47 protein-coding genes and 15 pseudogenes (1 of these 62 cut by a window edge) are annotated in these 57,421 nt (G+C 68.7%); 31 read left to right on the top strand and 31 right to left on the bottom strand.

Translation table 11 applies throughout. The features are described 5' to 3' along the window. Window positions 1-145: 145 nt before the first annotated feature. From E5082_RS31450 to E5082_RS31465, 4 genes and pseudogenes are all read right to left on the bottom strand, one after another. Window positions 146-385: pseudogene (locus tag E5082_RS31450) on the bottom strand (IS5 family transposase); the annotation flags it as partial. A 399-nt stretch (window positions 386-784) separates the two neighbouring features. Further along, window positions 785-1,663 carry a hypothetical protein gene (locus E5082_RS31455; protein WP_135794626.1) on the bottom strand — a complete coding sequence of 293 codons (879 nt, stop codon included), beginning with the start codon at window positions 1,661-1,663 and terminating at the stop codon, window positions 785-787. Then, on the bottom strand, window positions 1,660-2,337 hold the full coding sequence (locus E5082_RS31460; protein WP_380949468.1) for a helix-turn-helix domain-containing protein: 678 nt from the start codon (window positions 2,335-2,337) through the stop codon (window positions 1,660-1,662). The genes E5082_RS31455 and E5082_RS31460 overlap by 4 nt, the downstream gene beginning before the upstream one ends. Next, window positions 2,282-2,572: pseudogene (locus E5082_RS31465) on the bottom strand (Tn3 family transposase); the annotation flags it as partial. The gene E5082_RS31460 and the pseudogene E5082_RS31465, both read right to left, overlap by 56 nt. A gap of 11 nt (window positions 2,573-2,583) precedes the next feature. Here E5082_RS31465 and E5082_RS31470 point away from each other — a divergent pair. Next, window positions 2,584-2,850: an HU family DNA-binding protein gene (locus E5082_RS31470; RefSeq protein ID WP_135794627.1), complete on the top strand. Its 267-nt coding sequence runs from the start codon at window positions 2,584-2,586 to the stop codon at window positions 2,848-2,850. 84 nt (window positions 2,851-2,934) lie between these two features. On the opposite strand, the gene E5082_RS31475 is transcribed toward E5082_RS31470, so the two are convergent. Further along, window positions 2,935-3,135, bottom strand: coding sequence for a helix-turn-helix domain-containing protein (locus E5082_RS31475; protein ID WP_135794628.1), 201 nt, complete (start codon window positions 3,133-3,135; stop codon window positions 2,935-2,937). A 421-nt stretch (window positions 3,136-3,556) separates the two neighbouring features. Between E5082_RS31475 and E5082_RS31480 the strand changes: the two genes are divergently transcribed. Further along, complete coding sequence (locus tag E5082_RS31480; protein ID WP_135794629.1) at window positions 3,557-4,066, top strand: hypothetical protein; 510 nt, start codon at window positions 3,557-3,559, stop codon at window positions 4,064-4,066. A 37-nt stretch (window positions 4,067-4,103) separates the two neighbouring features. After that, window positions 4,104-4,475 carry a formate/nitrite transporter family protein gene (locus E5082_RS31485; RefSeq protein WP_244321667.1) on the top strand — a complete coding sequence of 124 codons (372 nt, stop codon included), beginning with the start codon at window positions 4,104-4,106 and terminating at the stop codon, window positions 4,473-4,475. Between the two features lie 86 nt (window positions 4,476-4,561). On the opposite strand, the gene E5082_RS31490 is transcribed toward E5082_RS31485, so the two are convergent. The 3 genes and pseudogenes from E5082_RS31490 to E5082_RS33860 form a co-directional block, all read right to left on the bottom strand. Continuing rightward, entirely contained in the window at window positions 4,562-4,930 is a 369-nt protein-coding gene (locus tag E5082_RS31490; protein WP_135794630.1) for a hypothetical protein, read from the bottom strand. Window positions 4,931-4,939: 9 nt separating this feature from the next. Then, entirely contained in the window at window positions 4,940-5,536 is a 597-nt protein-coding gene (locus E5082_RS31495) for a hypothetical protein (protein ID WP_244321668.1), read from the bottom strand. Window positions 5,537-5,744: 208 nt separating this feature from the next. Continuing rightward, window positions 5,745-5,993, bottom strand: a pseudogene (locus E5082_RS33860) (polymorphic toxin-type HINT domain-containing protein); the annotation flags it as partial. On the opposite strand from E5082_RS33860, the gene E5082_RS33295 reads away from it, so the two are divergent. Together E5082_RS33295 and E5082_RS31505 are read left to right on the top strand one after the other, a co-directional pair. Continuing rightward, window positions 5,886-6,389 carry a hypothetical protein gene (locus E5082_RS33295; RefSeq protein ID WP_244321669.1) on the top strand — a complete coding sequence of 168 codons (504 nt, stop codon included), beginning with the start codon at window positions 5,886-5,888 and terminating at the stop codon, window positions 6,387-6,389. The pseudogene E5082_RS33860 and the gene E5082_RS33295 overlap by 108 nt on opposite strands. A gap of 60 nt (window positions 6,390-6,449) precedes the next feature. After that, window positions 6,450-7,406: a S66 peptidase family protein gene (locus E5082_RS31505; RefSeq protein ID WP_135794633.1), complete on the top strand. Its 957-nt coding sequence runs from the start codon at window positions 6,450-6,452 to the stop codon at window positions 7,404-7,406. Window positions 7,407-7,517: 111 nt separating this feature from the next. Here the strand turns inward: E5082_RS31505 and E5082_RS32730 are convergent. Next, window positions 7,518-7,610, bottom strand: a pseudogene (locus tag E5082_RS32730) (IS5/IS1182 family transposase); the annotation flags it as partial. A 346-nt stretch (window positions 7,611-7,956) separates the two neighbouring features. On the opposite strand from E5082_RS32730, the pseudogene E5082_RS31520 reads away from it, so the two are divergent. From E5082_RS31520 to E5082_RS31530, 3 genes and pseudogenes are all read left to right on the top strand, one after another. Then, window positions 7,957-8,382: pseudogene (locus tag E5082_RS31520) on the top strand (transposase); the annotation flags it as partial. Between the two features lies 1 nt (window position 8,383). Continuing rightward, on the top strand, window positions 8,384-9,391 hold the full coding sequence (locus E5082_RS31525) for a NucA/NucB deoxyribonuclease domain-containing protein (RefSeq protein WP_135794635.1): 1,008 nt from the start codon (window positions 8,384-8,386) through the stop codon (window positions 9,389-9,391). A 41-nt stretch (window positions 9,392-9,432) separates the two neighbouring features. Beyond that, a complete protein-coding gene (locus tag E5082_RS31530; RefSeq protein WP_135794636.1) occupies window positions 9,433-10,197 on the top strand; it encodes a transposase in 765 nt (254 codons plus the stop codon). 69 nt (window positions 10,198-10,266) lie between these two features. Here E5082_RS31530 and E5082_RS31535 read toward each other — a convergent pair whose 3' ends face one another. Together E5082_RS31535 and E5082_RS31540 are read right to left on the bottom strand one after the other, a co-directional pair. After that, a complete protein-coding gene (locus E5082_RS31535; protein WP_135794637.1) occupies window positions 10,267-10,701 on the bottom strand; it encodes a VOC family protein in 435 nt (144 codons plus the stop codon). 345 nt (window positions 10,702-11,046) lie between these two features. Beyond that, window positions 11,047-11,187 (bottom strand): annotated as a pseudogene (locus E5082_RS31540) (IS6 family transposase); the annotation flags it as partial. Between the two features lie 315 nt (window positions 11,188-11,502). Between E5082_RS31540 and E5082_RS31545 the strand changes: the two are divergent. From E5082_RS31545 to E5082_RS31575, 7 genes and pseudogenes are all read left to right on the top strand, one after another. Further along, entirely contained in the window at window positions 11,503-12,330 is an 828-nt protein-coding gene (locus E5082_RS31545; protein WP_135794638.1) for a glycoside hydrolase domain-containing protein, read from the top strand. Between the two features lie 46 nt (window positions 12,331-12,376). After that, window positions 12,377-12,709, top strand: coding sequence for a hypothetical protein (locus tag E5082_RS31550; RefSeq protein WP_244321670.1), 333 nt, complete (start codon window positions 12,377-12,379; stop codon window positions 12,707-12,709). 33 nt (window positions 12,710-12,742) lie between these two features. Next, entirely contained in the window at window positions 12,743-13,375 is a 633-nt protein-coding gene (locus E5082_RS31555) for a hypothetical protein (protein ID WP_135794639.1), read from the top strand. 310 nt (window positions 13,376-13,685) lie between these two features. Further along, complete coding sequence (locus tag E5082_RS31560) at window positions 13,686-13,913, top strand: hypothetical protein (RefSeq protein WP_244321671.1); 228 nt, start codon at window positions 13,686-13,688, stop codon at window positions 13,911-13,913. An 8-nt stretch (window positions 13,914-13,921) separates the two neighbouring features. Next, window positions 13,922-14,296, top strand: a pseudogene (locus E5082_RS33865) (IS701 family transposase); the annotation flags it as partial. 377 nt (window positions 14,297-14,673) lie between these two features. Beyond that, window positions 14,674-25,686 carry a LamG-like jellyroll fold domain-containing protein gene (locus E5082_RS31570; protein WP_135794641.1) on the top strand — a complete coding sequence of 3,671 codons (11,013 nt, stop codon included), beginning with the start codon at window positions 14,674-14,676 and terminating at the stop codon, window positions 25,684-25,686. Window positions 25,687-25,704: 18 nt separating this feature from the next. Beyond that, window positions 25,705-26,364 carry a hypothetical protein gene (locus E5082_RS31575; RefSeq protein WP_135794642.1) on the top strand — a complete coding sequence of 220 codons (660 nt, stop codon included), beginning with the start codon at window positions 25,705-25,707 and terminating at the stop codon, window positions 26,362-26,364. Between the two features lie 102 nt (window positions 26,365-26,466). Here E5082_RS31575 and E5082_RS31580 read toward each other — a convergent pair whose 3' ends face one another. Further along, the gene (locus tag E5082_RS31580; RefSeq protein ID WP_135794643.1) at window positions 26,467-27,564 is read right to left on the bottom strand and encodes a hypothetical protein; all 1,098 of its coding nucleotides are present in this window, start codon (window positions 27,562-27,564) and stop codon (window positions 26,467-26,469) included. Between the two features lie 171 nt (window positions 27,565-27,735). Here E5082_RS31580 and E5082_RS31585 point away from each other — a divergent pair, with 171 nt between their 5' ends. Further along, a complete protein-coding gene (locus tag E5082_RS31585) occupies window positions 27,736-28,674 on the top strand; it encodes a hypothetical protein (RefSeq protein ID WP_167514197.1) in 939 nt (312 codons plus the stop codon). A 442-nt stretch (window positions 28,675-29,116) separates the two neighbouring features. Here E5082_RS31585 and E5082_RS31590 read toward each other — a convergent pair whose 3' ends face one another. The 3 genes from E5082_RS31590 to E5082_RS31600 all read right to left on the bottom strand — a co-directional run bounded on the left by E5082_RS31590 (window position 29,117) and on the right by E5082_RS31600 (window position 30,908). Continuing rightward, entirely contained in the window at window positions 29,117-29,887 is a 771-nt protein-coding gene (locus E5082_RS31590; RefSeq protein WP_135794645.1) for a transposase family protein, read from the bottom strand. Window positions 29,888-29,905: 18 nt separating this feature from the next. Then, a complete protein-coding gene (locus tag E5082_RS31595) occupies window positions 29,906-30,280 on the bottom strand; it encodes a hypothetical protein (RefSeq protein ID WP_135794646.1) in 375 nt (124 codons plus the stop codon). A 208-nt stretch (window positions 30,281-30,488) separates the two neighbouring features. Next, on the bottom strand, window positions 30,489-30,908 hold the full coding sequence (locus E5082_RS31600) for a PPOX class F420-dependent oxidoreductase (RefSeq protein WP_135794410.1): 420 nt from the start codon (window positions 30,906-30,908) through the stop codon (window positions 30,489-30,491). A 287-nt stretch (window positions 30,909-31,195) separates the two neighbouring features. Between E5082_RS31600 and E5082_RS31605 the strand changes: the two are divergent. Beyond that, window positions 31,196-31,318 (top strand): annotated as a pseudogene (locus E5082_RS31605) (universal stress protein); the annotation flags it as partial. Window positions 31,319-31,334: 16 nt separating this feature from the next. Here E5082_RS31605 and ppk2 read toward each other — a convergent pair. Further along, on the bottom strand, window positions 31,335-32,138 hold the full coding sequence (gene ppk2 / locus E5082_RS31610; protein ID WP_135794647.1) for a polyphosphate kinase 2: 804 nt from the start codon (window positions 32,136-32,138) through the stop codon (window positions 31,335-31,337). Window positions 32,139-32,213: 75 nt separating this feature from the next. Between ppk2 and E5082_RS31615 the strand changes: the two are divergent. Next, window positions 32,214-32,919, top strand: a pseudogene (locus E5082_RS31615) (type I glyceraldehyde-3-phosphate dehydrogenase); the annotation flags it as partial. Window positions 32,920-33,538: 619 nt separating this feature from the next. Here E5082_RS31615 and E5082_RS33615 read toward each other — a convergent pair. Next, window positions 33,539-34,051, bottom strand: coding sequence for a peptidase inhibitor family I36 protein (locus E5082_RS33615; RefSeq protein WP_308437589.1), 513 nt, complete (start codon window positions 34,049-34,051; stop codon window positions 33,539-33,541). A gap of 215 nt (window positions 34,052-34,266) precedes the next feature. Here E5082_RS33615 and E5082_RS31630 point away from each other — a divergent pair, with 215 nt between their 5' ends. Further along, window positions 34,267-35,196: an NADP-dependent oxidoreductase gene (locus E5082_RS31630; RefSeq protein WP_135794648.1), complete on the top strand. Its 930-nt coding sequence runs from the start codon at window positions 34,267-34,269 to the stop codon at window positions 35,194-35,196. A 193-nt stretch (window positions 35,197-35,389) separates the two neighbouring features. On the opposite strand, the pseudogene E5082_RS33620 reads toward E5082_RS31630, so the two are convergent. The 4 genes and pseudogenes from E5082_RS33620 to E5082_RS31650 form a co-directional block, all read right to left on the bottom strand. Continuing rightward, window positions 35,390-35,656: pseudogene (locus E5082_RS33620) on the bottom strand (hypothetical protein); the annotation flags it as partial. A gap of 165 nt (window positions 35,657-35,821) precedes the next feature. Next, window positions 35,822-38,140 carry a xanthine dehydrogenase family protein molybdopterin-binding subunit gene (locus E5082_RS31640; protein WP_229919048.1) on the bottom strand — a complete coding sequence of 773 codons (2,319 nt, stop codon included), beginning with the start codon at window positions 38,138-38,140 and terminating at the stop codon, window positions 35,822-35,824. Window positions 38,141-38,174: 34 nt separating this feature from the next. Next, window positions 38,175-39,170, bottom strand: a complete 996-nt coding sequence (locus E5082_RS31645; RefSeq protein ID WP_135794649.1) for an FAD binding domain-containing protein — start codon at window positions 39,168-39,170, stop codon at window positions 38,175-38,177. After that, the gene (locus E5082_RS31650; RefSeq protein WP_135794650.1) at window positions 39,167-39,706 is read right to left on the bottom strand and encodes a (2Fe-2S)-binding protein; all 540 of its coding nucleotides are present in this window, start codon (window positions 39,704-39,706) and stop codon (window positions 39,167-39,169) included. The genes E5082_RS31645 and E5082_RS31650 overlap by 4 nt, the downstream gene beginning before the upstream one ends. A gap of 29 nt (window positions 39,707-39,735) precedes the next feature. Between E5082_RS31650 and E5082_RS31655 the strand changes: the two genes are divergently transcribed. From E5082_RS31655 to E5082_RS31660, 3 genes are all read left to right on the top strand, one after another. Further along, a complete protein-coding gene (locus E5082_RS31655; protein WP_135794651.1) occupies window positions 39,736-40,149 on the top strand; it encodes a hypothetical protein in 414 nt (137 codons plus the stop codon). Between the two features lie 96 nt (window positions 40,150-40,245). Continuing rightward, a complete protein-coding gene (locus tag E5082_RS33625) occupies window positions 40,246-40,803 on the top strand; it encodes a DUF6875 domain-containing protein (protein ID WP_341869186.1) in 558 nt (185 codons plus the stop codon). Window positions 40,804-41,204: 401 nt separating this feature from the next. Then, a complete protein-coding gene (locus E5082_RS31660; RefSeq protein WP_135794652.1) occupies window positions 41,205-42,185 on the top strand; it encodes an AraC-like ligand-binding domain-containing protein in 981 nt (326 codons plus the stop codon). A 95-nt stretch (window positions 42,186-42,280) separates the two neighbouring features. On the opposite strand, the gene E5082_RS31665 is transcribed toward E5082_RS31660, so the two are convergent. After that, a complete protein-coding gene (locus E5082_RS31665; RefSeq protein WP_135794653.1) occupies window positions 42,281-42,739 on the bottom strand; it encodes a hypothetical protein in 459 nt (152 codons plus the stop codon). A gap of 166 nt (window positions 42,740-42,905) precedes the next feature. Here E5082_RS31665 and E5082_RS31670 point away from each other — a divergent pair, with 166 nt between their 5' ends. Both E5082_RS31670 and E5082_RS31675 read left to right on the top strand, forming a co-directional pair. After that, a complete protein-coding gene (locus E5082_RS31670; protein WP_135794654.1) occupies window positions 42,906-43,259 on the top strand; it encodes a hypothetical protein in 354 nt (117 codons plus the stop codon). A gap of 295 nt (window positions 43,260-43,554) precedes the next feature. Beyond that, window positions 43,555-43,635, top strand: a pseudogene (locus E5082_RS31675) (IS5/IS1182 family transposase); the annotation flags it as partial. 771 nt (window positions 43,636-44,406) lie between these two features. On the opposite strand, the gene E5082_RS31680 reads toward E5082_RS31675, so the two are convergent. Beyond that, window positions 44,407-44,814 (bottom strand): hypothetical protein, encoded by a 408-nt coding sequence (locus tag E5082_RS31680; protein ID WP_135794655.1) that lies wholly within the window; start codon window positions 44,812-44,814, stop codon window positions 44,407-44,409. 101 nt (window positions 44,815-44,915) lie between these two features. Then, window positions 44,916-45,293, bottom strand: a pseudogene (locus E5082_RS33875) (transposase); the annotation flags it as partial. Between E5082_RS33875 and E5082_RS31690 the strand changes: the two are divergent. Further along, a pseudogene (locus tag E5082_RS31690) lies at window positions 45,291-46,296 on the top strand (telomere-associated protein Tap); the annotation flags it as partial. The pseudogenes E5082_RS33875 and E5082_RS31690 sit on opposite strands and share 3 nt — an antisense overlap. Window positions 46,297-46,302: 6 nt before the next feature. Next, window positions 46,303-46,501: pseudogene (locus tag E5082_RS31695) on the top strand (telomere-protecting terminal protein Tpg); the annotation flags it as partial. A gap of 435 nt (window positions 46,502-46,936) precedes the next feature. On the opposite strand, the gene E5082_RS31700 reads toward E5082_RS31695, so the two are convergent. Next, window positions 46,937-47,878: a restriction endonuclease gene (locus E5082_RS31700; RefSeq protein WP_135794656.1), complete on the bottom strand. Its 942-nt coding sequence runs from the start codon at window positions 47,876-47,878 to the stop codon at window positions 46,937-46,939. Between the two features lie 120 nt (window positions 47,879-47,998). Here E5082_RS31700 and E5082_RS31705 point away from each other — a divergent pair, with 120 nt between their 5' ends. Together E5082_RS31705 and E5082_RS31710 are read left to right on the top strand one after the other, a co-directional pair. Beyond that, window positions 47,999-48,331 (top strand): WhiB family transcriptional regulator, encoded by a 333-nt coding sequence (locus tag E5082_RS31705; RefSeq protein ID WP_135794657.1) that lies wholly within the window; start codon window positions 47,999-48,001, stop codon window positions 48,329-48,331. Window positions 48,332-48,498: 167 nt separating this feature from the next. Next, complete coding sequence (locus tag E5082_RS31710; protein WP_135794658.1) at window positions 48,499-48,741, top strand: hypothetical protein; 243 nt, start codon at window positions 48,499-48,501, stop codon at window positions 48,739-48,741. Window positions 48,742-48,877: 136 nt separating this feature from the next. Here E5082_RS31710 and E5082_RS31715 read toward each other — a convergent pair whose 3' ends face one another. From E5082_RS31715 to E5082_RS31725, 3 genes are read right to left on the bottom strand one after another with little or no spacing between them, the layout of a single operon-like run. Beyond that, a complete protein-coding gene (locus E5082_RS31715) occupies window positions 48,878-49,405 on the bottom strand; it encodes a hypothetical protein (RefSeq protein ID WP_135794659.1) in 528 nt (175 codons plus the stop codon). Between the two features lie 18 nt (window positions 49,406-49,423). Further along, window positions 49,424-50,722 carry a NucA/NucB deoxyribonuclease domain-containing protein gene (locus E5082_RS31720; RefSeq protein ID WP_135794660.1) on the bottom strand — a complete coding sequence of 433 codons (1,299 nt, stop codon included), beginning with the start codon at window positions 50,720-50,722 and terminating at the stop codon, window positions 49,424-49,426. 55 nt (window positions 50,723-50,777) lie between these two features. Next, window positions 50,778-51,935: a hypothetical protein gene (locus E5082_RS31725; protein WP_135794661.1), complete on the bottom strand. Its 1,158-nt coding sequence runs from the start codon at window positions 51,933-51,935 to the stop codon at window positions 50,778-50,780. A 364-nt stretch (window positions 51,936-52,299) separates the two neighbouring features. Here E5082_RS31725 and E5082_RS31730 point away from each other — a divergent pair, with 364 nt between their 5' ends. Continuing rightward, complete coding sequence (locus E5082_RS31730) at window positions 52,300-52,734, top strand: DUF6228 family protein (protein WP_135794662.1); 435 nt, start codon at window positions 52,300-52,302, stop codon at window positions 52,732-52,734. A gap of 38 nt (window positions 52,735-52,772) precedes the next feature. On the opposite strand, the pseudogene E5082_RS31735 reads toward E5082_RS31730, so the two are convergent. Then, window positions 52,773-52,934, bottom strand: a pseudogene (locus E5082_RS31735) (ATP-binding protein); the annotation flags it as partial. Window positions 52,935-53,387: 453 nt separating this feature from the next. On the opposite strand from E5082_RS31735, the gene E5082_RS31740 reads away from it, so the two are divergent. Further along, window positions 53,388-53,981 carry a hypothetical protein gene (locus E5082_RS31740; RefSeq protein ID WP_229919050.1) on the top strand — a complete coding sequence of 198 codons (594 nt, stop codon included), beginning with the start codon at window positions 53,388-53,390 and terminating at the stop codon, window positions 53,979-53,981. Window positions 53,982-54,209: 228 nt separating this feature from the next. On the opposite strand, the gene E5082_RS33630 is transcribed toward E5082_RS31740, so the two are convergent. Then, the gene (locus E5082_RS33630; protein ID WP_341869187.1) at window positions 54,210-55,130 is read right to left on the bottom strand and encodes an 8-oxoguanine DNA glycosylase OGG fold protein; all 921 of its coding nucleotides are present in this window, start codon (window positions 55,128-55,130) and stop codon (window positions 54,210-54,212) included. Between E5082_RS33630 and E5082_RS31750 the strand changes: the two genes are divergently transcribed. Further along, window positions 55,105-55,641 (top strand): hypothetical protein, encoded by a 537-nt coding sequence (locus E5082_RS31750; RefSeq protein WP_135794664.1) that lies wholly within the window; start codon window positions 55,105-55,107, stop codon window positions 55,639-55,641. The two genes, E5082_RS33630 and E5082_RS31750, sit on opposite strands and share 26 nt — an antisense overlap. A gap of 310 nt (window positions 55,642-55,951) precedes the next feature. Here E5082_RS31750 and E5082_RS31755 read toward each other — a convergent pair whose 3' ends face one another. Next, window positions 55,952-57,421: the 3' portion of a DEAD/DEAH box helicase gene (locus E5082_RS31755; protein ID WP_135794665.1), read on the bottom strand. It continues 1,206 nt past the right edge of the window; only the last 1,470 of its 2,676 coding nucleotides appear in the window; its start codon lies off the right edge, out of view — the gene reads right to left on this strand; its stop codon occupies window positions 55,952-55,954.

Here is a 57,421-nt window from a genome sequence, read left to right on the forward strand (position 1 = left end):
TCGATCTTCCGGGTCTCCTTCCTGCGGCGTTCCAAGACGGCAGAAAGACGGGCACATTCGGGCAGTTGACCTTGCTGCCGATGGCTGGATCTGAGCGTGATCGCCGTTGTGCAACACCCTTTAGGGCGTGTATCGAATGTGCTGGTCACAGCCACTCGTTGATGGCGGCTACGAGGACGGTCGCCTCGTAGCGGACGGCGAGTTTGTCGTACCTACTCGCCACGGCGCGGTGCCTTTTGAGGCGACTGATGCCGCACTCCACCGCGTGCCTGGCCTTGTAATCCTCCGGGTCGAACTTCGGTGGACGGCCGCCTTGGGAGCCGAGGTTCTTTCGGTTGCGGGCCTGGTCGGCCTTGTCCGGGATGGTGCAGCGGATGCCGCGTCTGGCCACACCGCACTCGGAGGCCAGCCCCCGATCAGCCGCGTGAACAACGTTGCGGGTCAATACACCTAGTAGGCCCTGGACTCTTACCTCGGACACCAGGGACAAGTAACTGGCGGGTAGCGGCTCCCCGGCCATCGTTTGCCGACGTTGATTCACCTGACACGAGTTGCCGACGCTGCCGACCTGCGGAAACTCGAGCAGTCGAACGCGGGCGCCCGATCGGAGCGCCTTGCCGGACGCCACGTCGCGGCGAAGACCGCGGGCGTCCGACCTCCTGCACGTCGCCGTAGTGCTGCTCATGCATGGTGAGTGTGATGGTGGCCAGGGAGTGTCGTTGGGCTGGAGGGTCTGCCGGGAGTCATCGGCTTCGCGGAATTGGTCAACAGAGGGCGGAGTTGTCTACCGATCCGTCTGTGTGGTCGGAACCGATCTGTGTGCTCGGGCGGGCTGACGGAGTGCACTGACCAGTGCGCGTGGGTCGTCGGCGTGGAAGCGGATGGTGTGGGCCTTTTCCGTTGCGCCGAGCGGGCGGGTGAAGGGGAGTGGCCGGTTCAGCTCCAGGGTCACCGAGGTCTGGCTGCCCACAATCAGGTCGAGGACCCCGTCCTCGGAGAGGGTGATCAGGCGGCCCTCGGGATAGCGCCGGTCGACGCGGACCGAGGCGACCGCGTCCGGCGGTACGGCGAGGTCGAAGAGGGCTCCGTAGCGGATCCGCAGAGAGCCGTCGGGGCGCACGACGTGCGGCCGGGTGACGCAGGCGGCGTGCAGGGCCAGTACGAGGACGACGCCGTACAGGTCGAGTACCAGGATCACCCGGTGGACCACCGGCCAAGGGATGAGGAAGGCCAGGCCCACCGTCTCGATCACCATCACGAAGAGCAGCCCGTACATCATCGCGGTCTGGGGCCCGGTGTACGCGGCAGCGAGGTCCCCGGGGCGCACCCCGTGCGTGCCGCGCCGGACCCACCGCCCCAGGGAGGCGAGGGCGCGCAGCTCGTGGAGGATCAGGCGGCGGACCGTCACCGGCACGGCCTCCTGTACGGCGGACCGCCGCGCCGCCCGGCGGTCCGCGCCGCGGGCGCGCGCGGCGACGTACAACGAGCGCAGCACCCAGGCCTCCAGCAGCAGCACCGCGAGCACCAGCGCCTCGGCGCCCGCCAGTGCCCACCCGGGCGGCCGGACCCCGGCCACCAGGCAGGCCGCCAGGGCCAGTTCCCCCGGTAGTACGGCGGCGACCGCGACCCGCGCCGCCCGTACGCCCCTTGATCGGCTACTCATCCCCGGCCCCTTTCCATGAACGCGTCCATGAGCCGGTCCACGACTTCCGCCTGCGCTGGGGTGTACTCGGCGAGCAGCGCCTCCTTGAACCCGGTCACGACGACCCCGTCCTCGGGGATTGCGGCGAACAGCTCCTCGGGGACGGCTGCCATCAGGTCAGCTGCCAAGGGTGCGATCCGCGGATCGTCGGCGGGGGCTTCGGCGAGCGCGTCGAGGCGCTCATACAGTTCGACGACTGCGGGATCGGCGACCAGAGTTCCGAGCAGCGCGAAAATCTCCTGACTACCGGAGCTGGTGGCGTCCATCAGCGTGAGGTACTCGCGGTCCTTGGCCGCGCTCGGCGAGTCTGTTCGGGGGGCCTGTGCCAGCAGTGCGGCGAGGCCGGGTGAGACGGGCCCGGTGGCGCCGGGCGGCTCGGCGAGCAGGGCGCCGAGCCGGCTGCGACGCTCCCTGATGTCGGCTTCCTGGCGGGCCAGGTCGGCGTCGAGTTCTTCCAATATCTCGGTCAGTTCGCGCCCGGCATCGTTGGCGAGGACGTCGCGCACTTCATCGAGGCGGAGGCCGAGTTCGGTGAGCCTTCGCACCCTGGCGAGCAGGACGGCGTCGCGGACGCTGTAGGAGGACCAGTCCCAGTGAGCCGAGCTGGTCCTCCATCCCGTCCCGGTATGCCTGATGGATAGTGCCGCGCTTGCCGTGGCACACGTCGCGGGCCAGCTTGTGCCGGGACTCCTGCACGGTGAGCTGGCGGTTCATCTGGCGGCGGTAGGTGTCGTCGACCGGGTCGACGACACGGAGCAGGTGCTCGGTCTTGGCGATCCGGCCGTACTCGGCGAATGCCTGACCCAGCGGGGTCGGGTGGCCTTCGCGTCCGAACATCCGCAGCAGGTCGTAGGCGCGAACCTGGTTAGTGAAGTGGTGAGTTGGTGGCCGCGTCGGCCGACCGTGCCGAGGTGACCCGCAAGGACGCCGACGCCGTGCTGGCCGCGTTCGCCGAGGTCGTCGGCGACATCGTCTCCAAGGGCGACGAGAAGGTCACCATCCCCAGCTTCCTGACCTTCGAGCGCACCCACCGTGCCGCTCGTACCGCGCGCAACCCGCAGACCGGTGAGCCCATCAACATCCCGGCCGGCTACAGCGTGAAGGTCTCCGCAGGCAGCAAGCTGAAGGAAGCCGCTAAGGGCGAATAGAGAGTCGTCGCCAGGGAGCGGGGCCCCACCGACCGGTGGGGCCCCGCTGCCATTGAGTGGCCCTCGTCAACCTCTCTCCCGCCGCTACACGCCTGCCCTGCGGAGGGCCCCGCCACGGCTTCGCATGGTCACCTTGGCTTCGCCGAGCAGAGCGTGGACGAATCCGTATGACCTTCCGTGCTCCTCTGCGATGGCCCAGATCGAGGCACCGTCTTCGTACTTCTGCTTGAAGTCGGCGGCGACCTTGCCCCGCGCGTTGCCAGTGATCTGCTTGTTCTTCGGCATGATGGGAAACCCTCTTCGTTCACGGTGTGGCGTTGTGCCAGGTGAGCATCGCCCTGCGCTGCAGAGAAAGCTCACGGATCGCGAATCGGCGCCAGGAACGGGACACGCTGGCTGGCGTGGGTTCCGTCTGGAGCGGCTGGGGAACCACGAGGGCTGAGGCCGGCCATCCCCGTCTCGCTTGGGAAGGCTCGGGGTGAGGTAGAGGCCCTTCAGGGGTGTCCGCTCGCCCTGTCGTAACCACCGACAGTGCGTGAGAACGGCACACGCCGTTCTCACCTCTGTACTCTCGTCCGTCCGTCCGTCAGCGCGGGCGCTTCAGCGCCATGTTCCGCCCCCCCACCGGCGTCCGCCAAGCTGGCCTGCGGTGGGCCCGACGGCGATACTGCCCGTGTCCCAGCCCGTCAGCATGCGGAGGCATCAGGTGGTCCAGGACGAGATCCGGCATCCAGCACTAACCGGGGGGCTCTGGCCGGTGATCAGCATCCGAATACGCCGTGAGGACCAGCGCCTGCGGGCGGCTTCCTGGCGGCCGGCCCCGCAGGCCATACCGGAAGATGTCCTTCTGCCCTGCGCCTGGCGGGAATTGGAGGGCCTGACCGAGGTTGCCGTAGGCCTGAGCCGGTCCCGCATCTACGTGCGTGAACTCGCCGAACACGAGCTGGCCGGCCGGCTCGTGTTGTGCCTGCGGGGCGCCCCCGGGGCAATCCAGGTTCAGGGTCCGATGGCGCCCGTCGGCGAGGTGCTGGCTGCCCGGACCCGTTCCGCCGTGCTGCACGTTGCCGCAGTGCACCACGCAGCCGACCGCGAAGAGGACAGACAGGTCTGGCGCGCCCGGGCCCGTCAACTCCTCAAGGCCAGCCGCGCCGCCCGCCGCGGCCGCAGCGTTCGGGCCACTTCAGCAGGGTTGCCCACCCTCGGCGGCCGCTCCTGAACCCTGGCCTCGGGATTGGTGAGCTCGCATGTTTCAGGTGTCGCGTATTTCTGACGGGATGGGCATGCGCACCCGCTCCGACGCCGCGAGGATCATGCTGATCTTCGCGGGCATTCTGGCCTTCGTCGCCTCCGGCTTCGAGCACGTCGTCGCCAACATGACGACCTTCTCGCTCGGCCTCTTCGAGCACGTCCCCGGTGTGACCGTGGGCGCGTTCGCCCACAACCTCCTCTTCGTCGGCCTCGGCAACCTGGCCGGCGGCGGACTGCTGGTGGGCGTGGCGTACGCCGTCGCCGGCCGGAGCGGAACCCCGTCGGTCACCACCCCGGACAGCATCCCGGCCCCCCGCGCCGGTGAGGCTCCCGAGTCCGCGGCAGCGCTCACGGCCCCGGCGGCCAGCAAGGCCTGACCTCTGAAACGCGACGACCGCCCGGCCCCTGAAAGGGGCCGGGCGGTCGTCTGTGTACTGCCGGATTCACGGCGTACGGCGAGGCCTCACGGTGTGCCCGGAATCGGGCCGAAGGCGGAGGGGGCGCGGAACCCTTCCCCGTCCTCGTGCTGTCGCAGCGGGCCGCCCACGACGAACCCGGTCATGCGGTCCTCTCCGATCACGTGCACGTCGGACGACTCGTCCACGGCGATGCCGTAGACGAGCTCCACCGTCCGGACCTCCTCGGGCGTGCCCTCGCGGATGACAAGGCCGCGGTAGAGCGTCTCCAGCAGGAGTCCCCGGACGTTCTCCACGTACAGGTCGACCCGGGGGAGGTGGTCCTCCGCGGTCGCCCGCAGGAGGAGCCGGTCGCCGTGCGCGGCCGTGTAGTGCCACAGCTGGAAGACGCGCTCGGAGCGGTAGATCTCGGTCATGGGCGCTCCCTACGCGGTGTCGGGCATCCGCAGGAAACCGGAGGGCTCGTCGTCGGCCGCACCGGTCTCCCGGTACTGCAGCGGGCCTCCGACGATGAACCCGGTCATGCGGTCCTCCCCGATCACGTGGAGAAACGATCGCCGGGCAAAGGCTCTCGGACCGAGGAGCGAGGCCACCTGTTCCTTCTCTCTGTCTGTGCCACGGCGGATCGTGATCCCCTCGTAGGACGGACGCAGGAACACCGCGGTCACCCCGCCCACGTGCAGATCGACGCGGGTGTCCGAGGCCGTCCGCCGGGAGCTGCGCAACAGCAGCCTTTGATGGTGGGCGACCGTGTACTGCCACACCGTGAAGGTGCGCGGAGAGGAGAACGCCTCGGTGACCTTCATGTCCTCCACTTCGGTTACCTCTTCTCTCCTGGCCGCAGGGGCGGGAGGAGCTTGATCTCCTCCCCACCGTCCCAGAAGGTCACATTGTTCCAGTCCAGTTTCTCCGTTCGGTAGTAGCCCCCAGTTGTCTCCCTGCCCTGATTTCACGAACGCGTCGAACTTCTCCTGGTACGTCGCTGTGGGCGGGTTCCAGCCCTTCATGGACACGGCGATCATCTGGTTCTTGCTCTGGCGTCGTTGACCCCCTGCATCCACTTGGTATAGGGCTGCCCCTTGGGCAGTCTCCCGATCTCTTCCTTGGACGAGAAGCGGAGTACGGCCCGCCAGCACCTAGAAGGAGTGAAGGCCCTCGACGGTCAGACTGGTAGGTGACGGCCGGCCGGTCGTAGGAGCGGACGGCGGTGACGGTCGCCTCGGCGCCCCTGTCGGTGCACAGTGTGTCGCCAGTGCGCAGATCGCCGGCCGCGGCCCAGGTGCGGAGGCTGGGGCTCCAGAAGGGATGGTCGGCGGTGGCCGTGACCTTGCCACGGTGCCCGGTCGGTCCCCGGATCGTGATGGCGGTGAGGTGCTTGTCACCCTTGGAGACGATCTGACGGGTGACCCGGTGTGCACCGGTCTCACCGGCCGTCGGGTCGGTGGCCCGGACCAGATCCCCGGTGTGGACCCGCTCGATCGGCTTTTGCTTACCGTCGCCCATGAGCACGCGCGTGCCGGGGAGGAAGCACTCGCCGCAGCCCCTCATCGCTGCGCGCAGGCCCCGATACATCATGCCCGCCAGGCGCATCTTTGTGGCGATGGTGGCCTGTTCGCCAAATTCCCAGCAGCTCATGAGGTCGTGCTTGACCATGCAATTTTCGAGAGCGTCGACGGGGATGCCGGTCACGATCATCTCGAGCTCGATCAGGCCGTCGACTATGACCTCCAGCTTTGGCGTCTTCGAGAGGACGTCACAGAAGACCTCGTTGTGCTGGCACCAGCGGCCTGGGTTCTCCTGGGCCTCGCAGCCGAGGAGGCCGCATCGGTACAGCTCGGCCGGCGTGCTGCCATTGCGTTTGCCTGGCTGCTTTGACGGTGAGTGATCGATGTAGACGGTTCACCGTCGGCTCGGCGGGTGCAGGAAGATCCTGGTATGGACACCTGCGACAGTCATCAGACGGTGCAGTCGCCGCGGTTGCGGCCCGGGGATCGGGTGCGGATCGTCTCGCCAGCCAGTCCACCCAGCCGCGAGGGAGTTGCCCGTGGCGTCGAGGTACTGAAGTCATGGGGGCTGCGGGTCGAGTTGGGCGAGCACGTCTTCGACCAATGGGGGTACATGGCCGGGCGGGATGAGGATCGCGTCTTCGACCTGAACTCCGCCTTCGCTGACTCTGGAGTCCGCGCGGTGATTGCCACCCGGGGCGGCAAAGGCGCCTACCGCATCGTCGACGACCTGGATATGGACGCCCTGCGGCACGACCCAAAACCCTTGGTCGGCTTCAGCGACATCACTCACCTCCATCTTGCCCTGTGGGCGCGATGCGGTCTGGCCTCGCTGCATGGCCCGTTCGCCAACTGGAGCGACGAATGGTCCGGGCCGGCGTCAGCCGAAGCCCTTCGCCGCGCGCTGATGACCACCGACCCTGTGATCATCCAACGGGACACGAGCCAAGCCAGCGCGGCGGTCACCGTCGAGGGTAGAGCGACCGGTGTCTTGGTCGGCGGCAATCTTGACGCGATCCGCACCGAGGCCGGAGCCGGTCTGCGGAGCCTTAAGGGAGCGATCCTCTTTCTCGAACACCAGAGAGGCACAGGGCTGGGAGAGGTCGACCGCGCACTGACTCAGCTGACCCGTACTGGGGCCATGGAGGGGCTGTGCGGTGTCGCACTTGGCCAGTTCCTCGGCTTTGACCAGGATGCCGATGATCCAACCCTGGGGGGATGGGGCATCGCCGACGTCCTGCGCGACCGGCTGACGCACCTGGGTGTTCCCGTTCTCGGTGGGCTCCCTGCCGGACACGGCCTGCATCCTCCGACCATCCCGCTCGGCACTCAGGCCAGGATCGATACCGCCGAAGGAACCTTGACGGTTCAGCCAGCCGTCGTCTGACTGTCGACCGCCTTACCCAGCGTGCAACGCCCATCGCCGCCCGCGCCCGCGACCACGGCGTCAGCCGCACCGCCGTCGCCGACCCGATGTTCGATCACACCGCGATCGCGCACCCTGCGGCCGCGCCTTCGACGGCGGGATCAGCGGCTCAGCGATCTCCCACCGCCCGTCCGGAACAATCCAACTCCACACACCCCGCCCCATGACCGACCCAACGAGCCGAACCCACATAGGACACACGGTCTTAGCTTGTTCTGTATCTTCTGGCGCTCCTGAAGTGGTGCGGGCAGAGTGGGCGGCATGACAGACAGTTCCGGCCCTGTTCCTGAGGATGTAGGCGACCGCCAGGCGATAGAGCACATCCTCGGTCGTCCCTTGAGCCAGGCATGGCCGACGGGTGCACTGGCACCGGGCAGCCGGGTCACGGTCGTTCGCGACCAGGACTGGGACGGCCCTTGGCAGGTCGAGTTTCTCGGAACGATCGATGCCATGGGTGCACCCGAACCCAACACACATGCCCAGGCGCACAGAGGCGAGCTGCTGTACTGGGTCCCCTGTGGACCTGACGCTGCTGCCCGAGCATCGTCGCGGGCATGGAGCGATGTACGGCGGCCTGAACCACGGCCGGATCGCCGTCGACCGGCTCCAGACGGTGCTGGCCGGGCTGCCGCTGCCGCGTTTAGAGGGCGGGCGCCTGGTCCTGGTGGTCGACGTGTCGCCGTGGCTCCGCTCGGATGCGCCATGCTCGGCGGAGCGCCTGTTGTGCCACGTCTACGGCCGCGCGAAGACGGCCTCGCAGTTCATTCCGGGCTGGCCCTACTCCTTCGTGGCCGCGCTGGAGCCGGGCGCCACGTCCTGGACCGCGATCCTGGACACGGTTCGGCTCGACCAAGCCTTCGGCCCCGACCGAATCGTCTCGGGCCGCCGCAGCGGGGGCGGGACCCGTCGGATGGTGCAAGGACAGCAGCGGCGCGGCCATGCAGTCCAGGACGCAAGGATGCCTGCGCGGGCTGCTCGTCCTCACCGCGACACGTGACGGCGCCCCCATCGGCAACGCGACCATGAAGGTCATCCAGGAGATCAACCTCGACCCGAAGTACAACCAGTTCATCACATGGACCGAGCGGTCTCTGGTCAACATGGCGGGCATCGGTTCCACGACGCTGACGTCGTTCGCCGAAGAGTGCTCGACCACCACCGCCTGCACCGAGAGCAACGGCCTCTGGTCCGGCAGCACCACATGGACCGCGGGCGACCCACACGTTGCCACCCGCACCAACACGTACTCGTGGAACAAGGTCAGCGGTGGTGAGGATCTCCTCAACTTCACCTGGGAGACCAGCTGGTCCACCCCGAACGCCGCCGTCCAAGCGGTCCCGAAGTGGAGCAACAGCGGGTTCGACGTCCGGTGCGACAACAAGGTGGGCGGCAACACGGGCTGCGTGTTCCCCAAGTACACCCCGACGCTGCAGTTCAATACGAAGAAATACCCGGCCGCGGCCGCCTACTACTGGGTGCTCATGGAGAAGCTGGCATCCCACCCGGGAAGTGAGCAGCACAACAAACCGCTGCACCGCCTGGCCGATGATGCGAAGGCCAAGGACAACCGGGACAAGATGTGCATGCTGTCCGTGGTGGAGTGGAACCCGAACCCCAACGCCGAGGGAACGAGCTGCGACGAGTACCCCTTCGCCAAGTCCCGTGAGAGTGGCGGGATGACGCTCACCTCGGGCAAATACTCCGTGCAGATGTATTCGGCCAAGCAGGCCGACGGCACCTCGATGCTGGAACTGGACAGCAACTACCCCCTCCCGACCTGGAACGAGATATGCGGCCGGGCCGCGGTGCCGGCCAAGCAGAACACCGATGCTGGCGGAGACCTCGGACGATTCACCTCGGAGGTCCGACTCCTGGACTCTGAGGCCTACTTCGTACAGAGCGGCTTCGAGTACTGCGACATAAATTCCGTCTGCAACATCAGCTAAGGGCTGTCCCGTAGTGATCTTGCTCTGCGATGATCTTGCCCGTGTCAGGTGTGATCACGGCGCCCGAGCCGTTCTGGATAGCCCCGTTTACCGGGCTGAGCCCGCGCGCCTTCGGCAAGTTGGTGACCGCGCTGCGCCGTGAGGGTGCCGATTCCCCGGGCCGGGGCCGGCCGTGGAAGCTGTCGCTGGAGGACCGAGTGCTGCTGGTCGCCACATACTGGCGGACGAACTTGACGATGCGGCAACTGGCCCCGCTGTTCGGGGTGTCGAAGTCAGCCGCGGACCGGGTGATCGACAACTTCGGCCCGCGGCTCGCGCTGCATCCCCGCCGGCGGTTCGCCAAGGACGCGGTATTGATCGTGGACGGCACTCTGGTACCTACCCGCGACCACAAGGTGGCCGAGCAGTCGAAGAACTATCGCTACTCCACCAACCACCAGGTCGTCATTGACGCGGACACCCGCCTGGTCGTTGTGGTCGGTGAGCCTTTGCCAGGCAATCGCAACGACTGCAGGGCATGGGAGGAGTCTGGCGCGAAGGCTGCCGTGGGCAAGACCCTCACGATGGCCGACGGCGGCTATCCGGGCACCGGCCTCCTCATGCCCCACCGCCGCACTCCGGGCGAGGAGATGCCGGGTTGGAAGCACGAGCACAACCGCTCGCACATGGTCCGAGCCCGCGTCGAGCACGTCTTCGCCCGCATGAAGACCTGGAAGATCCTCCGCGACTGCCGCCTGAAGGGCGACGGTGTCCGCCACGCCATGCTCGGCATCGCCCGACTGCACAACCTCGCTCTCACGGGATAACTCCCTCCGCACGCGAGACCTGAGAGGTCCGAGAGAGACGGCTCCTCACCTCGCTGACTCAGAGGATCCTCAGTCGAGACAGAACTCGTTGCCCTCAATATCCTGCATCACGATGCAGGACTCGTTCTCGCCATCGGCACGCATCGTTCGCACATGTACCGCGCCGAGCTCGACCAGCCGTGCGCATTCGGCTTCAAGCGTGGCCAGGCGCTCCTCACCCACGAGCCCGATCCCGGCCCGCACGTCAAGATGCAGCCGGTTCTTGACAACCTTCCCTTCGGGAACGCGCTGGAAGAGCACGCGCGGGCCCACACCCGAGGGATCACTGCACGCGAAGTAGACCACCTGATCCTCGGGCGGCAGCGAGCGATGGTAGTCCTCCCAAGTAGCGAACCCCGTCGGGATCGGAGGTACGACGTACCCCAGCACCTCGCACCAGAAGCCGGCGAGACGCGCGGGGTCCGCGCAGTCGAAGGTCACTTGGAACTTCTTGATCGTTGACATCGGCGCACGATAACAAGGGCCCTGCTCATCTCCCCGCGCGGCTGGGGCCACACGTTGTCGGGAGGACTGCTCCTGCCAACCACTGCTGTGTCGTGCGGTCGCAGAGGTGGACCGAGGTCAGTGCCCCCAAAGGGTGGGATCCAGGACCCAACCCCGGCCAACCACTCTCGTGTCAAAGATCAGTTACGGGACAGCCCTTAAAGGCTGTTGCACAACGGCTGGTCGATCTTCCGGGTCTCCTTCCTGCGGCGTTCCAAGACGGCAGAAAGACGGGCACATTCGGGCAGTTGACCTTGCTGCCGATGGCTGGATCTGAGCGTGATCGCCGTTGTGCAACACCCTTTAGGAGACGATCACACCGCGCTGCAGCATCAGCTCCTCCACCTCACGGAAGCTGAGCGGGAAGCGGAAACCCAGCCACACACAGGGGGAGATCACCTCGACCGGGTACCGATGCCCCTTGCATGACGGCGACACGACCCCCACGGACAACCCCCTCCAGCAAGATCAACTCGAAGATCATCCCGCCGAGCCAGGCAACGTGAGCTTCTGCGGCGTATGCGACGGGCGTGAACTCGCGGTCCACACATCGGGGCCATGAAGATTTACTGCGCCTTGGGGAAAGCTTGTGGATTCCCGGGAGAGAAGTTTCCTGTTCACGGGGGCCGCGGCGGTTACTGTGCGATCTGCTCCGATGGTCAGGAACGCGTCAAGCGTCATCAAGGGTCGATCCGGAGCCGCATCGTCCTCGGCTGACGCGCTGGCTGCCCGTCGTACGCCGTAATCGTGAATGGGGTGGGGATGTCCAGCCATCGGTTGTCCAAGAAGGGCCGTTACATCGCGTGGGCGACAGTGGGTGTCGCTGTCGTCGCGGGGGCCGGGATCGCGGCGCAGACCTCGATGGCCGCCACCACCTGGCCGGCGCAGAAGACCTTCACCGGGCGCGCCTTCGACACCTGCACCGCTCCCTCCCTGAGCGCCATGAAGGCCTGGAAAACCGGCTTCTACGGGGCTGCCGCCGTCTACGTCGGTGGCAAGAACCGCGGCTGTACCCAGGCCAACCTCACCGCCTCCTGGGTGAAGTCGGTGAACTCGCTCGGCTGGAAGCTCATTCCGATTTACGTCGGCGCCCAGCCGCCCTGCCAGACCAGCTCCAACCCGGAGAAGCTCACCGCTTCCACCGCCGCTTCCCTCGGCACGGCGGACGCGGCGGACGCCGTGGCCAAGGCGTCGGCACTCGGGATGAAGGCCGGCAGCCCGGTCTACCTCGACATGGAGCCGTACGACATCACGAACAAGGCGTGTAACGACGCCGTGTTGACGTACGTGCGCTCCTTCGACAAGGCACTGCGCGCCAAGACGTACCGCAGCGGCTACTACGGCTTCACCAGCTCCAGCGCCAAGGCCATCGCCACCGCGACCGACAAGACGGACCTGCCGGGCAACCTCTGGTACGCGCTGTGGGACAAGACCAACACCACGACCTCGGACTGGCCGTGGGGCTCCACGCAGTTCACCAACCACAGCCGTGGGCACCAGTACATGGTCAACAGCAAGGAATCGCGCGGCGGTTACACGATCACCGTGGACCGCGACGCGTGGGACGCGCCGGTCGCCATCATCGGCTGAACCAGCGCAACAGGCTGCGAGGTTGGAGACGGACAAGGAACAGGGGATGAGCGTCGTCGTCACGGGGCCGGAACTCCGGCTGTTCGCCGTACGGGCAGCGGCGGCGGCGCTGCCCTTGTTCACACTGGGGCTGCTGTGTCCCGTACCGTCCCTCGTGCTCGCGCTGAGGCGGCGCCACCGGGCCGACTGGTGGGCCTTCGCGGGGTTCAGCGCGGTGCTGGCGGCCTGGATCACCGAGCTCGCGCTTACTCCGGTCGACACCCACGGGGTGCTCTTCGCCGCCGACCTGTTGCTCATCCTGCTGTCGATGGCGGGGGCCTCATTGCACGCGTGGACGGCTTGGCCCAGGCCGGCACGGCAAGCAGCGGCACAAGGCTGAGAAGTACGTGGGCACGAAAGCAGGCAAGTAGCAGTGGGCAAGCAGGTCCGACAGGTGTCGCAGGCGCGTACCGCCCGGCAGGAGCAGACGAAGACGGGGCGGCTCGCCGTCATGGGGCGTGCCCTCGTCGTACGGCTTCGCTCGTTGCGTGGGCGCACCATCGCATGGGCGGGGGGCGCGCTGACGGTTGTCGCCGCCCTGACGGTGACCGGCGTCCTCATTTTCGGGGGCGATGACCGGCCGCCCGTCCCCGACACCCGCGCACGGCACTACACGGAGGTCGACGCCTGCCTGCTCACCGGTGAGAAGGGCATCGCCGCGGGAACGACGGCCGCCGAGGTCTGGCAGGGCATGCAGGACGCCTCTCTCAAGACCCACGCGCGGGTGAGCTACACGCCTGTGATGGGGGAGCAGAGCACCGGAAACGCGCGGCCTTTCCTCAACGGGCTGCTCCAGCGCTCCTGTGAGGTCGTGCTCGCCGTCGGCCGGCCCGAGGTTACGGCCACGACGCAGACCGCGCCCAACTACCGGAAGGTGGGCTTCGTCCTCGTCGGGGATGACCACGGCGGTCACCACGGCGCCAACGTGACCGCGGTCCGTACGGGGCACGGACTGCGCGCCGCCGTCGCCGCTTCCGTCGAGCGGGCGGTGGACGGCAGGGATTAAGGGGCGTACGTGTTCGCTCGGCCCGACAGCCGCGGCGACGCGACGGTGCCACGAGCGCTCGCGAATCGTTCGAATGGGTTGGCCGGAGCCGGTCCACTGCCTACCAGCGAACTTCGCAAGACCTTGTGCACCGTCGCACATTCTCCCTCAAAGCGGTTTCCTTGCACCGCCGCCGCACCGCGCTCGTCCTGTCCGCCGCGACCGTCGCCGCGGCCCCCTTGCTCAGCGCCTGCGCCGCCGAGCCCGTCGGGTTCTGGAGTGCTCGGGCCCGGTGCGCTGGACGGTGAAGGAGTCGACGTACCGCACCGCCATGCGACTTTCTGTCCTGCACTCGGCCCTCTTCCGCGGCCTCCTGGCGAGCTTCCACGACGTCTACGGCGACCTGGAGCCGACTGCCGCACCAACCTTCCTCGGCCAGCTGGATCTCCCCACGAACACCCAGCACCTTGCCGAACTGCGCCACGTACTCGCCGCCGGGCACAAGAACCACTACTGCAGCCCTGGCGCCTGGGACGATGCGCTTCGCTCCTGCTCCTGAGCCGTAACGACTGGGCCTGGCTCGACGTCCGGCCGGACGACACCCCCGACGGACACCCGGACGGTGTCAGCGTCCTGGTCGCCCGCCGGCACCGATACACCGGCGAAGTCTCCTTCTTCCGCTGCTGGACACCCGGTGACGTCACCCTCGCCCAGCTCGTGGACGTGATCTGTCACAGATGGCGGATCGAGGAGACTTTCCAGCTCGGCAAGACCTTCACCGGCCTGGGTGAAGGCCAGGTGACCTTCTGGAACTCCTGGGTGCGCTGGTCCCTGTTCTCCCTGATCGCCGCCGCCGTCCTCTCACTCACGGCCGCTGCCACGACCCCCACCGACCCTGCGGGCCCAGCCCGACTCGTCCCGCTGACCTGCCCCGAACTCATCTGACTCCTACGGGCATTCGCCCTCACAAGGTCCGCGATGCGGGGTGGCATGTTGCTGAGCAGCACATGCCCGTTGTGGCCGCCGCCGTAGCCAAAGAGATGGCCGGGGCCGAACGGCCGCCCGCGTTCACAAGTGCGCACTACCTGAACACTTGATGTAGGGATAGCGACACACCCGCAAAGGAGTTCACAAATCGAAAGGGCGTGAATCGATGTAAGTCGGCCAGCTTGCACAAGCGGAAGTCAAGGTCGACTCAAGATCATCTTTTGGGTCTGTATGCAGAATGTTCACAGCAGGCAAGGTGGGCGCGTTTCTTGTCGCTTGCTCGCTGGAGTGAAGTCGTGCTGCCTTCCCGGCCGCTGAACCACAGACGTCGGATGCACCGCGTCATGCGTGGCGTCGCCGTACTCGTACTCGCCTCGTTCGCCGTCATGTTGACGACCGATCAGGCCTTCGCCGAAGGGCTGGAGCTCAGCCGCATCGAGCTGCCCGGCGCCAGCGCGTCTGCGTGGGCGTCCTGGTTCACCGACCCCCACTGGGGCAAGCTGCCGCACCAGCGGTCCGGCACGGCCGCGCACCACCGCCACCATGTCTCCGCCGAGGCGACCGCCGCGCACCGGGGCAAGGGCCACGCTCCCGGAAAGGGCCGCGGCGAACTGCCCGCGTACCACGCGCACAGTCCGTCCGTGAAGAAGGGACGCAGCGCGGGCGCGGTCGGTTTCAACGCCAAGACCAGCAAGCGCAACGCGACCAAGTCCTCGCGCACGGAGACCGTCTACGACAACGCGGACGGCTCCGTCACCCGCAGGCTGTCCCAGACCCCGGTCAACTACCAGGTCGCCAAGGGCAGATGGGCCCCCATCGACGTGGACGTGCGGGCCGGACCGGACGGCCGCTGGCACGAGAAGGCCAACTCCGTCGCCGTCGACTTCGCCGCCAAGGCCACCGACGCCGACCTCGCCTCCCTGGCGCCCGACGAGGAGCACCGCGTCTCCTACGCCCTGAAGGGCGCCGCCCCCGTCCAGGGCACCGCCGCCGGCTCGACCGTCACCTATAAGGAAGTCCTCGACTCCACCGACCTGCGGCTCGCGCCGACCGCGACCGGTGTGAAGGAGTCCGTGGTGCTGCGCTCCGCCGACGCGGACAACACCTGGACCTTCCCCCTCGACCTCAAGGGCCTCCGTCCCGTCCAGCGTTCCACCGGCTGGATCGACCTGCAGAGCCCGGCCGGCAAGACCGTCGAGCGCATCCCTCCCGCGTACGCCTGGGACGCGAAGGTGAACCGCCGCTCCGGTGACCCGGCCACCACCCGCGACGTCACCACCGAGCTGGTCCACGACAAGGACGGCTACGCGCTGGAGGTGACCCTCGACAGCGGCTGGCTGCACAGCTCCGAGCGCGCCTTCCCGGTCACCGTCGACCCGACCGTCCAGGACGGCTGGACCACCACCTACGCCGAGTCCGGCTACGCCGCGACCGACCGCTCCTACGAGCAGACCATCAAGGTCGGCTCCTACGACTCCGGTACCCACTCGGCCAACAGCTTCGTCAACCACTGGGACACGGCATGGGACGGCAGCAACGCCACCGTCACCTCCGCGAGCCTGCACCTGTTCGACACCTGGGCCGCCACCTGCACCGCCGAGCGCTTCGACGTCGCCCTGGTGACGAGCGCCTGGACCCCGGAGGGCGTCACCACCTACCCGGGTCCGTCCAAGGGCTCCTCCATCGGCAACCTGACCCCGAGCGTGCCCAATGCCTGCGCCAACACCGCGGGTGACCGCGCCGTCGGCGACTGGGTGACCGTCCCGCTGTCCACCTCCGCGATCCAGGGCTGGTTCAGCGGCGCCACCGACGACAACGGCCTGGCGGTGTACGCGGCGACGACCGACACACTGCACTGGAAGCAGTTCGGCTCCTTCAATGACCCGGGCAAGGGGCCCTGGATCGACGTCACCTACACCGGCAACACCGCGCCCCAGCTGTACGAGCAGTTCCCCGCCGACAACGCGGTCGTGAACACCACCACGCCCACCTTCACGGCTTGGGCGGGTGGCGCCAACTCCACCAGTGGCAGCAACAACCAGTACCTGTTCCAGGTCTACGACGGCTCCGGCACCAAGGTCGCCGACTCCGGCCTGGTCGCTACGGGCAGCTGGACCGCGCCCACCAACAAGCTCGCCTGGGGCAAGAACTACACCTGGACCGTCAAGGCGTACGACTCCGCCACGAACCTCTACTCGCCGGCCACGACGTACGCGCTGTCGGTCCAGGTTCCGCAGGCCGTGATCACCTCCGGTCTGTCGCAGAACAGCAGCGACCACGGCTTCGACGCCTCCATCGGCAACTACACCACCTCCGACACCGACGCCTCGATCTCCACCGTCGGCCCGTCCCTGGACATCGAGCGCGCCTACAACTCCCGTGACCCGCGCTGGACCGGGGCCTTCGGCTCCGGCTGGTCGAGCATCTTCGACTCCCGCGCCACCGAGCAGTACACCGCCGCGGGCGCCGTCTCCAGCGTCTCCGTCACCTACCCCGACGGCTCCCAGGTCGGCTACGGCAAGAACAGCGACGGCACCTTCACGCCCGGAGGCGGGCGCTTCGCCACCTTCAAGTCGGTCACCGACGGCTACACGCTGACCGACAAGGACGACACGGTCTACACGTTCACCCAGTCCCTGGGCTCCGGCGGGTACGGCCTGACCACGGTCACCGACGCCAACGGCCGCTCGGTGAACCTGACCTGGACCTCCGGCCACGTCAGCAAAATGACCTCCGCCGTCTCGAACCGCTCCCTGTCCCTGACCTGGAGCACCCCGTCCGGCGCCCAGGCCGCGCACGTGGCGACCGTGGTCACCGACCCGGTCACCCCCGGCGACTCCGCCACCGTCCAGACGTGGACCTACGGCTACACCGGCGACCAGCTCACCAAGGTCTGCTCCCCGCTGTCGGCCACCAAGTGCACCGTGTACGGCTACACCACCGGCTCCGGCTACCAGAACGCGGCGCTCGACCTCGACCCGCACACCTTCTGGCCGCTGTCGGAGACCTCCGGCACCACCGCCAAGGATGCGATTCTCGGCAACGAGGGCACCACGAACGCGACGTACGAGAACGTCACCCTCGGCCAGACCGGCCCGCTGACCGGCTCCTCCGCCAAGGCGGCCGGCTTCAACGGAACCTCCTCAGACATCTCGCTGCCGAAGAACCTGGGCAACGACACCGACTCCGGCGCGATCTCGCTGTGGTTCAAGACCTCGGCGGGCCCCGGCGTCCTCTACTCCTACGCCTCCCAGCCGATCGGCTCCGGACAGGCGGGCGGCTTCTACACCCCGTCCATCTACGTCGGCACCGACGGCAAGCTGAACGCCGAGTTCTGGTACAGCGGCGGCATCAACCCGATCGTCTCCTCCGCCTCCGTGGCCGACGGCCGCTGGCACCACGTCGTGCTCTCCGCCGCGGGCAACTCGCAGTCCCTCTACCTGGACAACACCAAGGTCGGCTCGCGCACCGGCACCATCTCCATCCAGAGCGCGGTCGCCTTCGGCAAGAACCAGTCCTTCAACTACCTGGGCACCGGCTTCCTCGGCGGCTCCTGGCCCGACGAGCCGCACTACTCGGCCACCGAGAAGGACGGCTACGCCACCTACTTCAACGGCTCCATCGCGGATGTCGGCTGGTACAGCCGCCCGCTGGTCGCCGCCGACGTCAACTCGCTCTACACGTACGGCACGCACAGCACGAGCCTGCTCACCTCCGTCAAGCGGCCGTCCGGCAAGACGTTCGCGACGATGACGTACGACCCGAACACCACGGCGCTCACCCAGCTCACCGACGAGAACGGCGGCACGTGGGCGATGGGCACGCCCACCGTCACCGGGTCCAGCGACACCTACCGCGGCGCGGTCCTCGGCGGCGCCCCCTCCGAGTACTTCCGCCTCGGCGAGGCCGCGGGCGCGGCCACGGCCGTGGACCAGGTGCGCGGCGGCAACGGCACGTACAACGCGGTGACGCTCGGCGGCGCCGGTCCCTTCAGCGACCAGAAGTCGGCCGCCTTCAACGGAACCAGCTCACTTCTGACACTGCCGAGCGGGTCCATACCCGGCTCGGGCGCCGAGACCGCGAGCATGTGGTTCAAGACGACCACCGCGAACGGCGTCCTGCTCAGCGCGAGCAGGGACCCGCTGAGCAACGGCACCACCCCGACCGGCTACACACCCGTCCTGTACGTGGGCAGCAGCGGCAAGCTGTACGGCGAGTACTGGTTCTCCACCGGCTCGGACAACCCGCTGGTCTCCTCGGCGGCCGTTACCGACGGCAAGTGGCACCACGTGGTGCTCTCCACCAGCGCCACCAGCCAGACGCTCTACCTCGACGGCGCCCTGGTCGGCACCCAGACCGGCACCGCGGCGATGTCCAACCAGCCGTACACGTACGTCGGCGGTGGCTTCGTCGGCGGCTACTGGCCTGACGAGTCGCACCACAGCACGACCGACAACGCCGGCTACGCCAGCTACTTCAAGGGCTCGATCGCCGAGGTCTCCCTCTTCCGCTCGCAGCTGTCCGCCGCGGACGTCGCCCAGCAGTTCGAGGCCGCGCAGAACTCCACCGGCCTGCTGCCCGTGGAGACGGTCCAGGTCACCACGCCGACCACGGCGACGCTCAAGTACACGTACGACGTCACCAACAACAACCGCGCGCTCACCGAGACCGACGCGCTCGGCAACAAGACCAGCTTCGGCTACGACACGGCCGGCTTCGAGCACACGGTCACCGACCCCAACGGGGCGATGACCATCACCGGTCACGACGTCCGCGGCAACGTGGTCTCCTCCACGTCCTGCCAGGATCAGGCCGCGAACAAGTGCAACACCGAGTACTACACGTACTACCCGGACGACACCACGGCCCAGCTGACCACCGCCGACCCGCGCAACGACCAGCTGCTGACCGAGCGGGACGGCCGCTCGGCGTCCGCGACCGACAACACCTACCTGACGTCCTACACGTACGACTCGGCGGGCAACCAGACGGCCATCACCGGCCCCGCCGTGCCCGGCTTCCCGAACGGCCGCACCACCTCGACCGTCTACAGCGACGGCACGGCCACCTATCCGGCGTCCGGCGGCGGCGTGGTCCCCAAGGGCCTGCCGGTGAAGACGACCACCCCGGGCGGCGCCGTCAACCAGGTGGCGTACTCCAGCAACGGTGACGTGGCCTCCACCACCGACGCCATCGGCCTGGTCACCACCTACGCCTACGACGGTCTCGGCCAGGTCACCAGCCAGAAGGTCGTCTCCGACACCTACCCGGCCGGCCTGGTCACCACCTACAAGTACGACGCCGCGGGCCAGGTGATCGAGGAGCACGACCCGCAGCTCACCGACCGCGTCACCGGCGCCGTCCACGCCGCCGTCACCACCTCGGTCTACGACGAGGACGGCAACGTCACCTCGCAGGCCGTGTCCGACGGCAGCGGCGGCGACCACGCGCGCAACCAGACCTGGACCTACGACGCCTACGACCGCGTCGCCACCGAGGCCGACGCCAACGCGGCCGAGGGCGCGGTCAACGGCAACACCACGACGTACACCTACGACACCTCCGGCAACAAGACCAAGGAGGTGACGACCGCCGGCAACGAGACCCGCTACACCTACGACGCCGAGGGCAACCTGCTCACCCAGGGCCTGATGTACACAGGTGACCCGGTCAGCCCGCAGCCGGCGACCCTGCTCACCGAGTCCTCGCGGGCGTACGACCCGGCCGGACGGCTCGCGTCGATCACCGACGCGATGGGCAACACCACGGCGTACACGTACACCGACGACGGTCTGACCGCGACGGTGAAGCGCACCAGCGCCGATGGCAAGAGCACCTACACGCTGGAGTCGGACGTCTACGACGCGGCCGGCAACCTCACGCAGGCCACGTCGGACAACGGCGAGACGGTCACCAAGTACACCGTCGACGCCGCTTCCCGCACCTCGTCCACCGAGCTGGACCCGACCGGCGTGGACCGCGTCTCCACGGTGTCGTACACCCCGGACGACCAGGTCGCCTCGGAGAACGACCACGACGCCTCGGGCTACGACCGCACCACCACCAACACCTACGACGACATGGGCAACCTGCTCAGCGAGACGCTGTACGGGGACGCCTCGGGTCACCCGGCGGGCTGGTGGAAGCTGAACCAGAACTCCGGCACCTCGGTCACCGACGCCTCCGGCACGGGCAACACCGCGCAGGCAACCGGCGTCACCTGGAGCGACGACGCCGCGAACTTCGCCGGCACCTCCGGCCAGCAGATCGCCACCAACGGGCCGGTGCTCGACACCACCGCGTCGTACACCGTCTCGGCGTGGGTGAAGATGGGCTCGCTGCCGACCCACAACGCGACGGTCGTCGCGCAGACCGGTACCACCAACAGCGCGTTCATGCTCCAGTACAACTACGCGCACGCCGGCGCGCCGCTGTGGAGCATGGAACAGACGAGCACCGACGCCGCAGGTGCCACGTTCCCCTCGGCCTACTCGACCGCCGTCCCCGCCTCCGGGGCCTGGACGCACCTGGTCGGTGTCTTCGACGCGAGCACCGGCTCCATCAAGATCTACGTCAACGGCTCCCTGTCCGGCTCGGGCACCAACGCCACCCCGTGGAGCGCCACCGGCCCCCTGACCATAGGCCAGACCAAGTACGCGGGCGGCTCGACCGACCTGCTGCCCGGCGCGGTCTCCAACACGCAGGTCTACCAGCGTGCCCTGTCCGCCACCGAGGTCTCCTCGCTCTACGGCAAGGGCCACAGCGGCGGCACGGTCGGCTCCTCCGACGAGCAGAAGACGACCTACGCCTACGACAAGCGCGGTCTGCCGAAGTCCATGACGGACGCGGAGAACAACACCACCGACTACGCCTACGACGAGGCGGGCAATCTCGCGGTCACCACCGCGCCTGCCGTCCAGGCGGAGCCGGACGGCACCAACCCCGCCACCGTGCGCCCGGTCACCACCAGCGGCTTCAACACCTTCGGCGAGGCCGTCGAGGAGCAGGACCCGAGCGGCCTGGTCACCACCACGGTGTACGACGCGGAGGGCAACAAGGTCTCCGAGACCCTGCCGCCCTACACCCCGGCGGGCGGCTCCCAGCCCAACGCCGGCACCACGGTGTGGACGTACGACAGCGAGGGCAACCAGACGTCGGTGACGACGCCGGGCGGTAAGACAACGTCGTACCTGTACGACCAGCTCGGCGATGTCGCACAGGTCACCGCACCGGACCTGACCAAGACGCACGCCGTCTACGACGCCAATGGCGAGCAGCTCTCGGCGACGGACGCCTCCGGCGCGCAGAGCCAGGCCACGTACGACTTCATGGGCCGCCCGCTCACGCAGACGACCCTGGAGCGCTACCCGTCGACGCGGACGCTGACGGCGACCACGTCCTACGCGGTCACCACCGGCAACCCCTACGGCGCGCACGCCTCGTCGACCACCTCGCCGGGCGGCGTGAGCAACTCGTACGGCTACAACCGGGCCGGTGACATCACCTCGGTGACGGACGGGGCGGGCAACACCACCCGCTACGCGTACGACTTCGAGGGCAACCGGAACAAGACCACGCTGCCGGACAACACGTACTCGACGACCGACTACAACGCCGACGGCGACCCGATCACGACGCGCTCCTACGACGCGTCAGGTACCAAGCTGTGGGAGACCTCGCAGAGTTACGACGGCGTCGGCAACATGACCGCGGCGACGGACGCGCGCGGCCACACCAGCCAGTTCACCTACGACGCGGCCGGCACGATCACGCAGGAGGTCCAGCCGGTCGACGCGACGACGTCGATCACCACGACCTTCGGCTACGACGCGTCCGGCAACCGCACCCGCTTCACCGACGGCCGCGGCAACTCCTGGCGCTACACCTACACGCCGTGGGGCCAGCAGGAGAAGGTGATCGAGCCGACGACCGCCCAGTACACCTCGGCGGCCGACACCACGACGACCTTCGCCTACGACGCGGACGGCCAGACCACGAACGTGACGATGCCGGGCGGCGTCACGACGGCGATGACATACGACGTCAACGGCCAGCTGAAGTCGATGACCGGCGCGGGCGCCGATGCGGCGACGGCCAGGCGGAGCTTCACCTACGACTCGATCGGACGTGTGCTCACGGCCGACACGGACGAGGCGGGCATCGCGGGCGCGGACGACCACCAGGCGGCCACGCATGATGCGTTCACCTATGACGACCGCAGCGACCTGCTGACGACGTCGGGCGCCTCGGGCACGTCCAGCTTCGCCTACAACAACGACGGCGCGATGACCTCGCGCACGGACGCCGCGGGCACGACGAGCTACGGCTACGACACGGCCGGCCGCCTGTCGTCCCTGAACGACGCGGCGACGGGCACCCAGCTGACGTACACCTATGGCCAGTTGAACGAGCTGCGGTCGATGAAGTACGGCGCGACCGGCCAGACCCGCACGTTCGGCTACAACTCCGAGCACGAGCTGACCAGCGACACGCTGGTCCAGGGCGCGTCGACACTGGCGAGCTTCGCCTACGGCTACGACGACGACGGCAACCTGACGTCGAAGACGACGACGGGTGTGTCGGGCGCGTCGGCGAACACGTACGGCTACGACTGGGCGAACCGCCTCACGTCGTGGAACGACGGTACGAAGACGACGACGTACGGCTACGACGCCTCGGGCAACCGCATCCGCAACGGCGCGGACGTGTACACCTACGACGAGCGTGACCAGCTCACGTCCGACGGCACCAAGACGTACTCCTACTCGGCGCGCGGCATGATGACGCAGGAGTCGTCGGCCGGCGGCGGCACGGTGGCGTACAAGACGGACGCCTTCGGCGCCCAGATCGTGGCGGGCACCCAGTCCTACACGCTGGACGCGATGGGCCGGAACGTGTCCGACAAGGACACGTCGGACGGCTCCACGAGGACGTTCGCGTACTCGGGCGCGGACAACACGATCGCGTCGGACGGCGACAACACCTACACGTACGACCCGGCGGGCGGCGTCGTCGGCATCAAGCCGGGCGGCAGCGGCGGGGTGCTGGCTCTCACCGACCAGCACAGCGACGTGGTGGGCACGTTCACCTCGGGCGCGACGGCGCTTGCGGGTTCGGCGTCGTACGACCCGCTGGGCAAGGTGCTCTCGACGAGCTCGCTGACCGGCCACTTCGGCTTCCAGTCGGGCTGGACGGAGCCGGGTTCGGGTGACGTCGGTACGGCGTCGCGCTGGTACAACCCGGACACCGGGCAGTTCCGCAACAAGGACAGCATCTCGCTGAACCCGGTGCCGAACTCGGTCTCGGCGAACCCGTTCGCCTACGTCAACGACAACCCGCTGGCGGGCACGGACGAGTCCGGCAACTGCTCCTGGTACGACGTGGTGTGCGGCGCGAAGAAGGCCGCCCATCATGTGGCCCACGCGGTGAAGCATGTGGCGCACCGGGTCTACCACGCGGCCAAGCACGCGGCCCGCAAGGTCGTCCACGCGGTGAAGCACGCTGCCCGCAAGGTGGTTCACCATGTGCGGGACGTCTACCGGGCCACGGTCCGGGTGGTGCACCGCGTGTACCACTACACGGTCCGGCACGTCAGACGCGCGTATCACCGGGTGGTGCATGCGGTCCATTCCGCCTACCACAAGGTCTCGCACGCGGTGCATCGCGTGGTCCACGCGGTGAAGAAGGCGGCGCACAAGGTCGCGCACGCGGTGAAGAAGGCCGCGCACGCGGTCGCCCACGCGGCGAGGACGGCGTACCACGCCACGGTCAAGGCCGTGAAGTCGGCGGCGAAGTACGCCAAGCACCACGCGGCGGCGATCACTTCGTTCGTGGTCTCCACGGCGGTGTTCGCGGGCTGTGAGGCCCTGACGGCGGGTGTCGGTTCCATCGGCTGCGCGGCGGCCGCGGGCGCGGCGGGTTCCCTGGTGGAACAGGGCTTCGCGTGTGCGGAGAACGGCGGTGACGACTGCAGCGCGGGCGCGTTCGCGGGTGCCGCGGTGACCGGCGCGGTCGCCGGCGCCGTGGGCGGCATCCTCGGCAAGATAGGTGGCTCCTTGCTGGCCAAGGCCGCGCCGAAGGCGATGAAGGTTGTCGGCGGGCTGTTCGGCAAGGGCGCCGCGGAGGCCGAGGAGACAGCAGCCGCGGACGCTACGGAGGCGGCGGCTTCACGGGCGGAGTCGGAGGGGGCGGGGACCAGAGCTCAGTCGCACTCGGATGACGCCGGACCGAGTTGCCGAATCGGTGGCCCGCACAGCTTCACCGGGGCCACCCGGGTGCTGATGGCCGACGGCACGACGAAGGCCATCGACCAGGTCAAGGTCGGCGACACGATCGCCAACTCGGTACCGGGCGCGAAGGGCCCGGAGGCGCACAAGGTCACCGACGTGATCGTGACGCGCACCGACCGGGACTTCGTGGACGTGACCGTCAAGGAGACCGGCAAGCCCACCACCAAGCGTTCGGTGAAGGACGGTGCCAAGTCCCTGGCCAAGAAGGCCGCCCGCAAGGCGGCGTTCGGCCTGGCGGCCTCGGCGGCGGTGCTCGGTGCCCTCTCGGCCGGCCACGGTCACGGCAACGCGCACGAGCCGGCGACGGCACCGGTGGCGGCGGTCAGCACGACCACCCACGACGCCCACCTGACGACGACCTTCCACCACCCCTTCTACGACGAGACCCAGTCGGCCTTCGTCGAGGCCAAGGACCTCACGCCGGGCGACGTCCTCCAGACCCCGACCGGCACGACTGAGGTCACCGGTGTCCGCCTGTACCACGCGAACACCGTCACCTACGACCTCACCATCGGAACCCTCCACACGTACTATGTGGAAGCTGGGACCACACCAGTCCTGGTGCACAACTGCGGCACTGGGACCGGACCTGGCGGTCCCGCCCTGGAGGGAGACCCGTATAGCCCTGAAGCGGTAGCAGCTCGAAGCTCGCTGAACCGGAGTTACTACAGGCTCCAGGACGCCACAAATCGTGCTGCGGGACGCAGCGTGGAGGAGTTCCGGGCTTCGTTGTCAGAAGCCCAGCTGAAGGCTGGTAGCGAAAACGTGGGACGGGCCTACCAACACCTCGGCACGAGCATTGAGTCGGCAGTTGCCAATGATCCGGCGGTCCTCGCAGATTCCAGTATCACGCACCTTGGAAATTCGATGCGCGGCCGGGCGGTCCCTGACTTCCAAATAGAAACCGCCAATGGGCCATTCAATGTCGATATCACTGGTGGCAGCAAGACGTCGATTGCCGACCACCTGAAGCGCTCGTACCTTGAACGGGAAAACATCTTGGACTATCAGACGATTCCGTTCTACAAGGTTAAGCAAATTTTCAACATTCCGTAGGAAGAGCAGGTGGTGGGTGTGGCTGCGAGCACAGTCGTTGGGCCAAGGAAGATTGTCAACGCCGATGTGGACCTTTCAGGGTTCGACTTGGATGGAGTCGAGTTCCGAGGCTGTGCGATCGCCCAGTTCGAACACCCGCTCGGTATGGTTGTGCGCGCCGGGAAGCTGAGGCGCTGCAAGGCTGTCGGCTGCTCTGTGCATGGGGTGAGGTTCGAGGAAATTCTCGCCGAGAATCTCACCTTTTCGAAACTGACCGAGTTTGCGGCTTGCGCATTTCGCCATGTGGAGCTGAAGGGGAGAATCGGCCCGTTTATTACGACGCCTGCGCATTATTCGCTTCCTGCTGATGCGGCCCAGGCTTTCAGGGATTCCCTGGTGGAGTACTATCGGGATGTCGATTGGGCGTTGGATATCTCTGCTGCCGAATTCTCGGACGCCTCCATCTATATGGTTCCAGGAGATCTCGTCAAGAGGGATGAGGACACGCAGTTCTTGCTGCGCCGATCGGCCTTCGAGAGCTTTGCCGACCCTCTTCCTGCGGTTGCAGAAATTTATCGAGGACGGTTCTCGCTGACGCCATTCGACTCGTACGTGGCGATCGCTCCAGTGCGTTCCAAGAATTTCAAAGAGATTCGAGACGGCCTGATGGAACTTAAGCGTATGGGCTTGGCTGAATAGCCCACCGGGTATCGCGGTACCACCAGCTCCCATGGCGAGCTGAAGACCCCAGGGGTGAACGTGGCCCGCCAGTTACCTGGCGGGCCACGTTGCGTCAGCGGATCAGTTCCCTTCGGATAGCTCCCACAGGTACACGGACAACCGGTCCTTGGAGACCGTGTACCAGGTGCCAGCGCCGGCCGAGCGGGCGGGCCCGGACACAGGGAAGGGGTAGGAGATCTCCTCACGCAACGTCATGCTGTCCGCATCGACGAGCCAGTGACGGGCAGAGCCATGCGAGGCATCGGACTCGGAGGTTCCGGCGACGATGGTGTTCTCATCCACGAAGGCTGCCTCGTAGTCCCAGTACACCCTGTCTGCGCCAGCGCTCCGAGGGTGGTGCGGCACGGTGTTCTGGGCGTCGAGCTTTCGCAGGTCCGAGCCATCCTCCACCTGCTGCAGAATGAGGGACCACTGCCCCATGGGAACGGTCAGGAGATGCTGGCCGGAAGGGCTCACGGCCACAAGGATCCGCTCGATGCCGATCTGTTCGACGGACAGGTGCTGCCCGTCCCACCGTCCCCACAGCACAGGCGAACCTTCCTCACCCTCGCCGATGCTCAGTCCCATCTGTGCAGGGTCCGGGTGGGAAGTCTGTTCAGAACTTGAGGCCGCCGTCATGGTGTCCGCGTATCCCAGGACCCTTCCGTCCATGGCGTACAGTACCGCCCACACTTCCCGGTCATCCTGTGTGTCCTCAGAGCCGCTCAACGGGCCGCGGACGTGCGCCCAGACAAATCTGCCATCCGCGCTGAATGCGACTGAGCCGCTGTCGGCGTAGTAGTGATCCTCGTCGTCAGCGTATTCGTCGAACGATCGGTGCATCACAGAGCAACTGCCGTCCCCACAGCCATGCTGCACCTCCCACCGCGTCACCCCACTCGGCTCCGCCAGCTGTACCGCGTGCACGCCGGCGAACACCGCGGCATCACCTTGGGGCGACACCGTCACCGTTCCGAAATGACGCGGCCAGGGCGCCGGAAACCGGGCCTCCGACCCTTGGCCTGCGCCACAGGCGCCCAAGCCGACAGCCACCACCTCCGCGTCACCGCGCTGCACGAGCGGCCAGCGCCCTGGCCACTGCAGCACTTGTGGAGCTTCCGCTGATGCCAGATCCAAAGAAGCGTCGGCGGTGGTAACGAGATGAGCGGTGGCGGTCACAGAAGCCTCCAGTCACAGATGACACACGATGCGAGCCTGATGCCCCTGCCACATGGGGAACGCCGACCTCACCAGGCGCACCTGATGCGAGGGTAACGACGACCTGCATCGCAGGCGTTCTGAGGGTGCGGATTCGGTCCCACGTTTCGACTGGCGCACGCGGTGAAGCACGTGGCGCACCGGGTCTACCACGCGGCCAAGTACGTCGCCCGCAAGGTCGTTCACGCGGTGAAGCACGCGGCCCGCAAGGTGGTTCACCGGGTGAGGGACGTCTACCGCGCGACTGTGCGGGTGGTGCACCGTGTGTACCACTACACGGTCCGGCACGTCAGACGCGCGTATCACCGGGTGGTCCATGCGGTCCATTCCGCCTATCACAAGGTCTCGCACGCGGTGCATCGCGTGGTCCATGCGGTGAAGAAGGCGGCGCACAAGGTCGCGCACGCGGTGAAGAAGGCCGCGCACGCGGTTGCGCATGCGGCGAGGACGGCGTACCACGCCACGGTCAAGGCCGTGAAGTCGGCGGCGAAGTTCGCCAAGCACCACGCGGCGGCGATCACTTCGTTCGTGGTGTCGACGGCGGTGTTCGCGGGCTGTGAGGCCCTGACGGCGGGTGTCGGTTCCATCGGCTGCGCGGCGGCCGCGGGCGCCGCGGGCTCGCTGGTGGAACAGGGCTTCGCGTGTGCGGAGAACGGCGGGGACGACTGCAGCGCGGGTGCGTTCGCGGGTGCCGCGGTGACCGGCGCGGTTGCCGGCGCCGTGGGCGGGATCCTCGGCAAGATAGGCGGCTCCCTGCTGGCCAAGGCGGCCCCGAAGGCGATGAAGGTCGTCGGCGGCCTGTTCGGCAAGGGCGCGACGGAAGCCGGTGACGCCGCCGCGACGGACGCGACGGAAGAGGCGGCCTCGGCGGCGGAGTCCCAGGCGGCCAAGACCAGGTCGCAGTCACACTCGGACGAGGCGGGGCCGGCGGAGGAGTCCAGCGGCAGTTGCCCGAGGCAGAGGGGCGTGCCCCTGCCGCACAGCTTCACCGGCTCGACCCGCGTGGTGATGGCCGACGGCACGACCAAGGAAGGGTCAATCATCAGACGCTGCATGTCACCGCGATGCTGACTCGGGTCGCCCCCACGGTCTTGCAAGTCGAGCCCGAGCCGTACAGCGGCGTGTGAGTCACCGATGAGGCTTGCTATCCGCACGGCACGTCGGACCGAGACCTGCAGCGGGTGATCATCGAACTCGTCCAGAGCCCGGCGGATCAGGGCCACGATGTGCTCAGTTGAATCCATCGGCCGAATGTAGTGGCAAGAGGCCCGCGGCACACCGACTGGTGTCCCGCTCGTTTCGCTGCAAGCGGGCACGGCAGTGCGCTGCCAGCAACCAACTGCTGCGTGACCTCGCCAGCCAGACGCTCGGGGAAGCGTACGGCCAGGACGTCGAGCGCGCCACGAGGGCCCCCGGTGAATCCTGCCGACCCGCCCGCGCACTGCTGCGCAATTAAAGAGTGTTGCACAAGGCCGTGATCTAGCAGCCCGAAGCGGTGCTCTGTGCTTGACGGTCATGCGGCGAGGGCGAGGTTGTGCATGCGGGCCACCGCCTGGACTGCGTGATGGAGGCCGTCGCCGCGCTGCCGGCAGTCGCGGAGGATCTTGTAGTTCTTCATCCGGGAGAAGACGTGCTCGACGCGTGCGCGGACTTTGCGGTGAGCAGCGTTGTCCTCTTCCTCACCCTTCAGCAGCGCTCGTCCGGGACGTTTGCGATGCGGGATGACCAGACCGGTGTTGATGTAGGCGCCGTCGCCGAGCACAGTCACGCCGTGGCAGTGCTCGGCCAGACCGGAGTCCCGCCATGCCCTGGCATCCGCGGTGTTGCCAGGCACCGGCCGGGCGGCCGCGACCACGAGGCGCGTCTCCGCGTCAACGATGACCTGCACGTTTGCCGAGAACCGGTAGTTGCGGGAGGAGGCGCCCACGCCGCGGTCGCGGACCGGGATCAGGGTGCCGTCCACGATCCACATCCGGTCCGGGGCGTCGGCCGCGCGGGAGACCGGCTCGAGCGCGAGCAGCGGTCCCAGCCGCTGGATCACTCGGCAGACCGTGGAGGAGGAGACACCGAACAACGGGCCCAACTGCCGCATCGTCAGGTTCGTGCGGTAGTACACCGCGACCATCAAGACCCGCTCGCCCAGCGGCAACGACCACGGCCGGCCCCGCAAAGTGCCGTTGCCGCCCCGCTCCCGCACCACCTTCAACAGACTCGAAAACTGCGTCATCCGCAGCCCCGTGAACGTCTCCACCCACACTCGCTCAGCACATAACACCGCCGCCATGCCTAGGAGATGCCCAGCTCACTGCCTTGTGCAACACCCTTTAAAGACTGTCCCGTAAATGATCTTTGAGTCGCCGGGAGTGGGGTCGGTCGCGGTGTGGTCCGCTCGCCTGTCTGCGACCTCTCGGGTTGGTGTCGGTGGTGGTGAGAGTCGGTGGTGCTGGTCTGGTGGTGTGCTGTGTCGACGCTGGTCAGCGAGGTGTTGGGGCGGGATGGACACCGTGCCCAGGCGGTCCACCAGCTCCGCCTGGGTGAGGAGGACCGCGGCTCCCGCGTGGTCCTCCTGCGTGAGCGAGGCAGCGTCGACCACCTGGGCCGTGCCCTCGAGCAGGATCAGCCCGGCGTCGTCGTCCCGCGCGGGGAGCAGCTCTGCGACATGGGTTTCGTCGATCACGTGTCGGGCCTTCCGTTCGGCTACGGGTGCCCGGACATGCGGGGCGGCGGTGTGCCGGACCCGCTGCCCGGGGCGGGCGGGTGCCCGCGGGCCGGTGAGCCCGATCCTTCGCCGGGGGCGTGTGGGTGCCCGCGGGCCGGTGATCCCGATCCTTCGCCGGGGGCGTGCGGGTGCGCGCGGGCCGGTGATCCCGGCCCTCCATGGGGTCTCACCCTGCCTGGTCGGTGTCCTTGTGCGCGCCCCAGCCGTGCCAGCGCTCGACCTCGACCCAGGCGCTGAACCGGGTGCGCCCCCGGTCCGGGTAGGGCCGTCCGGTGTAGTGCGTGGAGAGGCGGTCGATATCGGCCAGGCCCTTGTCCTCGTGTATGTCGGTCACCCGGCCGATGAGGGTGACGTGCGTGTACCAGTCGTCCCGGTCGAGGACGGTGAGGGACACCCGCGGGTCGCGGCGCAGGTGCTCCAGGCGGACCCGGCCCTCGTCCATGTTCAGGAGAACGCGGCCGTCCTCCCACAGGTACCAGGTGGGTGTGGTCACCGGGGCGCCGTCCTTGCGCAGGGTGGCTATCACGCACGGGTTGGGGTGACGCAGCATCTCTTCGGCCGCGGGCGGCAGCGGGGGCTTGGACATGGGGTTTCCTTCCTGTCTCCCTGTCGTTGGCCGCCGAGTTCCCTGAAACGGGGTGCGGCGCACCTCGCCGGAGCCGTCGGGCCACGTCCCGTGGCCGACTACAGCTCGAATTCCAGGTCGAGCAGGTCGGTGAGTTCGACTTCGAGGCCCGTGGGCGCGGTGGCCGTTGTCGCGGAAGTAGACCTCGCCCAGGGCCTCGGCGGCGATCTGGCGTAGCTGGTCTTCGGTGGCGCCTTCTTCCTGGGCCGAGAAGAGGCGGGCAACGTGCTGCTGGACTCCTCGGCCGCGCCGACCTGCTCGTGGTCGGAGCCCGGCGCGGCGAAGGCCACTACGGCCTGCAGCTCGGCCGCGTCGCGCACGCGGTGCTGCATCACTCCGCCTGCCCGGTCGCCGTCGTACAGCGGGCGTGAGAGAGCAACCGGCAGCTCAGAGACTCGCCGCGTGGTCGGGGACGTAGGTCTGCAGATCACGCGGCGGGCGCTCGTAGCCGGTCGACGGCGGCCGGTGCGGTAGCTCAAGGACCGGCGGCGGCACGTCGTCGTACGGCAGGGATTCCAGCAGATGGGCGATCATGTTCAGCCGTGCGCGGCGTTTGTCGTCGCTCTCCACGACGTACCAAGGCGCCTCGGAGATGTCCGTATGGACCAGCATCTCGTCCTTGGCCCGCGAGTAGGCCTCCCAGCGGGTGATCGACTCCAGGTCCATCGGCGAAAGCTTCCAGCGGCGCAGCGGATCCTCCAGGCGGCGCCGGAACCGCTCCTGCTGCTCGGTGTCGCTCACGGAGAACCAGTACTTGCGCAGCAGGATCCCGGACTCGACCAGCATCCGTTCGAAGATCGGGCATTGTCTCAGGAAGAGTTGATACTCCTCCTTCGTGCAGAAGCCCATCACGTGCTCGACGCCAGCCCGGTTGTACCAGGACCGGTCGAACAGCACGATCTCCCCGGCGGCCGGCAGATGCTCGACGTACCGCTGGAAGTACCACTGGGTGCGCTCGCGCTCGGTCGGCTTCGGCAGGGCTGCGATCCGCGCGACCCGCGGATTGAGGTGCTCGGCGACCCGCTTAATGGTGCCGCCCTTGCCCGCCGCGTCCCGCCCCTCGAAGACCACGACCAGACGGGCGCCCTCCGCCCGCACCCACTCCTGCAGCTTCACCAACTCCATCTGCAGGCGGAGCAGCTCCTTCTCATACACGTCGCGCGGCACCTTCGCCGCCTTCTTACCGGCCACGCCGCCTCCAGTACCGACGACTCATCGAGTCACCCACGACCACGGTGGTCCCTGACTGTAAAGGAGTTCATCACCATGACCGTACGTGTCGGCATCAACGGCTTCCGCCGCATCGGCCGCACCTATCTCCGCGCGGCCCTCGACCGCGCGGAAGCAGGCACCCAGGACGTCCACGTCGTAGCGATCAACGACATCACCCCGCCCGCCCCCTCGCCCACCTCCTGGAGTCGACTCCACGTTCGGACACATCGGACGCAAGGTCGTCCACGACGACCGCTCCCTCACCGTCGACGGCCGACGCATCGCCGTTACCGCCGAGCGTGACCCCGCGGCCCTGCACTGGTCCGACTACGGAGCCGACATCGTCGTCGACTCCACCGGCCGCTTCCGCGACCGGATCATCTCGGCTGCCTCCTGCACCACCAATTGCCTCGCGCCGATGGCCAAGGTGCTCGACGACACCTTCGACGCTCCGCACAAGGACCTGCGCCGGGCCCGAGCGGCGGCCCTGAGCATCATCCCGACGAGCACCGGTACCGCCCGCGCCGTCGGCCTCCTGCTGCCGGAGCTGGCCGGCGCTCTGGACGGGATCGCCCTCCGGGTACCCATGGAGGACGGCTCGCTCACCGACCTGACGATCGTGCTGAACCGCGAGGCCACGGCCGAAGAGATCAACGCGGCCTTCGCCGCGGCCGCCGACGGCCCGCTGAACGGCTTCCTGCGCGTCTCGACGGCGCCCATCGTCTCCCGCGACGTCATCGGCGACCGGTGTTCCGTGATCATGCTGAGCGGCGAGTACGACTACCTCACCACCCCCGAGGACGGGCGCCGGACGGCAGAGGCTATCCGCGGAGCGGAGTTCATCGAGATGAAGGAGATCGGCCACTTCCCGATGAGCGAGAACCACCCGCGCTTCGCCCAATACCTGGGGCAGGCCCTGGAGCGGATCGAGAAGCGGACCGGCTCCTGAGGCCACGGCGTACGTCCGTGTCTCCCGCACCCACGTCGCCCAGACCCTGCACTTGCCTGCTGTGGTCGATCCCATGGACGACACCGGGATAAGTTTCGCCCGGGACGTCTGCCACGGCAGGAAGGGCACCATCCACCAGGCATACCAGGACGGGATGGAAGGCCAACTCGGCGCACTGCCTGGTCGTGAGCGCCGTGGTGCTCTGGACCACCCGGTATGTGAGGTGGCCCTTGTCCGCAGCGCTCTCGCATCCGCCCGGTTCGTCAGCCGGGTGACGGACCGGGGTCTGCCCGCGCCCCCGACTGTCGTGGACACGGTCGTGGTCGGGGCGACCACAGATCCGACCGGGCCGGCAGCATCCTGACGTCGTGAGGGAACACCCTGATGGCCGGGGGCCGTCCCGGACCCACTGGCTGGCTGTTCCTCTGCATCAGCTGTTGGTGGCTGGTCGGGCGTCGCAGGGGGTGTTGTTGTTGCGGAGGCTGTGGGTGGTGTCGTTGAGTGGGTGGGAGCGCAGGTCGCCGGTGGTGCCGCCTTCGGGTGCGATGCAGACGTGCCGGCCGAAGTAGTGGTCCTTCTGGTAGATGCGGGCGGTGCGGCTGTTGTTGTTGATGGGGCTGGCCTTGGCGCGGAGGTAGTCGGGCAGGTGCGGCAGGGACCCGTCGACGGCGCGTCTGACGTGGGGCTGGCCGTTGAAGTTGGTGTCGGGGTAGATGCACACGCTCCCGCGCGGACACGCGATCTGGTCCCGGGCCACGGTGGGGGTACCCGCAGGGGTGGAGGTGTGGGCGGGGGAGAGGCCGGCCAGTGATGCGGCCAGGACGGTCGTGATGACGGCGGGGAGCGCGTGGTCGCTTCGGTGCGGAGGCGCTCCAGGCGCGGACCGCCATACGCCCCTGACGCCGTACCGCGCAGCGAGCTCCGCGCCGTCCGCCCCTAACACCGCTCAGTTCATCGGGTCCGCAGCGACGCGCCGTCAATTCGCGAGTGAGGAGGCGTCAGAGTGTCACCCAATAACCTATGGAAAGGGCGGTCCGTCGGAGAGGACGCGGCCGGCCGGTCGGAGCGCAGCCGGCGGTGCCGCCAACAGGGTTGAACGGACCGGCCCGGGCGGCCAGCCGTGGAAGAACCGCGGCCCCCGGCCGGTTGACTTCGGTCATGCGAGCCATCATCACCAACCGCTACGGCGGTCCGGAAACGCTTGAATTCGCGGAGACCGATGACCCCAAGGTCAGCCCGGACCAGGTACTCGTCCGGGTGAAGGCCGCCGGCGTCAACCCTGTCGACTGGAAGATCGTCGCCGGGCACCTCGACCCGATCATGTACGTCCACTTCCCGCTCGTGCCCGGCTGGGACGTCGCAGGCGTCGTGGAGGCCGTCGGCCTGGACACCCCCGAGTTCTCGGTCGGCGACGAGGTCTTCGGCTACGTCCGCAAGGACGAGGTGCAGCACGGCACCTACGCGGAGCTCGTCGCCGCGCCGGTGCGCACTCTCGCGCGCAAGCCCGCCTCGCTGGACTGGCGGCAGGCGGCCGGAGTGCCTCTGGCGGGGCTGATGGCCTTGCAGTCACTGCGCCGGGTGGGCGTCAGCAAGGGCGACACGGTCCTGGTGCACGCGGCAGCCGGCGGTGTGGGGTCGTTCGCCGTGCAGATCGCCGTGGCCATGGGAGCCCGCGTGATCGGTACCGCCAGCGAGCGCAATCACGACTACCTGAGGTCCCTGGGCGCCGAACCGGTCACCTACGGGGACGGCCACCGTCTGATCGAGCGGGTGCGGCAGCTCGCGCCGGAGGGCGTCGACGCCGCGGTGGACAACGTCGGCGGTGACGCGGTCGCCGCCTCCCAGGATCTGCTGAAGGACCCCAGCCGGCTGGCCTCGATCGTCGACCCCGGCGTGACACAGCGGGGCGGCCACCACGTCTGGGTGCGGCCCGACAGCGCGGACCTCGCCGAACTCGCCGAACTCGCCGACGCGGGCAAGCTCAAGGTCCACATCGACCGTGCCCTGCCGCTGGCCGAGGCCGCTGAGGCGTTCCGCCTGAGTCAGAGCGGTAAGACTCGCGGCAAGCTGGTCCTCGAGGTCGGCTAGGGACATCCAGTGCGAGGGCACGCCGTGCGGACTACCGGCGGGCGCCGCGACGATGCCGTCCAGGGGCAACCCGTGCGCCGACCGGATGGCTCACGGAGAAGAGCCGGCCGCCGGCCGGAGGAGCCCGCCCGCGCGCCTGGGTCTGCCCCGAGCTCCTGCGCTCTCCTCGACACGTGGAGGGCGCAGACTCCTCGTCGCTGTCTGCGGTATCGGACTCTGCGAGGAGGCGGGCCGCGAGGTCGTCGGCCCGCTGCAGGGCCCAGGCGCGCAGGGTGGTGATGGTGGCAGAGCCGAGCCCGTAGGCGGCGGAGGCTTCGTCGTCAGTCCACTCGGCGCCCGTGGGGTTGGCCTGCAGATCCTCACGCTCGAAGCGGCCGCGGGCGTGACGGCGGCCGAACTCTTCGAGCTCGACATTGCTCCAGCGGCGGGAGGCTGCGAACACGTCGATCAGGTCGCGGGGCTGCGACGACTTCCAGCACCCCACCGTCCGGCAGCACTTCATCCACCTGATCGTCCAGGCCATCCGCTTCCTGCACAGCAGGACCAACCGTGCCCGCGCCCACCACACACCGCGCCGTCCCGGCACTCGGGCGGTTCCCCTTCCGGGTGTCTCTCGTTGTGGTTGTCACCGTTGGGGCAGCAGGCCGGTGAGGATCCGGTCGGGGGTGAGGGGGAGTGTGCGGAACCGGATGCCGGTGGCGTGGTGGACGGCGTTGCCGAGGGCGGCGGCGGTCCCGACGATGCCGATCTCGCCGATGCCCTTGCTGCCCATGGGGTTGAGGTGCGGGTCGTCCTCCTCGATCCAGTCGGCCTCGATGCCGGGGACGTCGGCGTGGGCGGGCACGTGGTAGGAGGCGAGGTCGGCCTCGGTGAAGTCGCCGAACGGGGCGTCCATGGTGCTGCCCTCGGTCAGGGCCATGCCCAGGCCCATGATCATGCCGCCGACGAACTGGGAGCGCGCGGTGCGGGCGTTGAGGATCCGCCCGGCGGCGTAGACGCCGAGCATCCTGCGGGCCCGTACCTCGCCGGTGACGGTGTCGACGGCGACCTCGGCGAAGTGGGCGCCGAAGGCGTGCCGGGCGTACGGGGAGTCGGCGTCCGCCCGGCCGGCGGTGTCGGAACGGACCAGGAGGCCCTCGGCGGGCAGCGGACCGGGGTGCTCGGCGAGCCGGGCCGTCAGGGCGGCGCACGCCTCGTGCACGGCCCAGCCCCATGAGGCGGTGCCGGAGGAGTCGCCGGCCAGCGACGCCGGGGGCAGGTCGCTGCGGCCCACCTCGGTGCGCACCCGGTCCAGGGGCGCGCCGAGGGCGTCGGCGGCGACCTGGGCGAGGACGGTGCGCGCGCCGGTGCCGATGTCGGCCGCGTTCACCCTGATGAGGAAGGTGCCGTCGGGCAGGGCCTGGGCGGTGGCGGTGGAGGGCCGGATCAGGACCGGGTAGGTCGCCGCGGCCACTCCGGTGCCGATGAGCAGGGGGCCCTCGGTCCGGGAGCGCGGGCGCGGGTCGCGCCGGTCCCAGCCGAAGCGGCGGGCGCTCTCGCGCAGGCACTCGGCGAGGTGCCGGCTGCTGAACGGCTTGCCGCTGCCGGGTTCCCTCTCCGGCTCGTTACGGATCCGCAGCTCGATGGGGTCCACGCCGAGGGCCCCGGCGAGTTCGTCGACCGCCGACTCCAGGGCGTACATGCCGGGGGCCTCGCCGGGGGCGCGCATCCAGGACGGGCTGGGGACGTCCAGCGGCACCACCCGGTGGGAGCTGAGCAGGTGCGGGGCGGTGTACATGACGCGGGACGGCACCGCGGCATGCTCCACGTACTTCCTGACGTGCGAGGTGTGCGTGGTGACCTCGTGCAGTACCGCGGTGAGGTGTCCGTCGGTGGTGGCGCCCAGGCGCAGCCGGTGCAGGGTGGGGGCCCGGTGGCCGACGGCGGTGGGCATGTACCGGCGGGGGTAGGCCACCGTGACCGGCCGGCCGGTGTGCCGTGCGGCCATGGCGGCGAGGACGACGTCGGGGCGCGGGGTGCCCTTGGAGCCGAAGCCGCCGCCGACGTGCTCGGCCACGACGGTGACGTGCTCCTCGGGCAGGTCGAAGAGGCCGGCGAGCACGGACTGGACGGTCGTGCTGCCCTGGCTGGAGGTGTACACGGTCAGCCGGTCGCCGTCCCAGTGCGCGGTGCTCGCGTGCGGTTCCATGGGGTGGTTGTGCAGGGGCGGCACCCGGTACTCGGTGTCCAGGCGGACGTCGGCGGCGGCGTAGGCACCGTAGGGGTCGCCGTGTTCGAGGCGGCCCGGCTGAGCGCCCTTTCCGGGCTCGTAGGCGTCCGGGTGGTCGGGGCGGAGTACGACATCGTGGTGCTCGGTGGCGTAGTCGACGCGGACGGCCCGGGCGGCGGCGCGGGCCGCCTCCAGGGTCTCGGCGACGGCCAGGGCGACGCACCAGCCCCGGTGCGGCACGTGCCGGTTCTGCAGGACTGCGAGGGTGGCGTCGTCCGTCCCGCCGAGGCGCGGGGCGTCGCCGGGGGTCAGCACGGCGAGGACGCCGGGCAGCGCGAGCGCGGCCGAGGTGTCCACGCCGGTGACCCGGCCCCGGGCCACGGCCGCCGGCACGGGCCAGGCGTGGACGCGGCCGGGCACCGGGTACTCGGCGGCGTAACGGGCGTTACCGGTGACCTTCTCCCGCCCTTCCCGCCGCACGGCGGGCGCCCCGAGGGCGGTGCCGGTGCGCGGGGCGGGGTGGGGGTCCTGCTCCAGGGCGCCGGTACGGGGCCGCCGGCCCTCGCCGGACTCACCCGGGGCGGCGGAGGCGGCGCGGGTGACGAGGTCCTCGTGCGGCAGAGCGGTCCCGGCCCGCGGATCGTCCCGGGCCGGTCCGGTGGCGGCCACCGGATCGTCGTGCGGCAGACCGGTCCCGGGCAGCGGGCCGCCGTGCTCCAGTGGGTCGTTCGCCATCGGTTCTCCTGGGGTCGGCCGGGTCCAAAAGAGGTCAGGCCGTCGCGGGTGCGGGGGCGAGGCGGTTCAGGACGTCCAGGGCGAGGTTGCGGGCGAGGGGCACCTTGTAGGCGTTGTCGCGCAACGGCTCGGCGCGGTCCAGTTCCAGGGCCACCGCGCCCTCGAAGGCCGCGGGGGTCGCCGCCGCGCCCAGCAGCGCCGTCTCCGCGTGGTGGGCTCGCCAGGGCCGGTGGGCGAGGCCGCCGAAGGCGAGCCCCACCTGGTCCACGACGCCGTCCGCGACCCGCAGGACGACGGCCACGGAGGCCAGGGCGAAGGCGTACGAGGCACGGTCGCGGGCCTTGCGGTAGGCGGAGGGCACACCGGCCCGGGCGGCCGGCAGCAGGACGCCGGTGATCAGCTCACCGGGGCGGATCTCGCTGTCCCGCTCCGGACGGACCCCGGGCAGCCGGTGGAAGTCGGCCACCGGGATGCTGCGCCCGCCCTCGGCGCCGTACAGCTCGACCCGGGCGTCGAGGGCCGCCAGGGCGACGGCCATGTCGGAGGGGTGGGTGGCGATGCAGTGCGGGGAGTGGCCCAGCACGGCGTGGTCGCGGTGCACGCCGTCGCGGGCACCACAGCCGCTGCCCGGCTGCCGCTTGTTGCAGGGTTTGCCGAGGTCCTGGAAGTAGGGGCAGCGGGTGCGCTGGAGCAGGTTGCCGCCGGTCGTGGCGGCGTTGCGGAGCTGTCCGGAGGCGCCCGCGAGGAGCGCCTGGGACAGCACCGGGTAGCGGTCGCGGACCAGCGGGTGGGCGGCGAGATCGCTGTTGCGGACGGTGGCGCCTACGCGCAGCGCGCCGTCCGGCAGTTCCTCGACCCAGTCCAGCGGCAGCCGGCCGACGTCGATGAGGACGCCAGGGCTCTCCACGCCGAGTTTCATGAGGTCGACGAGGTTGGTGCCGCCGGCGAGGTAGTGGGCGCCAGGGTGGGCCGCGTAGGCCTCGACGGCCTCCTCGACGCCGGTGGGCCTGAGGTATCCGAAGCCTTTCACCCGGTCACCTCCTCCACCGCCTCGACGATGCGCGGATAGGCGCCGCACCGGCACAGGTTGCCGCTGAGCCGCTCGCGGATCTCGGCCCCGTCCAGCGGCACGGGCCGGCCGGAGGGCTCCGCCGGGTCGGTGACGTGGGACGGGTGACCGGCAGCGGCCTCGGCGATCATGCCCACGGCGGAGCAGATCTGCCCGGGTGTGCAGTAGCCGCACTGGAAGGCGTCGCGTTCCAGGAAGGCCCGCTGGAGGGGGTGCGGTTCCTCGCCATCGCCGCCGAGGCCCTCGATGGTGGTGACCTCGCTGCCGTCGAGGGTGACGGCGAGCAGCAGACAGCCGTTGACGCGGCGCCCGTCCACCAGGACGGTGCAGGCGCCGCACTGGCCGTGGTCGCAGCCCTTCTTGGACCCGGTCAGGCCCAGGTCCTCGCGGAGCAGGTCCAGCAGGACCCGCCGGTGGTCGACGAGCAGGGTATGGGGGTTGCCGTTGACCCGGAGGGTGATCTCCGAGTGCGGGTCGAGCGGTTTTTCACAGGTCATGGCAGCCAGGGTCTTCCGGACGGGTCGTGGTGTCCGTGCGCACCGCGTATCCAGGCTGCGACGCCTCACACGTCCCGGCCACTCCAGGGCACCCCGCGGCCCCCGTCGCCGGGCCGGCCGGCCGGTTCAACTCCCTCCTCGAGCACGCCCGCGCCGCGGCGGCGGTGATCCGGGCCCGGGTCGCCGCCGTGGTCGACCTCGCCCTGGCGGCTGTCGACGTCACCGCGACGGTGTTCGTGATGAACGAAGGCGGCCGCTTCCACCACCGGCACCGGCACCTGCTCACCGAAGCCCGCCCCGCCACCTCGCCCTCGTCCTGCGCGGCCGCCGCCGCGACCCCGTCCTGGACGACAGAATTGTGGCCGCCGCCATTGCCACCCACTGCCTGGACATCAGCGAGCCGACGACCGTGCGCGGCCTGCCCTGGAACATCGCCGTGTTGAGGTCCCGGTAGCTGCGGAGCTGTAGCCACCAGGTCCCCGACCGTGTCACTCCTGCCAGGACTACGGCTGTTGCTGCCCACCAGGGGGACTCGGCGAGTGTCGGGAATCCGAAGCCTTTCACGCAATGGACCGGACTGGTCGAGCGCGGACGGACCGGCGACACGCCCGCCCCGCCGGCCACAAGGCGGCCCTCGCACGAGTGCTCCGACGACCGGCCGGTCCGCCGAGCCCCGCACGCTCCGGCTGGACACCACCCCGAAGGGCCAGGACGCGGCCGCGGACCACGCGCGCGTCGAGGAATGGCTGCGCGGATACGTCGGCGCCCCGCACCCAGACCTGGGCCGCAACGGCCCCGTCTGCCCCTTCGTGCCACCCGCCCTCAACGCCGGGGCTGCCCAGTTCATACCGCTACGACGTGGACGCCGCGAGCCAGCGGCGGCTCATCGACGTGCTGGAGGCCGAGATGGCGGCCTTCGAGGAGGCGGCCGATCCCCTGCAGCGGTGCCGCGAAGTGGGGCTGGGCGCCCAGCAGCCCATCCCAATGCGCTCATGCCGAAGCCGAGACCGATGAAGGACCAGAACACGAGGGGACCGGCTAGGACCGCGATGGCCAATGGGTCCGAACTGGCGCAGCTCACCGTCCAAACCGGCTAGGCGGTGCCTGTGCTTCACGCCGCCCGGCAGAGGCTGAAGGCGGCGTTCCCGGCCCAGCCGTCGGCAATCTCCCCGGTCGCCTTCGCCAAGGTCCTCAAGGCATGGGTGGACGACGCGAACGCCACCGCGCCGCGTAGGCGCTCCAGGACAGCTCCCATGTTTGTGCGCCGAAGGGCCAGGAAGTCATGACTGCTTGGCGAATATGGCGACGGTTTTGCGGGCCTGCTCCTTGTTCCCGTCCCCGCCTGGCACGAAGGGCTGTCAGTGGCGGGCGGCATCGTCGGCAGATGGCCGCCCGCTGTGCCTATGCTGGATTATGCTGATCAAGTACTCTCTGCCCGCACCTTGACTCGGTAGCGGTCCTCCTCGAGGGTGGCTGCCGGGGCGGTGGGAGGGCAGCCATGGTGGTGCTGACGGAGTTCAGAACCGACGATATTGAGCGGAGCCAGCGCTTTGCCCGTTGGTGCGACCTGACGTCCGACACACTCGTTCCTAGCACTCTGCGCACCGACCACCACGAGGACTTCCGAGCAGGTCTGCGCGTAATGGACCTCGGTGCTGTGCAGGTATCGGCCGTGACGTACCCATCGCTTGTCACGTCCAGGCCCACCAAGTTGGTCCGAAGATCCGACCCCGAGGGCTTACAGCTGATGCTGAACCTGGAGGGCAGCCACAGGCTGATCCATGGCGGCAGAGACGCGACCAGCACGGCAGGCGAAATGATGCTGTTCGACACCTCGCGGCCATGGCAGGGGTGGGCTGGTGCGGACCGTGGCCGGGTCGGAGGCGTCCTTCTGCAGTTGCCCCGCGCTCTGCTGCCGCTGAAGACTGACCGGCTCCACTCACTTTCCGCCACGCCTCTACCGGGCACGTGGGGAGTGGGCGCGCTCCTGGCCGGCTACCTCAGACAACTCGTCACTGGGCCGCACTCCTATACCGCGACTGATGGGCCTCGGCTCGCCACAGTCGCAGTGGACCTGCTCACCACGGTGTGCGCGCACCATCTGGACGCCGAAGCCGCCGTGCCGCCCGAGGTTCACCGCCGGGTTCTCCTCAAGCGGGTGCACGACTTCATCGACCAGCATCTCCCCGACCCAGACCTCACTCCCGCCGCAGTTGCCGCCGGATGCCAAGTTTCGCTGCGCCATCTGCACCGGCTCTTCGAGGATGAGGACCTCACCGTCGCCTCGTCAATCCGTCGGCGCAGGCTGGAGCAGTGCCGCCGTGACTTGGCCGACCCCCGGTCCATACGGCCGATAAGCGCGATAGCGGCACGCTGGGGGTTCACCGACGCCGCCCACTTCAGCCGCAAGTTCCGCAGCGCCTACGGCATGTCCCCCAGCGACTACCGCAACGGCCGACACGCTTCGTTGGCCAACTGAGGCGTGCCGGGAGCAGCCGGCTCCCCTCGCATGCGCCGGGGGTGTCGCGGAGCCGCTGTGGTGGAGACGCTCACGGCGCTGCGGACACATGCGGATCAGCCCCGCTCGGCGGCTCGCCAGCGGGTACCACGCTGAGAAGGCTGACCGGCCATGCGCTGGCGCCAGGCCGGCTCGCCATTCGAGGAACCTGCCCCGGCAGGTGTCCTCACCGAGAGCGTCCTCAACACGTAGAAGACGATGACCCTATTGGTAAATGTGCGGTTGCCACACCCGCCCTGCGATCCGTTTCCGTCACCCACGTAGTGCCAAGTCGCGCTGCCGTACAGCTGGAACTTGCCGTAGACGCCGTTGCCGTCGTTCTCCATGTCGCAGACTTCGACCCACACTCTGTCGTTGCCGACGCTGGCGTAATCGCTGCCTTCGTACACCCTCACCACCGCAGCGTTGGCCGGCAACGCCGCGGGATCAGTGCTGCTGGAGCTGGTCGGCTGGTGTCCAGTAACGGCTCGGCATCCGGCCTCTTCACGCCTCGTGTAGTTGGCGCGCATCGACAAGCACGTGGCACTCCTAGGCAATGAACTTTCCCGCGCGCCGCTTGATCATGGATCAGTCCTCGCGAATGAAACGGAAGCGTCTCGCGACATCCTGTCCTGGAAGGGATCACGAATGATCACAGGTCGTCGAATAGCCACTCTTGCGCTCGCGGCAGCATGCGCTGCGGTGCCGCTGACCACCGTCTCTGCAGCCGAGGCCCACGCCGGAACGGTCAACGTCTCTGGATTCGGCCCGACCAAGTGCACGGACATCGGCAACGGCAAGGTGTGCGCTACCGGCATCTCCGGTTCCCCTGACGGCTACGACGCGGCCTACGAGAAGTGGGGGGGTTCCACGGTTACGGCGCGGTTTCAGCTGATCTGCATCAACGGCTTCTCGAAGTGGGACAACGGTACCTTCACCATCTCAGCAGGCCAGAGGAAGAGCTTCGTCTTCTCGGTCGGCGACCAGGGGTCCTGCAAGGTGCTGCTGCACAGCGGTGGCAGTGCTTTTAGCAGCCCTTACGTAGTGATCCCCTAACGTAAAAGGGGAGGCGTTGGAGTACGCCGAAGCTACACGCTGCATTTGATGTAGCTTCCCGACTGCGACCACCTGGGTGATGGTCTCGCCTGACGAGTACGTTACGCGCCGCACCGAGTGGCACCGCGAACTCAGCAAGAGCCTGCGCCGCTGGTAGCCGCGGGATGACATACGAGACCCCGGGCCCTGTCGGCGGGCCCGGGGTCGGGTCAGAGCCGGGGATGGCCAGTAGTCGTCGCGCTCGGAGTTCGGTCCGTATCGCTCGATGAGGTCGGGAGGTGCAAGCCCCGCCTTCGACTGCCGGCTACGCGGCGACGGCGTCCACCACGCAGTCCTCGGCGTGGCCCGACTGCACAACCTGGCCCGCGCTGGGTAACCCCACCTCGGCCCACGTCCATCCAGCCCTGACCCAACACCCGCTTACGGGACGTCGTTTAATGTCTTGATCAGATCTATGCGGGCGATCTTGTCATGTGTGAGCTTATGCAAACTGTCAACGGAAGGGTAGTACACGTCATGAAGGTTCGTGCTCATCTCAAAGCTAGCGTGGTTGCAATCGCGGCGGCAGGTATCGCGGCAGTAGGATTCGCCGCGCCTGCAAGCGCCCAGCCGCAGGCACAGGGTGCGTTGCTCAGGGGGGAGGTCGCCGCTCTCGCGTCTACCTGCTATGGCAGCGCAAGGAGCTACACGAGCGACCTCTACGACAACGGGTGGTTCTGGTATGGCAGCGTATACCCATCCACCACATCCAACTGCTCCGACATCAACGTCAAGCCGACGAACGGCCGGATTCAGGTGCGTACTTGCTTCTTGCCCACGAGTGGGAGCGGTTACTGCAACAGTTGGCGCACCATCGAGAACAACACCTGGGGCACAGCGGCCACCGACGTTCGCGACGGAACCAAGTTCTACCTAAACTTCAGTGGTCCGAGCGCTGGGCTCGTAGCGTATTGAGTCAAGAGGACGACCGACGATTGCTGGCCAGCGTCAAATCATCGTCGTCGGTAGGTGCGTTGCGGCCAACCGAGCGGTGTTCGAGGCGACCTCCGTGGGTGATCATTCGGTTACGGGTAACACTTGCGGGACGCGCATGAAGGAACGGGCCCCTTGGTACAGAGATTGAACTGGTGATGTCGCGGGCGGTTGATCAGATCGCCGTGCTGGCCAGCCCGCGTGGGTCGCACCAGGCCTCGTAGTCGAACGATTCGGGCGCACGAAGAAGGGCTCGGGTGCGTGCCGCCCAAGTGCTGACCCACGCTTCTCCGGTCGCCATCGCCTCGTCGGTCAGCCCGTTCAGACTTGCCTCAGGCATGGTCTGGAAGCGCGTGCGCACGGCGTCGCCGGCCAGGAGGTAGAGGCAGCCAAGGAAGAAACGGCGGTGGGGGCACTTCCTGTCCGCGGTGAGGGTCAGGAACAGGGAGCCGAAGGCTGGGCGTGTGGCGATGACGTCCCAGTCCTGGGAGACCGGGGGTTGCGCTTCAGGCGCATAGGCCCAGGCGGTCATCTCCTCAGGCGTTGGATTGACTACATCTTCGAAGGTGGGTTCTCGGCTCACGGCGCCTATACAAGCGCAGCAACCTGATCACTACCAGTGGCGCGCGGATCGACGGGAGGCCGGGGCTTCGGCTCGCAGAGGCTCTCCGGTTCGTCCATGCCGAGGGCCATGCCCGTGCCAGCAAGGCAGCCGTCGACCACCCGCGGCCGGTATTGGATCTGCTTCAGTCGGCGCTTCACGGTTCGGGTGATCTGGCCGAGGTCGGCCGCAGCAAGATTGCCGATGTCGCGCTTGACCAGCGACCAGATCCCCTCGGTCGGATTGAGGTCGGGGGCATAGGTGGGCAGTTGGAACACGGTGAGCCACTCGGCGTTAGCGTCGATGAACTCCCGCATGCCCGCTGTCAGGTGCACACGGACGTTGTCCCACGCCAGCACGATCGGGCCGCCGAGCTGGAGGCGGGCACGGATGACCAGGTTGCGGAAGTCCCGCCAACCGAAGCCCTTCGGCTCGTCCTGGCGACCCCGATACTCGCGAACATGGCTTTCGCGGCGGGCGCCAACGGCCTGGTCATCGGCCTCGGCGCGCCCACCCACGTCGAGGCGCCGGTGTTCGACGCGAAGTTGCCCCGCTCCTGGCTGGTGGACCTCTCCCATGTGGACCTGCCGCGGATGAAGGTCGGCAAGGACACGTGGGCGGACCTGGACGCGAGTCTGCTGCCGAGCCCGTTCACGCCGAAGGGCGAGCGACCGCAGGGCCCGGCCTGGTACGCGACGCCCACTGTGGCGTACGCGGTGGAACTCGGCTACGACGTCACCCCGATCGAGGCCTACGTCCGCCACGACAACGGCCGCTACCTCGACGGCTGGTACCAGCGGCTGCGACGACAACGGCCGCTACCTCGACGGCTGGTACCAGCGGCTGCGACGACAACGGCCGCTACCTCGACGGCTGGTACCAGCGGCTGCGCGACGCCTACCTCGCCACCATGGCCGACCTGGGCGTGCACGCGGACATGGAGCCGGCCGACTTCCTGGCCGCGATGGACGGCTACAAGGACCGTGACCCGCAGCTGGCGATCGTCGTCTCGGCCATCAAGGCGACCGTGAAGGGCGGCCTGGGCAAGCTGCGCGAGCGCCCGTGCGGCGAGGGCTGGAAGCCCGGGCACCGTGGCGGGCGCTGTCCCGTCCCACCTGGCGGCCGGACCTCCGCGCGGCGGTCATCTCCCGCACCCGGATCAACCTGCACCGCAAGATCGTCAAGCACGCGGCGTTCACCGGGCAGTACCCGGTCGCGGTCCTGTCCGGCTGCGTCGTCTACGCGGCAGGCGGCACCAGCCCGCTGGACTTCCTGCCCTGCCGGGACGGCAGACCGCTGCCCGGCGGCTTCAAACTCGGCATCAACCCCGGCCTGGTCAAGCACGAGGGCACCCAGAGCGTGCTGTGGGGCGAAGAGGTCCGCGAGCGGTTCGACGCCCCGGAGCTCAACCTCGCCCGGTACATCAAGGACGGCCAGGTCACGGACAAGGACAGCGGGGAGTAGCAGGCGATGACCCTGTTCGGGGACGGCCTGGACCAGGCGGTGCAGCGGGCGTTCACACGCCCGGTCCCGAAGTCGGCCGGCGCGCAGATGCGGTACCTGGTCAAGCAGCTCAAAGGCACCAAGGCGGTCCCAGATGCTGCGGATCTCCCCGCGCACCGTCGAACGGTATGTGAAGGACCAGATCAAGAAGCCGCGCCCGGACCTCCGCACCTGCTGCACGGGTCGAACCGCTCGGTGCGCAACCATCTCTTCGACCGTCACCATGTCATCGTCCCGGCCAAGACCACGCTGGCCCCGGTGGTGACGGCAATCAGGGGTGGGTGTGGGCGCGCCCCTCATACCGCCCGTCGGCATCCGTCGAGTACAGCTGCACACCAGCCACAACGCCCAGCGGCAGACCGTCCCCGGACCCGGCGAGGGCCTGCCCGGGTCCGCCTGGGGCAAGTGCTGGGACCGCGCCGAGGCCCTGCGCGCCGACCTCGAAAGGGCAGTCGCCGCCTACGAGGCCCTGCGCACCCGCGTGATCACCACGAGCAGGTACGTCCGGCAGCAGAAGCGCGCCGGCTCTCCCTGCGCGGCGGCGGCACCCGGCACCGCGTCCTCGACACCCTCGACGCCTGGACCGAAGACCCCGGCCCCCTCAAGCTCGCCGGGTCGCCCAGGGAGCAGTCGTGACCTCCAAGTCCCACGGCCCCGGCCCAGTACCGTCGTGCCAGGCACTCAGTTCGTCGCCGTTCACGCACAGGATTCCGCACTGTTCGGCGTATTCGAGGGCGGGGGCGGTGAAGTCGCTCGTCGTGACGACCACGGCAATGTCGGCCTCGTGGACGGTGAAGCAGGTGCCCCCGAACCGCTGGAGATCCTGGGAGCCCACCTTGTTGGTCTCGCAGTAGCGCTTGCACTGGACGATCAGGCGCCGCCCGTCCGGGGTGACGGCCGTGACGTCGGCACCCAAGTCCCCGGCCCCTCCGACCACTTCGACGTCCCCGCAGCCATCACGCAGGCACAGGTCGGCCACGGCCCGCTCGAAGGCGTCGGGGTCGAGTTCGAAGCAGTCCACCGGCAGGTCGAGAACGGCGGGGGCCTCCTCCTCCGATGCCGCCGCCGGGCTGAGCGTCGGCGGCACCTCCGGGCGGAGAGGGTCGGCGCCGTACCCGAAGGCCGGTTCCGCCGCCCCTGCCGGGCACTCGACGGCCGGTACCGCCACGGCCGCCGCCGCCCCCCTGACGCCTTCGGCCGCCGCCGTGCCGCGCATGCCCTCCGCCGTCGTATGGCGCATGTCGCGGAGGTTGTCGGACGCGGTCTCGGCCGCGGCCTCCAGCGCCTCGGCCGCGCGGCGCGCGCATCTCGCGGCGGACAGCCTGCGCCACCGGGACCGGGAGGCGAGCAAGGACGCGACGATCAGGACGGCGAGCAGTCCGGCCCCTTCCGGGCGATGTTCCACCATGCCCATCGCGATGCGGGCCACCGATGCCACGAGACACAGGACGAGCGCCAGCAGGACGAAGAACAGCGTGGTGGTACGGAGGTCGAACCGCCGGTCGCCGTAGAGGCGTCGGTCGCGTGGTGCGGGTACGGTCATGCCGGTCTTCCCCTCCCGAGAACGAAGATCGTTATTCCTCGTTCCCAAGATCAACGACTTCATCGGTGGGGAGGACGAGCCGAGTTGGGGACGGCCGGCCAAGGGGCGTCGGCCCTCAGGATGCGGCGGAGCGGGTTCCCGCATCTGCGTGGGAGCCCGCTCCCGGCACCCGCCTTTCGGGGCCGGACCTCCAAGAGGAGGTCGGATCGGTCAGCCCGGACACCCCCTGCCGGGAACAGCCAGACCTGTTCGTCGACTCCAGCCGCCCCCCCGCTCAAGAAGAAGACGACCGCAGCCAAGGCCCTGTGCGCCCGCTGCCCCGTCAGTGACGCCTGCACCGCCTTCGCCATCGGCAATGACTCCCGAGACGGCATCTGGGGCGGCGGCCTCACCGTCGACGAACGCGACCAGCTCGCACGCGAACGAGCCACCGCCATCGCCGACGAGAACTGAAACAGCGAGCCGCCCAGGACGGGCTCCTGGCGGCTACTGCACCGGGTGTGGGACGGCGTGGACGGAGGGAGAGGCGGTCACCGCCCGAGAAGGGCGCCGTTGTCAGACCCTGCTGCCACGCGCGCGGGACCCGCGGCATCCCAGCCGCACCAAAAGAAGGGACCGCTATGGACGAACTGCACTGGTATACCGCCGACGTTGTCCTCTACGACAAGCTCGTGCCGGACCCCACGTCCCCGAGCAACCTCATGAGCAATGTGCAGCAGGCCAGAGTCGCCATTCAGGGCGCCTTCCTCCACATCGACCCGCAGCGCGGTAAGGAGGCATATCCGGGCCAGGGGACGTGGAAGGTAACGGTCGTGGCCGCATCGGCCGTCAAGACGATCGAGTACACCACCATGGAGCCCTGACCGTAGCCACGCCCCGCTGTCCCTCTCGGCGAGTCTGCAGCGGGGCGCCCCTGCGCCCAGATCTCCGGTCCGCCGCCGCGCCACTCGAGCAGGTCCCGCAACACCTAACTACCAGCTACCTAAATTAGACGCCCTCTTACGGCTCTTCGTCTTCGTCGGGTTCTGATGCGTGACTGTAGGCAAGGTCCAGGACGTACCGTTCGGTCACGGGGCAGTTCTTCCACGCTTGTGTGAGGTCGTCTTCGGAGGTGTCATCGGTGGGCTGGTTGAGTGTGCTCCAGTAGTAGTCTGCGGTCGCCTGCCGATTTTCCCACCAGGCGTGGCCTTGGTAGACGCCGGGACGGGGCAGGGTGAGCTCGTCGGCAGGCCCGCGGTCGAGTTGACCGATGACGAGAGTCCCCGTTTCCGACTCGAGGTCGATGGCTACGTGTCCTTCGGCGTCGGCGGGCGGAGTAGGGGGCGTATCCCAAATGCGGATGGTGACCCGCACGTCGATGTCGGTTTGCAGGCTCAAGAGGTACAGGTGGTAGCCATTACCAGCCACTACCTGTACCTCTGCGGCGTCCAGTGCTGCTTCATCGCCAAGGAAGGCGTCGGCGTCGTACACCTCGACGATGCAACGGCCAGGAGTGGCACTGATGTTGTGCTCGGCGAGAAGAGCCATGGACCGAGAGCCTTCCTGCTAGTTCGTGATCTTCATGTAGAAGGCGTCGCCGCCCAGGACGCGGTTGAGAGTGTAGGCCGCGGCGAGACGTTCTCCGCCTCTACGGTTGTCCGGCCCGTCAATGAGTCGCACGGAGAAGCGGGTGTCGCCTTTGGTCGACCCTTCCTTGGTGGATGCGAAGGGATACTCATCGCACTGCAGGCCGCTTCCGGCGTAGTTTCCCCAAACCTTTTTGCATTCACCGATCGACTTTTCGCGATTTGCGTCGATCTTGGTTGCGTTGACTTCCCGGTGTAGGGGTTCCTTCGTTCCGGGGACGGACTTGCCCGGCCAGGAAGGGAAGGTGCGCTCGGGGCGGTTGAGAGCGTCGTAGATGTGCAGAGCGCTCTCGTTGACCGCGGGATCCGCCTGGCTCATGACGAGTTCCACCCGGGCCCCGGTGAAGACGGTGCCCTGGAACTTGCCGGCGATTTTCCCGGCGTAGTCGTAGCGGACGCTGGAGTTGTAGACCCCGCCGCCTTCGGTGAACGGCGCGGCATTGGGAGAGCTGGCGCTGAGATCCATCGAAACGGTTGAGAAGACCCGCTGCTGGTTGCCCTGGTCGAACAGGGGACCCTTGTCTGGAGAGACGTAGGCCAGATTCCAGTGCGGCTGGCTGTCCCAGACGCCGAGCAACTCGTCGCGTTCGGTGGTCTGCGGTGCCGTGACCTGGGGGTCCGGGTCGCTTTCGGAGGCGTTGACGTTGTGGTGGAAGTGCTGGCCGAGCCGCCACTTCGTGGCGTCCTCGGTCGGGATGGGCTGGACGATGATGTTCTCGATGCTGGCGAGGTAGTCGACCCGCCGGCTGCCGTCGTAGGCGAAGCCGAGCACCCACTGGTCGAACTTGAGGCGGCCCAGGGTGGTGGTGCCCCTGACATCACGTAGAACCAGGTCGAAGGGGCGCTTCTGGCAGCTTTCGAACCGCGACTTGATCCACCCGGCTGCGGCCTTGGCCTGCGCCGCGTGTGTGGCGCATTCCTGGCGCAGATCCTGCTCACCGTCGGGAGCAGGTCCAGGCGCCGCAGCGAGCGCCGGGGATGTCACGCCGAGGGACCGGGCGTATTCGGCGTAGGGGAGGGCTTTGCCCAGACCGCGCAGCGCGTCCGCGGGCACAGAGGAGGCGTCGACGAACACGGTGCGCGCCCCGGGGGCCCGGTCGTTTGCGGTGGAGGCAGCGTGGCCAGCAGACGTGCCTACGGTGGTGAGCAGTACGAGAGCGGTGGTGGTGGCGGTGGCTGTTTTGCGGGCCACGCGGATGGGCGAGGTGCCGGTGTTCACCAGTGGACTCCTTGCGGGCACGAAGAAGCTTGGGGGCATCTGCGGTTCGTCATGATCACTGGACGTCGCACAGGTCGCCCCAGCACGCCTCCAGCAGGACGCCGGTGCGGGGGGTGTAATGCGCGATGAACCCCTCGAAGCGGCGCTCGCCGCGCTGCAGCCCCGTGGTGGAGCTGGAGGAGAACACCGTCCAGACGCCGTCGCCGTTGCTGGAGGCCGCGCGAGCGCCGGGTTTCAGCGCAGTGGGTGCAGCCGGCGGCCTGACGGTGACCACATCGCCTGGGACGTCGAAGGCCGCAGCGGCGCGGGCCCGGATGTCGGCGGCCGATACGTCCGCGCCGCCCGCAGGCTCCTCCAGAGATCCGCCGGTGGGCAGGGCGGCGGCGTTGCACACTCGCACCGTCACGACACATTCCGCAAGGCCTGGCACACTGACCAGGCAGTCGTCGGCGTCACTGTCCAGGCAGGCTTGCAAAGCGTCCTGGTTCACGCCGTTGAAGGTGGCGGGCAGACCTGCAGCGAGAGCGTCCGTCCCATGCGCCGGGGCAGGCGCGGTGGGCGATGTCACCGCCGCGCTGGTCTGTCGGCGGGGCTTGCTCGCCGTCCACTGGGTGAACTTGCTGTTGTCGGTCAGCTTCGTGGTGAAGCAGTTCGGCGGCTTGTGGGCCGAACTACATGCGGGCAGCGTGACGGACTTGGCCACGTTGCCCGTTGCCACCTGTTCCCACACTTTGTTCCCGGTCATGAACTGCATCCGGTTGGCTATCGAGGGCACGTCGACATACGTGGGTCCCGTTACCTCAAGACCGACGTCGACGCGATTGGTGTTGCCGCCTACCACCTTCAGCTGCTTGGTGGTGGAGCCGACCTTGTTGAAGTCGTAAAGCACATCCCACTGGTTGCCGCTTTCCTGCCGGACCGTCATGTAGGTGTGGTTGCGATTGTCCGCCTTGGTCGGGTTGACTCCAGATTTGATGGCGGTCGCTCGCCCGCCGCTTGTCGTGAGTTCCGTCCAGCGCGGCCCGTAGGTGTGCGTGGTCTTCCCTGTCTTCTGGGCGTAGAGGCCGATCTCTATGCTGGGAGCAGCCAGCGGACTACCGGATGTGTTCGGGCTGACATGCAGGTAGTTGCCCACCTGGACGGTGGCCGACGACGTGTCGACCTGATCAAAGGTGATCGGCACATTGCGCCAGGTGGCGAAGCTGCCGGTCATCGGTTCCCCCGGCTGGCTGCACGTCATTCCCCAGAACGTGATCTGCGCGGTGTAGAGGAGGCTGCATGCCTCCGCGGGAGCAGATGCGTGCGCCTGTGGAGCGGTACCCAGAACGGTGAGTGCGGTGACCCCGGCGCATGCCGAGGCCAAGAATCTCGCGCGCGAACGCGACAAGGCTCCCCCTAGAAACGATCAAAAAAGGTCACAGGAAACCTACCGTCGCATCATCATCATCAACTCAGATGACTGTCAGGCAAGTTGACTTGATCGCGTCATATGACTCGCATCACGGGCGTCGCTGTCACACAGAGTTCGGCGACGCTCCCCACGCGCGAGCGGGACCGACGTCCGTATCCTTCGGCGGGTGAGTCTGATCGAGGTGGGGCCAGGGCAAACTGAGCTCGTCGTGCGGGGGCCGGGGGCGCTGGCGACCTCTGTCCGGTTGTTCGACTGGTCGCGTGCGGATGAGTACGAGTCCGTCTTCGCGGTGGAGGCCGTTGCTGATGGTGTGCGTGCACGGCTCGAGAATGTGACCGTCACCGTCTGGGATGACATGAGCGAGTTCTTCGACGGCCTCGCGCGCGATTTTCGTGGCTGGGAGGGGGAGCGGGTTTGGATCAACAACCATCTGGTCGTGACGGCGACATTCGGCTCGGGTGGTCATGTGTATGTGGACTGGACGCTTCGGTCCGGCTTCTTTCCCGGTGACTGGAAGTGCACGGTGACGACCGTGATCGAAGCCGGTGAAGGGATGACGGCTGTAGCTGCGGACCTGCGGGAATTTCTGCGCCAGGGGTAGGCCGCCCGCGTCGGCCGGCAGGCACCCCCGCGTCCGGTTCAGCTGACGGCCTGCTGCTCAGCGCGGGCGCGGGTGGTGGCGAGGCGGTAGGAGTCGGTGCCAGTCTCGATGATGTTGCCGCCGAAGGTGAGGCGGTCGACAATGGCTGCGCAGAGGCGGGGGTCGGTAAAGGTCTTGGTCCAACCGCTGAAGGACTCTGATTCGAGGCCCTCTGACATGGCGCGCCGCAACTTGACCGGACACATATCAACTGCTCTCGGACGCGGTACGAGGTAGCGGCCGAGAAGGCTTTGGGGTCCTGCGTTTGGGGGTGGGCGGGCGAGAGCCTGTGGCCCCCGCCCGACTGCGATGTGCTGGTTTGGTGTCGGTGGGTTGGTGTCAGTGACGGCACGTCAGGACTGGCCGTTTTCGCTGGTCGGGCGTTGAGGAAGGGCAGGGACACCGCCGTGGAGCGGTGCGTGCGGCGGCCGCGGCTGTCATGGGGCGGTACACCTCGCTCCGCTCCACTGTCTTGGGAACGGCACTTCTGGTCCTTCGGAGGGCTGCGCGGCGGCACGGTGGCCGGTGTCGGTTTTGCGCGGGCGGAAGGGTGTGGGGTGGGGGAGCCGGGCGCGTGGGGTGAGGTCACGGCGGGGCTGAGGGTGTCCAGGCCGGTGCTGGTTGCGCGGCTGCTGGAGCTGGATGCGGTCGGGGCGTTGACGACGGCGCATGTGCGTGCGGGTGCCCAGGTCGGCGGGGTGAATGCGCGCACGGTGTGGCGCTGGCTGGAGGTTGCGCGGGCCGAGGGCCGCGTGGAGCGCAGGCCGCGGGCCCGGCTGGAGGTGTCCGACCAGGCGTGGGAGGTGCTGGCGCAGGCGGGCGGGAATGTGGCGGCGCTGCACCGACATCTGAAGGCGGCCGGGTGCGAGGTGCCCTCGCTGGCGTCGTTGCACCGGGTGGTGCGCCGGGACCTTCAGGCCGGCAGGGTCCTGCCGGACCGCGCGGTGGTGCGGCGGGAGCGGGATGAGCAGCAAACGCGGCAGACACTGGCTGACCTCGCCCTGGCCGGACCGCGTGAGGCAGGCGCGGCGAAAGTGGCTGCGTGCCGGCTGCCGCGTCTCGCACCAGAGGGGAGCAGCGGCTTGCCGGTGGGGGAGAGCGGCGCGCTGGCAGGCGCGCAGCTGGTGCGGACGTCGTCGGCGCGGACGGTGGCCGAGGGGGTCGGGCAGGCGATGGCGGTTCAGGGCGCGGGTGTGTGTGTTCGGTGACCCCGGTCGGGGCAAGACCGGCCGTGCGGATGGCGCTGGGTGAAGTGCCCACGGGCTGGAAGGTGACGTGGGTGCCGGTACCGGTGCGCCCGTCGGTGGCCGGCATGAGGCGTGGGGTGTTGGACGCTCTGGGGCTGGCGGGCCGCTTCCCGCCCACGTCGGCGCTGGCCGCCCAGGCGCTTGCGCTCCGCCGGAACCGGCAGCGGGGACCGGGACGCGACCACCACGTCAACCGCGTCGAACAACTCGGACATGGAACACCTCCGCTCCCACCCTGCCCATGAACCGTACATATGGCGTACGGGTAGCGTGCATTTTCCGTACGTAGAGTGTTCGTGGGTGGCTCAACCGGAGGGTGCTCTTTGCGGTGTCGAGCAGGGCGGGGGAGGCGTCGGAGGGCCAGCCGTCTGTCGCTGCCGCCTGGTGGGCGGCGGCGTGCATGAAGGACAGGTAGATCTTGTAGCGGTGGGGCGACCAGTCCTGGTCTCTCCAGACCCAGGCGGCGACCGCGCCGTCGGGGTCATGGCCCGTCTCCCGGCCGACCGCCTGGGCCCGGGAGCGCAGCCGCCGGGCCAGGACACGGTCGAGTATGAGCGGCTCGGGGCCGTTCGCCGGCTTGACCGTCTTGCCTGCGAAGTAGAGGAACTTGGTGAAGAAGGACGGCCCGAACCCGGGAATCCGGCCGCGGAGCCCCTCGTAGGACGCTACTGCGCCGTGCCTGCTCAACACGGTGACCGCATCATCCAGGGCCTCGTCCAGGAGGTCCTCGGCGGCCAGGATCTTGTGGAGGGTGGTTGGTCCGCTGCCGCCCGGGGGAGCCGCTCTTTCCCTTCCCCCACACGTAGGTGGCGGCCAATGCCTCTCGGAGCGTCTCGCGCGCCAGCGTGTTGGCGACCACGACGTCACCTGCGCCCGGCTGACCCGACCGTCCCCGGTGAAGGAGTGGGGGGCCAGTGCCGATGGCCAGGGGGTGGTCCCCGGCTGTGACGCAGCTCCTGTCGCCCCCGGGGGAGGCCGCCGTACCGTTGTCCGCACCTCCCCGCCCGGGCGCGCAGTGCCCGCGACCGGATCACCCACACCGGAACACCCAGGACAGGCGGGCATACGCACAGGACGGTCCACCATGCCCACCGCGCTCTCGCCCGTCATCGCCGCCTCCGCACGCTGGCTGCTGGCGGCCTTCCCCCCGGCCCCCGGCCCGCTGAACCAGGCCCTGGCCGAAGCCCAGGCAGGCCATGCGGCCACCATCGCCGCCGCCCTGCGCTACCCCACCGCGCTGGACGCCGAACTGCTGGACCTGCTCGGCCCCGGCGGCTCCGGCCGGCTGGACTTCGTCACCGGCGCCGACGCACCCCCGCTGACGGACGCCACCCACGCCTGGCGCACCCAGGTCGACGAGACCGTCGTCAGCTGGGCGGCCTGCCTGCTGGCCGACGCCGACCTCGCCGCCCTGGCCGCCGCCTGCCTGCCCGCCACCCACCACGGCCCCGACAGCGTGGGCGACGCGCGCCGGCTGACCATCCCCAGCCCGCGCGACCACCGCGCGGCCCCCCTGCTGCGCCACCCGGACTTCCTCGGCCCGATCGCGGACCTCCACCGCGAGACCCTCCTCGGCCTCCTCGGCGCCGCCCCGGCCGTCACCGCCCCCGAACCCGGGTGACCACCGAGCCCGCACGACCACAGGCAGCCGGCCACCGCCGGGCCGCCACAGCCCGTCGCGCTCAGGGCGCCTTGAACAGAGCCGGGAAACGCGGAGCGAGCCAGGGCTTGCGCCCCCGACCAGGATGCGGCCCTGAGCGAGGGGACCCCGTGGCGCACCGTGCTCGCTCAATGCGGTGACCGCAGCGGCGAGGCCGTCGAAGGCCAGGATCTTGTGGAGGGGTGACGGTCCGCTCCCACCGGGAGTGCCGCACCTTCCTTTGCCCATACTCGAGTGAGCCCGATGGGGGTCTGCCAGCGGCCCCTGGTCCTCACGCCCACTGCATGCCGAGCTCCCGCAGCGCGGCCTGCTGCTCCGCGCTGAGCTTGTCCCGCCTCGCCCTGGTGTTGGAGACCCATACGCCGAGCTTCACGGTCACCGGCTCCGCCTCGCCGTCGACCGTGATCTCCTCAGCGTGGCCGCGCGGGACCGGCCGGTGGGCGCCTTCTCGTTCGACCCACTGCGTGAGCGCCGTAAGGCCGCGCTGGAACGCTTGCTGCGCCTTGCTCGAACCCTTCGCCGCCCGCCCGTCCGCCGGTGCGGGAGACGGCGCCGGGAGCGGCTTGACGCCCAGCACGGTCAGCCGCTCCTGCTGCTCGGTGGACAGCCGCCCCCAAGTGGCCGGCTGTTTCTGCTGCTGGAGCCATCGGCCCAAGTCGTCGCCGTCCATGAGTACGCCGGGTGCGATGTCGGGCAGGAGCCCGCCGGGTTCGTCGTGGGCGAGGTCGGCGAGGACGTGGTAGTGCCGCTGCCAGTCCAGCGGCCACGGGCAGTCCCAGTCCGGGTCGATCGCGGTGAGCTGCGCCGCACGCTGCGCCGCCCGCTTCGGGTCCTTGCCCAGGCCGTTCTTCGCGCCCTTCCGCCGCAGGTTGGCCATGTGCTGCCCGATGGACACCCTCGCCTCGCCCTCGCCCCATACCGCGTCCTGTCGTGGTGCGAGGTGCCCTGTGGCCCGCCGGTAGGAGCGCAGCGCGGCGAGCTTGGCCTCCCAAGCCTCCTCACCGGGCTCCCAGAGCATCCCGGCCTCCGGCGCGTCCAGCAGCGTCTTGCGCCGCTCCTCCAGCTCCCCGGCCCGTAGCGCCTTGCGCTGCTGGTGGACCCATCGCCCAAGCGGGAACGCCTTGGTCGCCCCGACCTCGACCTCAACGTCGTAGGGCACGGCGTGCAGGCCGGTGATGTGGTTGTCCTTCCGCCACCGCAGGAGGGCCTGGTAGCCCTGCAGCCAGACCAGGGATTCGGGCCGGTAGACCCGGGTGCGCAGGAACGCGGCGATCGTCGCGGCGTCGCGTGGGCTGGAGAAGTGCAGCAGGGCGGATTCGGCGGCGGCGTCAGCGCCGTCCTGTTCTTCGCCGTTGCCTTCTCTGCCGGCCCCGACGATCCGCCCGTCCTCGTCCCGCTTCACGTGCACCTGCCGCCGCCCGCTGCTCAGCGCCCGGCTGGCGAGCTGCTCGACGAGGCGTTCCGAGTGCGAGCGCAGGCCCTGGAGGACGGCTACAAGGGGGCGGAACGAGGCGCTGGCGACCATGTCGGTGGGGTCTTCGCCGGGCTCCAGGAACACCGGCACGATGATCCGCGCGACCTTCGTGGAGCCGTCCTTGTTAAGCCGGAGCGCGCGGCCGATGTTCTGCACGATCTCCACCTGGGAGCCGCGGGTGTCCGCGAAGCACACCGCCTCGACTCCCCGTTCGCCGGTGATGTCGACGCCTTCCCCGAGCACGCGAACGCTGGCGAGGAACGCGCG

The organism is Streptomyces griseoluteus (genome assembly GCF_004784465.1).
GTDB classification, from domain to species: domain Bacteria; phylum Actinomycetota; class Actinomycetes; order Streptomycetales; family Streptomycetaceae; genus Streptomyces; species Streptomyces griseoluteus.

Coding starts and splice junctions, on each gene's coding strand:
- E5082_RS31455 (WP_135794626.1), bottom strand. CDS start 1,663: ATGAGTAGCCGATCAAGGGGCGTACGGGCGGCGCGGGTCGCGGTCGCC.
- E5082_RS31475 (WP_135794628.1), bottom strand. CDS start 3,135: ATGCCGAAGAACAAGCAGATCACTGGCAACGCGCGGGGCAAGGTCGCC.
- E5082_RS31490 (WP_135794630.1), bottom strand. CDS start 4,930: ATGACCGAGATCTACCGCTCCGAGCGCGTCTTCCAGCTGTGGCACTAC.
- E5082_RS31495 (WP_244321668.1), bottom strand. CDS start 5,536: ATGATCGCCGTGTCCATGAAGGGCTGGAACCCGCCCACAGCGACGTAC.
- E5082_RS31505 (WP_135794633.1), top strand. CDS start 6,450: ATGGACACCTGCGACAGTCATCAGACGGTGCAGTCGCCGCGGTTGCGG.
- E5082_RS31525 (WP_135794635.1), top strand. CDS start 8,384: ATGCAGTCCAGGACGCAAGGATGCCTGCGCGGGCTGCTCGTCCTCACC.
- E5082_RS31535 (WP_135794637.1), bottom strand. CDS start 10,701: ATGTCAACGATCAAGAAGTTCCAAGTGACCTTCGACTGCGCGGACCCC.
- E5082_RS31545 (WP_135794638.1), top strand. CDS start 11,503: ATGTCCAGCCATCGGTTGTCCAAGAAGGGCCGTTACATCGCGTGGGCG.
- E5082_RS31550 (WP_244321670.1), top strand. CDS start 12,377: ATGAGCGTCGTCGTCACGGGGCCGGAACTCCGGCTGTTCGCCGTACGG.
- E5082_RS31560 (WP_244321671.1), top strand. CDS start 13,686: ATGCGACTTTCTGTCCTGCACTCGGCCCTCTTCCGCGGCCTCCTGGCG.
- E5082_RS31570 (WP_135794641.1), top strand. CDS start 14,674: ATGCACCGCGTCATGCGTGGCGTCGCCGTACTCGTACTCGCCTCGTTC.
- E5082_RS31590 (WP_135794645.1), bottom strand. CDS start 29,887: ATGGCGGCGGTGTTATGTGCTGAGCGAGTGTGGGTGGAGACGTTCACG.
- E5082_RS31600 (WP_135794410.1), bottom strand. CDS start 30,908: ATGTCCAAGCCCCCGCTGCCGCCCGCGGCCGAAGAGATGCTGCGTCAC.
- E5082_RS31630 (WP_135794648.1), top strand. CDS start 34,267: ATGCGAGCCATCATCACCAACCGCTACGGCGGTCCGGAAACGCTTGAA.
- E5082_RS31640 (WP_229919048.1), bottom strand. CDS start 38,140: ATGGCGAACGACCCACTGGAGCACGGCGGCCCGCTGCCCGGGACCGGT.
- E5082_RS31650 (WP_135794650.1), bottom strand. CDS start 39,706: ATGACCTGTGAAAAACCGCTCGACCCGCACTCGGAGATCACCCTCCGG.
- E5082_RS31660 (WP_135794652.1), top strand. CDS start 41,205: ATGGTGGTGCTGACGGAGTTCAGAACCGACGATATTGAGCGGAGCCAG.
- E5082_RS31700 (WP_135794656.1), bottom strand. CDS start 47,878: ATGACCGTACCCGCACCACGCGACCGACGCCTCTACGGCGACCGGCGG.
- E5082_RS31705 (WP_135794657.1), top strand. CDS start 47,999: ATGCGGCGGAGCGGGTTCCCGCATCTGCGTGGGAGCCCGCTCCCGGCA.
- E5082_RS31710 (WP_135794658.1), top strand. CDS start 48,499: ATGGACGAACTGCACTGGTATACCGCCGACGTTGTCCTCTACGACAAG.
- E5082_RS31715 (WP_135794659.1), bottom strand. CDS start 49,405: ATGGCTCTTCTCGCCGAGCACAACATCAGTGCCACTCCTGGCCGTTGC.
- E5082_RS31725 (WP_135794661.1), bottom strand. CDS start 51,935: ATGACCGGCAGCTTCGCCACCTGGCGCAATGTGCCGATCACCTTTGAT.
- E5082_RS31750 (WP_135794664.1), top strand. CDS start 55,105: ATGCCCACCGCGCTCTCGCCCGTCATCGCCGCCTCCGCACGCTGGCTG.
- E5082_RS33630 (WP_341869187.1), bottom strand. CDS start 55,130: ATGACGGGCGAGAGCGCGGTGGGCATGGTGGACCGTCCTGTGCGTATG.